The organism is Scopulibacillus cellulosilyticus, from assembly GCF_042665295.1.
Taxonomy (GTDB): domain Bacteria; phylum Bacillota; class Bacilli; order Bacillales; family Sporolactobacillaceae; genus Scopulibacillus_A; species Scopulibacillus_A cellulosilyticus.
In genome coordinates this window covers 57672-113227 of sequence record NZ_JBHTCO010000015.1, presented here as the reverse complement: position 1 = coordinate 113227, position 55556 = coordinate 57672, and the positions used below count along the sequence as shown (strand labels likewise).

Annotated in this window: 49 protein-coding genes, 1 pseudogene and 2 other annotated features (1 of these 52 only partly in view); of the genes and pseudogenes, 41 read left to right on the top strand and 9 right to left on the bottom strand. The window is 38.7% G+C overall.

Features of this window, described 5'->3' with window-relative positions; translation table 11 throughout:
* Window positions 1-123 precede the first annotated feature (123 nt).
* Window positions 124-939, bottom strand: a complete 816-nt coding sequence (locus tag ACFQRG_RS12795; protein WP_380966544.1) for a class I SAM-dependent methyltransferase — start codon at window positions 937-939, stop codon at window positions 124-126.
* A 400-nt stretch (window positions 940-1339) separates the two neighbouring features.
* Between ACFQRG_RS12795 and ACFQRG_RS12790 the strand changes: the two genes are divergently transcribed.
* On the top strand, window positions 1340-1573 hold the full coding sequence (locus ACFQRG_RS12790) for a hypothetical protein (protein ID WP_380966554.1): 234 nt from the start codon (window positions 1340-1342) through the stop codon (window positions 1571-1573).
* 550 nt (window positions 1574-2123) lie between these two features.
* Window positions 2124-3689, top strand: coding sequence for a Vga family ABC-F type ribosomal protection protein (locus ACFQRG_RS12785; RefSeq protein WP_380966542.1), 1566 nt, complete (start codon window positions 2124-2126; stop codon window positions 3687-3689).
* 148 nt (window positions 3690-3837) lie between these two features.
* Here ACFQRG_RS12785 and ACFQRG_RS12780 read toward each other — a convergent pair whose 3' ends face one another.
* Window positions 3838-4680 carry an aldo/keto reductase gene (locus ACFQRG_RS12780; RefSeq protein WP_380966540.1) on the bottom strand — a complete coding sequence of 281 codons (843 nt, stop codon included), beginning with the start codon at window positions 4678-4680 and terminating at the stop codon, window positions 3838-3840.
* A gap of 191 nt (window positions 4681-4871) precedes the next feature.
* Between ACFQRG_RS12780 and ACFQRG_RS12775 the strand changes: the two are divergent.
* Window positions 4872-4955, top strand: a pseudogene (locus ACFQRG_RS12775) (GNAT family N-acetyltransferase); the annotation flags it as partial.
* A 114-nt stretch (window positions 4956-5069) separates the two neighbouring features.
* Here ACFQRG_RS12775 and ACFQRG_RS12770 read toward each other — a convergent pair.
* Window positions 5070-6716 carry an MDR family MFS transporter gene (locus ACFQRG_RS12770; protein WP_380966538.1) on the bottom strand — a complete coding sequence of 549 codons (1647 nt, stop codon included), beginning with the start codon at window positions 6714-6716 and terminating at the stop codon, window positions 5070-5072.
* A gap of 713 nt (window positions 6717-7429) precedes the next feature.
* Entirely contained in the window at window positions 7430-7867 is a 438-nt protein-coding gene (locus ACFQRG_RS12765) for a GNAT family N-acetyltransferase (RefSeq protein WP_380966536.1), read from the bottom strand.
* Window positions 7868-7891: 24 nt separating this feature from the next.
* On the opposite strand from ACFQRG_RS12765, the gene ACFQRG_RS12760 reads away from it, so the two are divergent.
* From ACFQRG_RS12760 to ACFQRG_RS12725, 8 genes are all read left to right on the top strand, one after another.
* Window positions 7892-8320, top strand: a complete 429-nt coding sequence (locus ACFQRG_RS12760; protein WP_380966534.1) for a GNAT family N-acetyltransferase — start codon at window positions 7892-7894, stop codon at window positions 8318-8320.
* A 111-nt stretch (window positions 8321-8431) separates the two neighbouring features.
* Window positions 8432-8944 (top strand): GNAT family N-acetyltransferase, encoded by a 513-nt coding sequence (locus ACFQRG_RS12755; protein WP_380966532.1) that lies wholly within the window; start codon window positions 8432-8434, stop codon window positions 8942-8944.
* Window positions 8945-9520: 576 nt separating this feature from the next.
* Window positions 9521-10027, top strand: coding sequence for an NUDIX hydrolase (locus tag ACFQRG_RS12750; protein ID WP_380966530.1), 507 nt, complete (start codon window positions 9521-9523; stop codon window positions 10025-10027).
* A 211-nt stretch (window positions 10028-10238) separates the two neighbouring features.
* Window positions 10239-11225 (top strand): choloylglycine hydrolase family protein, encoded by a 987-nt coding sequence (locus tag ACFQRG_RS12745; protein ID WP_380966528.1) that lies wholly within the window; start codon window positions 10239-10241, stop codon window positions 11223-11225.
* A gap of 222 nt (window positions 11226-11447) precedes the next feature.
* Window positions 11448-11969, top strand: coding sequence for a GrpB family protein (locus ACFQRG_RS12740; protein WP_380966552.1), 522 nt, complete (start codon window positions 11448-11450; stop codon window positions 11967-11969).
* Between the two features lie 52 nt (window positions 11970-12021).
* The gene (locus tag ACFQRG_RS12735) at window positions 12022-12612 is read left to right on the top strand and encodes an HAD family hydrolase (RefSeq protein WP_380966526.1); all 591 of its coding nucleotides are present in this window, start codon (window positions 12022-12024) and stop codon (window positions 12610-12612) included.
* A 35-nt stretch (window positions 12613-12647) separates the two neighbouring features.
* Window positions 12648-13175, top strand: a complete 528-nt coding sequence (locus ACFQRG_RS12730) for an AAA family ATPase (RefSeq protein WP_380966524.1) — start codon at window positions 12648-12650, stop codon at window positions 13173-13175.
* A gap of 59 nt (window positions 13176-13234) precedes the next feature.
* The gene (locus tag ACFQRG_RS12725) at window positions 13235-14308 is read left to right on the top strand and encodes an isocitrate/isopropylmalate dehydrogenase family protein (RefSeq protein ID WP_380966522.1); all 1074 of its coding nucleotides are present in this window, start codon (window positions 13235-13237) and stop codon (window positions 14306-14308) included.
* Between the two features lie 161 nt (window positions 14309-14469).
* Here ACFQRG_RS12725 and ACFQRG_RS12720 read toward each other — a convergent pair whose 3' ends face one another.
* A complete protein-coding gene (locus ACFQRG_RS12720; protein ID WP_380966520.1) occupies window positions 14470-15465 on the bottom strand; it encodes an NAD(P)/FAD-dependent oxidoreductase in 996 nt (331 codons plus the stop codon).
* Window positions 15466-15720: 255 nt separating this feature from the next.
* On the opposite strand from ACFQRG_RS12720, the gene ACFQRG_RS12715 reads away from it, so the two are divergent.
* The 3 genes from ACFQRG_RS12715 (at window position 15721) to ACFQRG_RS12705 (ending at window position 18763) form a co-directional block, all read left to right on the top strand.
* Complete coding sequence (locus ACFQRG_RS12715) at window positions 15721-16659, top strand: iron-hydroxamate ABC transporter substrate-binding protein (protein WP_380966519.1); 939 nt, start codon at window positions 15721-15723, stop codon at window positions 16657-16659.
* A gap of 89 nt (window positions 16660-16748) precedes the next feature.
* Window positions 16749-17756 (top strand): FecCD family ABC transporter permease, encoded by a 1008-nt coding sequence (locus tag ACFQRG_RS12710; protein ID WP_380966517.1) that lies wholly within the window; start codon window positions 16749-16751, stop codon window positions 17754-17756.
* Window positions 17753-18763 (top strand): FecCD family ABC transporter permease, encoded by a 1011-nt coding sequence (locus ACFQRG_RS12705; RefSeq protein ID WP_380966515.1) that lies wholly within the window; start codon window positions 17753-17755, stop codon window positions 18761-18763. The genes ACFQRG_RS12710 and ACFQRG_RS12705 overlap by 4 nt, the downstream gene beginning before the upstream one ends.
* Window positions 18764-18868: 105 nt before the next feature.
* Here ACFQRG_RS12705 and lepB read toward each other — a convergent pair whose 3' ends face one another.
* Window positions 18869-19429, bottom strand: a complete 561-nt coding sequence (gene lepB / locus ACFQRG_RS12700) for a signal peptidase I (protein ID WP_380966513.1) — start codon at window positions 19427-19429, stop codon at window positions 18869-18871.
* A gap of 299 nt (window positions 19430-19728) precedes the next feature.
* Between lepB and ACFQRG_RS12695 the strand changes: the two genes are divergently transcribed.
* The 5 genes from ACFQRG_RS12695 to ACFQRG_RS12675 all read left to right on the top strand — a co-directional run bounded on the left by ACFQRG_RS12695 (window position 19729) and on the right by ACFQRG_RS12675 (window position 23620).
* Window positions 19729-20133: an HIT family protein gene (locus tag ACFQRG_RS12695; protein WP_380966511.1), complete on the top strand. Its 405-nt coding sequence runs from the start codon at window positions 19729-19731 to the stop codon at window positions 20131-20133.
* A 54-nt stretch (window positions 20134-20187) separates the two neighbouring features.
* Window positions 20188-20928, top strand: coding sequence for a class I SAM-dependent methyltransferase (locus tag ACFQRG_RS12690; protein ID WP_380966509.1), 741 nt, complete (start codon window positions 20188-20190; stop codon window positions 20926-20928).
* 79 nt (window positions 20929-21007) lie between these two features.
* Window positions 21008-21778, top strand: coding sequence for a GNAT family N-acetyltransferase (locus tag ACFQRG_RS12685; protein WP_380966506.1), 771 nt, complete (start codon window positions 21008-21010; stop codon window positions 21776-21778).
* A gap of 207 nt (window positions 21779-21985) precedes the next feature.
* Window positions 21986-22963 carry a quinone oxidoreductase family protein gene (locus ACFQRG_RS12680; protein ID WP_380966504.1) on the top strand — a complete coding sequence of 326 codons (978 nt, stop codon included), beginning with the start codon at window positions 21986-21988 and terminating at the stop codon, window positions 22961-22963.
* Between the two features lie 6 nt (window positions 22964-22969).
* The gene (locus tag ACFQRG_RS12675; RefSeq protein ID WP_380966502.1) at window positions 22970-23620 is read left to right on the top strand and encodes a VOC family protein; all 651 of its coding nucleotides are present in this window, start codon (window positions 22970-22972) and stop codon (window positions 23618-23620) included.
* Between the two features lie 39 nt (window positions 23621-23659).
* On the opposite strand, the gene ACFQRG_RS12670 is transcribed toward ACFQRG_RS12675, so the two are convergent.
* Window positions 23660-24589 (bottom strand): VanW family protein, encoded by a 930-nt coding sequence (locus ACFQRG_RS12670; RefSeq protein WP_380966500.1) that lies wholly within the window; start codon window positions 24587-24589, stop codon window positions 23660-23662.
* 102 nt (window positions 24590-24691) lie between these two features.
* Here ACFQRG_RS12670 and ACFQRG_RS12665 point away from each other — a divergent pair, with 102 nt between their 5' ends.
* The 14 genes from ACFQRG_RS12665 (at window position 24692) to argH (ending at window position 43580) form a co-directional block, all read left to right on the top strand.
* Window positions 24692-25162, top strand: coding sequence for a GNAT family N-acetyltransferase (locus ACFQRG_RS12665; RefSeq protein WP_380966498.1), 471 nt, complete (start codon window positions 24692-24694; stop codon window positions 25160-25162).
* Window positions 25163-25347: 185 nt separating this feature from the next.
* Window positions 25348-26463 (top strand): hypothetical protein, encoded by a 1116-nt coding sequence (locus ACFQRG_RS12660; RefSeq protein WP_380966496.1) that lies wholly within the window; start codon window positions 25348-25350, stop codon window positions 26461-26463.
* A 160-nt stretch (window positions 26464-26623) separates the two neighbouring features.
* The gene (locus ACFQRG_RS12655) at window positions 26624-27751 is read left to right on the top strand and encodes a DUF2087 domain-containing protein (protein WP_380966550.1); all 1128 of its coding nucleotides are present in this window, start codon (window positions 26624-26626) and stop codon (window positions 27749-27751) included.
* 43 nt (window positions 27752-27794) lie between these two features.
* On the top strand, window positions 27795-29171 hold the full coding sequence (locus tag ACFQRG_RS12650) for an MATE family efflux transporter (protein ID WP_380966548.1): 1377 nt from the start codon (window positions 27795-27797) through the stop codon (window positions 29169-29171).
* A gap of 64 nt (window positions 29172-29235) precedes the next feature.
* The gene (locus tag ACFQRG_RS12645; RefSeq protein ID WP_380966494.1) at window positions 29236-30057 is read left to right on the top strand and encodes an MBL fold metallo-hydrolase; all 822 of its coding nucleotides are present in this window, start codon (window positions 29236-29238) and stop codon (window positions 30055-30057) included.
* A gap of 151 nt (window positions 30058-30208) precedes the next feature.
* Window positions 30209-30444 (top strand) — a binding site (T-box leader).
* Between the two features lie 33 nt (window positions 30445-30477).
* Window positions 30478-30711 (top strand) — a binding site (T-box leader).
* Window positions 30712-30830: 119 nt separating this feature from the next.
* On the top strand, window positions 30831-31868 hold the full coding sequence (argC, locus tag ACFQRG_RS12640) for an N-acetyl-gamma-glutamyl-phosphate reductase (protein WP_380966492.1): 1038 nt from the start codon (window positions 30831-30833) through the stop codon (window positions 31866-31868).
* A 45-nt stretch (window positions 31869-31913) separates the two neighbouring features.
* Window positions 31914-33146: a bifunctional ornithine acetyltransferase/N-acetylglutamate synthase gene (gene argJ, locus ACFQRG_RS12635; protein ID WP_380966491.1), complete on the top strand. Its 1233-nt coding sequence runs from the start codon at window positions 31914-31916 to the stop codon at window positions 33144-33146.
* A gap of 15 nt (window positions 33147-33161) precedes the next feature.
* A complete protein-coding gene (gene argB / locus ACFQRG_RS12630) occupies window positions 33162-33965 on the top strand; it encodes an acetylglutamate kinase (protein ID WP_380966489.1) in 804 nt (267 codons plus the stop codon).
* On the top strand, window positions 33958-35145 hold the full coding sequence (locus ACFQRG_RS12625; RefSeq protein ID WP_380966486.1) for an acetylornithine transaminase: 1188 nt from the start codon (window positions 33958-33960) through the stop codon (window positions 35143-35145). Before argB ends, ACFQRG_RS12625 begins: the two co-directional genes overlap by 8 nt.
* 23 nt (window positions 35146-35168) lie before the next feature.
* The gene (locus tag ACFQRG_RS12620; protein WP_380966484.1) at window positions 35169-36263 is read left to right on the top strand and encodes a carbamoyl phosphate synthase small subunit; all 1095 of its coding nucleotides are present in this window, start codon (window positions 35169-35171) and stop codon (window positions 36261-36263) included.
* The gene (carB, locus tag ACFQRG_RS12615; protein ID WP_380966482.1) at window positions 36247-39474 is read left to right on the top strand and encodes a carbamoyl-phosphate synthase (glutamine-hydrolyzing) large subunit; all 3228 of its coding nucleotides are present in this window, start codon (window positions 36247-36249) and stop codon (window positions 39472-39474) included. Before ACFQRG_RS12620 ends, carB begins: the two co-directional genes overlap by 17 nt.
* 12 nt (window positions 39475-39486) lie before the next feature.
* On the top strand, window positions 39487-40464 hold the full coding sequence (gene argF / locus ACFQRG_RS12610; protein WP_380966479.1) for an ornithine carbamoyltransferase: 978 nt from the start codon (window positions 39487-39489) through the stop codon (window positions 40462-40464).
* Between the two features lie 51 nt (window positions 40465-40515).
* Window positions 40516-41745: an argininosuccinate synthase gene (locus ACFQRG_RS12605; RefSeq protein ID WP_380966477.1), complete on the top strand. Its 1230-nt coding sequence runs from the start codon at window positions 40516-40518 to the stop codon at window positions 41743-41745.
* Between the two features lie 452 nt (window positions 41746-42197).
* The gene (argH, locus tag ACFQRG_RS12600; protein WP_380966476.1) at window positions 42198-43580 is read left to right on the top strand and encodes an argininosuccinate lyase; all 1383 of its coding nucleotides are present in this window, start codon (window positions 42198-42200) and stop codon (window positions 43578-43580) included.
* A 27-nt stretch (window positions 43581-43607) separates the two neighbouring features.
* Here argH and pdxR read toward each other — a convergent pair whose 3' ends face one another.
* Window positions 43608-44987 carry a MocR-like pyridoxine biosynthesis transcription factor PdxR gene (pdxR, locus tag ACFQRG_RS12595; protein WP_380966474.1) on the bottom strand — a complete coding sequence of 460 codons (1380 nt, stop codon included), beginning with the start codon at window positions 44985-44987 and terminating at the stop codon, window positions 43608-43610.
* Between the two features lie 272 nt (window positions 44988-45259).
* Between pdxR and ACFQRG_RS12590 the strand changes: the two genes are divergently transcribed.
* The 3 genes from ACFQRG_RS12590 to ACFQRG_RS12580 all read left to right on the top strand — a co-directional run bounded on the left by ACFQRG_RS12590 (window position 45260) and on the right by ACFQRG_RS12580 (window position 47259).
* On the top strand, window positions 45260-45883 hold the full coding sequence (locus tag ACFQRG_RS12590; RefSeq protein WP_380966472.1) for an FMN-binding negative transcriptional regulator: 624 nt from the start codon (window positions 45260-45262) through the stop codon (window positions 45881-45883).
* Window positions 45880-46545, top strand: coding sequence for a LysE family transporter (locus tag ACFQRG_RS12585; protein WP_380966470.1), 666 nt, complete (start codon window positions 45880-45882; stop codon window positions 46543-46545). The genes ACFQRG_RS12590 and ACFQRG_RS12585 overlap by 4 nt, the downstream gene beginning before the upstream one ends.
* Window positions 46546-46644: 99 nt before the next feature.
* Window positions 46645-47259 (top strand): FMN-binding negative transcriptional regulator, encoded by a 615-nt coding sequence (locus ACFQRG_RS12580; RefSeq protein ID WP_380966468.1) that lies wholly within the window; start codon window positions 46645-46647, stop codon window positions 47257-47259.
* 157 nt (window positions 47260-47416) lie between these two features.
* Here ACFQRG_RS12580 and ACFQRG_RS12575 read toward each other — a convergent pair whose 3' ends face one another.
* Window positions 47417-47941 carry a GNAT family N-acetyltransferase gene (locus ACFQRG_RS12575; protein ID WP_380966466.1) on the bottom strand — a complete coding sequence of 175 codons (525 nt, stop codon included), beginning with the start codon at window positions 47939-47941 and terminating at the stop codon, window positions 47417-47419.
* A gap of 468 nt (window positions 47942-48409) precedes the next feature.
* Between ACFQRG_RS12575 and ACFQRG_RS12570 the strand changes: the two genes are divergently transcribed.
* The 5 genes from ACFQRG_RS12570 to ACFQRG_RS12550 all read left to right on the top strand — a co-directional run.
* Window positions 48410-48952, top strand: a complete 543-nt coding sequence (locus ACFQRG_RS12570) for a helix-turn-helix domain-containing protein (RefSeq protein ID WP_380966464.1) — start codon at window positions 48410-48412, stop codon at window positions 48950-48952.
* Between the two features lie 17 nt (window positions 48953-48969).
* Window positions 48970-51015, top strand: a complete 2046-nt coding sequence (locus tag ACFQRG_RS12565; protein ID WP_380966462.1) for a hydantoinase/oxoprolinase family protein — start codon at window positions 48970-48972, stop codon at window positions 51013-51015.
* 1 nt (window position 51016) lies between these two features.
* Entirely contained in the window at window positions 51017-52759 is a 1743-nt protein-coding gene (locus ACFQRG_RS12560; RefSeq protein WP_380966461.1) for a hydantoinase B/oxoprolinase family protein, read from the top strand.
* Window positions 52760-52896: 137 nt separating this feature from the next.
* Window positions 52897-54240, top strand: coding sequence for a purine-cytosine permease family protein (locus ACFQRG_RS12555; RefSeq protein ID WP_380966459.1), 1344 nt, complete (start codon window positions 52897-52899; stop codon window positions 54238-54240).
* 267 nt (window positions 54241-54507) lie between these two features.
* On the top strand, window positions 54508-55556 hold the 5' portion of the coding sequence (locus ACFQRG_RS12550; RefSeq protein WP_380966457.1) for an MFS transporter. The gene runs 277 nt beyond the window's last position; the window shows 1049 of its 1326 coding nt (coding positions 1-1049); it begins with the start codon at window positions 54508-54510; its stop codon lies off the right edge, out of view.

Genomic DNA, 55556 nt, shown 5'->3' with positions numbered 1-55556 from the left:
CCGCAGGTGTGTTCACTAATTATACAGAAAGTATAGTGGTAAATTTCTTGTCATTTACTGGTACATTCTTTGTCACTCGGTGGTAAAAACTATGTCGTTGGTGGTACATTTCAGTGGCCGTAATCAAAACTTATATAACAGCAAACGCAGCATATTTCTGAAACTTGGAAAGAGGCACATGGCGGCATAAATTAAGCGATTTTTCAATGGAAGTTTATGAATGTATTTCGATTTAAAAATAGATAAGCTAGCCACTCTTTTCAGTTTGGGATTTAGTTTATCAACTTCAAGAATATCATCAACCATCCATTTATGTTCAGCACCCGTCGTCTCTTTTAGACTTTCCTTTCCAGAATTTATGGCAAATGAGTTCATAACATCAAACGCAATCTGTCCATGAGAGAAATAGCCGGTTATCCGGTTGAGAAGTGTTTTTACTTCGTCTTCTGTAAGGTATTCCAGTAGGCCTTCAGCAATTATCATGACAGGATTGTTTCTAGGAACTTTTTCCAACCAATCCAGTTCAGTTACTGAAGATGGTATCATTTCATATCCATTTTGATTTGAATAAAAAAATTTGCGTACTTCGATTACCTCAGGATAATCCACGTCAAACCAACTGGAATTTTCTTGTGGATTTATTCTTGATACCCTTGTGTCCAATCCACAGCCAAGATTGAGTACAGTTGTATTTTGATGACTATCAACAAATTCGCTCAACCATATATCCAATTGCTTAGCCCTTATAACCATGATATTGTTGCCGAACCCATTGAGCTTTTCAAAGTCATAGTCAATCATATTAACCAATTCTTCAGCCTTTTTATCGTTAAGAATTGGATCCTTTTGCTGATTATCTAAGGCTTTTGCGAGTAAGGTAATTAGAAGTGTCTCTTTCTCTTTTTCCAAATGGATCTTATGAGTTTTATTTAATTCCATATTCAGATCTCCTTTAAAGTAGTGTAGTAAAACTTATTTTCTTCGAATGATAAATTACCCCTTTATCTTATTCAGGAGTGCATTGATTTTATGAAGCGCAAAGTTTAAATCAAGCTGCTCGTCATCATTAAACTTACCAATACTTTAGGTGAATTTTAATCCGTTTTATCCACAAGTTGCTTACCTTAAAAAAAGAATAAAAAACCGATTATATTACAAATAAAAAATAAGGAACTGGGAATATACCTGCCAATTGGAATTCTTCAGACTCGATAAAACGATTTGGAAAAATTTTTATTAATTTAAAGGGGAGATTATTGATTTATTTTTGGCGACTAAATATTATTAATCTTAGCTTTAATAAAATTATCCAATGAATGTAATTGGAAAGGAGAAAAAAATGGAACATCAACATTTCAATACTACAAAATGGCATAAACAGCATAATAAACGTGTATCGCAATTTCATAAAAGCACTAATAATTGGCATAAACAACATAATAAACGTGTAGAAGAATTCCATAAAAATCACGTGGTAAAAATGGAGCGTGGCGAAAATGGAAATGGTTTATTAGCAAGATGGGAAAGATTTATTTACAACAAAGGTAAAGCTCTTTTTAAGGCAGTAAAATAGTATCTTTATAAAAAACTAAAGATAAAAACTTCACAAAATTTGTCCGTGAAAATATACTGATACCAAAAAGTTTTTTCTTTGTGGAAATGTTTGCTTTAAAAATTAGTATTTGACAAAACTCATATTAAGGTTTAAGATGCAAGTAAATTAAGAACGGAAGGGTGACCCAACTAGATGAAGTACTAATCCTATTTCGAAAGCAATCAATTGAAGGCATTTTTTTATTTTTTTATACTATCAGAAAGTATATCTTGGCAATGCAGGAGAAAGTCCGGTGCAGTTGCCAGGATAAGATCGATAGTATAAGTGCAACTAGGCAGTTACCTGCGCCTTTAAGGCTTGGCACCAGCCAAGTTTTCTTTAGCAGGGGTATTGTCTGCTTTATTGTGATGCCTTTAATCGTGGTTTTCAGAATAGGATTGGTCTTCTATAGTTGAACTCAAAAGGGGTCGTCTCTTTTTGGTGTACATCTATACCCATGCCTCCTATTCTGAATGCGGATAGGAGGCTTTTATTGTCTCCAAAAAAATAAAGAAAATGGAGATGATGCATGATGTTATTGGAAGCACACAATTTGAAGCTATATATAAAAGACCGTTTGTTAATTGATGCTGAGCGGTTGCAAATTGAGAAAAACGATCGGATTGGCTTAGTTGGCAGAAATGGCAGCGGGAAAACGACATTACTAATGACGTTGGCGGGAGAAAAGGTTCCTGACGAAGGAACAGTAAAATTAAACGCTACTTATGAATTGATCCCCCAGTTAAAACAAACTGAAACCTCAAAAAGCGGCGGAGAGGTAACACAGGAGTATCTCAATGAAGCAATCTCTAAGAACCCGGCAATGCTATTTTTAGACGAACCAACAACACATTTAGATACAAACCACATTGAATGGCTGGAAAAGAAACTGATTAATTGGCAAGGAGCTTTCGTGTTGATCTCCCATGACAGGGCATTTCTGGATGCTCTCTGCACAGTGATTTGGGAAATTCATGATGGGCATGTGAAAATTTATAAAGGCAACTATTCGGATTATGTCAACCAAAAGGAATTAGAACAGCAGCAGCAAACTCTCGCATATGAAAAATATGTGCAGAAAAAAAGACAGTTAGAAGAAGCATTAAAATTAAAAGAGAAAAAAGCGGAAAAGGCAACCAAGGCGCCTAAAAAAGTAAATCAAGCAGAGGAAAAAAAAGCAAAGCCGTACTTTGCAAAGAAACAAAAGAAGCTTCAACAAACTGCAAAAGCTATGGAAACGAGATTGGAAAAATTGGAAAAGGTGGAGAAAGTCAAAGAAGATCCTCCAATCAAGATGAATTTGCCAAACGAAGAAACTTTTAAAGACAAGATTGTTCTTCGGGTAAAAGATGTAACAGGTACAATTGGCGACCGGACTCTTTGGAAAAAGGTAAGCTTTCACGTGCGAGGCGGTGATAAGCTAGCGATCATCGGGCCAAACGGCAGCGGGAAAACCACGCTTGTAAAAAAAATCATCCATCAAGATGATGACATATCTATTTCTCCATCAATGAAAATCGGTTACTTTAGTCAAAACTTAAATATATTGGACAGGGAGAAATCGATCCTGGAAAATGTCCGGTCGACTTCAAAGCAAGAAGAAACTTTTATTCGTACAGTACTGGCAAGGCTGCACTTTTTCAGGGAAGATGTTTACAAACTTGTAGGGGTTTTGAGCGGCGGAGAACGAGTAAAGGTCGCTTTGGCAAAATTGTTTGTTAGTGATATTAATACTTTGATAATGGATGAACCGACGAACTTTCTTGATATTGAAGCCGTCGAGGCATTGGAATCCCTCTTGAAGGAGTATGCGGGAACGATTATTTTTGTCACTCATGACCGTCGTTTTACGCAAAATATCGCAACACGAATATTAACTATTGAAAATAAAAAGATTAGCCTCTTTGAAGGAACATATGATGAATATAAACAAGATGAACCGCAAGACCAGCGGAATGTCGAGAAAGATATGCAACTGCTATTAGAAACAAAGATAACAGAAGTACTAAGTAGATTAAGCATCGAACCGTCTGAAGAACTGGAAAAGGAGTTTCAAAAGCTCTTAGCAGAAAAAAGGAAATTAGAAAAGAAATAAATGTTCTTTAATTAGCGATTGGTGTTATCTAAAAAAAGTGGATTGAATAAACGGCCTTTTTGCTATTAAATTCGTGTCTGATTGTTAAGGCTGCAAATTAAATATAATCCTCCTCACCTTTTTGGTGAGGAGGATTTAACGTTATCGTTTAAAATTCTTCATAAACAGCAGGATCTTGATTATTAATTCTGCCATTAGGACGGGTGAGTTCAGCAATATTGCTCATTTCGGACTCACTTAATGAGAAGTCAAAAATTGAGAGATTTTCACGTTGTCGTTGAATAGATGAAGATTTAGGAATTGGAATTGAGCCAAGCTGGTAATGCCAACGTAAAATAACTTGTGAAACTGTCTTGTTATGGTTGTCGGCAATCTTTTTAATCGTTTCATTTTGAAAGACGTCATTTGCTCTCGCTAATGGACTCCAGGATTCTGTTTTAACATTATTTTCTTCGTGCCATTGTCTTTGCTGTTCCTGATTGAAAAATGGATGCAATTCTATTTGGTTGATGCTTGGCTTAACGCCGGTTTCCTTCTCTAAACGTTCGATATGTTCAGGTAAAAAATTACAAACGCCAATAGAACGGATTAATCCCCACTTTTTCGCGTCAATTAAAGCCTGCCAAGCCTCAACATAGAGATCCTGTTTCGGATTCGGCCAGTGTATAAGATATAAATCATAATAATCCAAATTTGCGCGGTATAAGGACTCTTGTATGGTATTAACCGCTTTATCATACGTATGATAGCGGCCCGGAAGTTTAGAAGTAATGATTAATTCTTGTCTCGGAACAGGGCTTCGTCGAACGGCTTCGCCTACAGCCCCTTCGTTTTCATAATTATAAGCCGTATCAATGAGCCGATAGCCGACATCAATAGCACTTTTTATAGCATTGACGCCTTCATTGCCATTAAGGCTATATGTACCAAAACCGATAGCTGGCAACGTAACCCCATCATTAAGCGTAACTTCTGGAATAGCTTTACTCATAATGAATCGCTCCTTTCAGTATATTTTTAGGTTATCATCAATTTCAATAAAAGTTCAAATATATGAAACTGACTGTTAAATTGTTTTAATAAGGTCTTTAAAAATAGTTAGACAGACTCAATTGTGAACTTGGTTGGGGAATGTAAATTAATAAAATGATAAACTTGCGAAAGAAGACAGATTGAATTTCTTTCTTTATAAGGCACTACCAAGAAGAAATCTATGAGAACGGCATACAGTGCAGGGATATGATTCGGTTAAGTCAAGATTTATAAATTGAAAGTAATCGCCTTTTTACACGGATAAATTTTTAAATCCTAAAGTTAAAAACGGTAAACAAAATAGATAAGCCTATTTTTGTTTACCGTCTCAATATATTTACAAATTCTTTAATTGTCTTCTTTTCTCTCTTTAGATTCATGACCTTCTATACCAGATTCCGTTGAACCGCTGGTCTGAAAGTATTCCTGACCTTTCAATTTAACTTCCGGTAAGAAGAATGTCCCAATGAAGCAAAGAATCGCGAAAACCAATCCGACTTCAAATAATCGCTGAATGCCAAATGTTAATGAAGTCTTTACTGCATCCATCAGTTGGAGGTACAGTTGATGTCCTTGAGCTCCCAATTTATTGAACTCAGCTGCGAGTGAGTGCTGGGCTTGCGAAGTTAGCAATGATTGTGGATTCACGCCGGAAAGTTTACTTTGAAACTGTTTCAATGAAGCCGGCAATGTATGACTCAGTTTATCAGAAAATGCCTTATTTAGAATAGTACCGAAAATAGGTGATGCAATTACTCCGCTAAGCGATTGAACAAATTGTTGGGTGGAGTTCACGGTACCCATCATGCTGTACGGAAAGGCGTTTTGGACCGCGACATTCATCATCGGCATCAATGAGCCAATCCCGAGACCAAGGATAACCATGTTAATGACAACCGTCGTCCATGACGTGTGAACGTTCATCTGATTCAAAAGAAACGAGCCAAGGACAATAACAGCACCGCTGATCCAAGCCATCACTTTGTATCGGCCAGTGCGGGACATCACTTGGCCTGACACAATGCTTCCGACGATAAAGCTGATCATCATTGGCGCCATTACCCATCCGCTGCCTTGCGCATTAAGTCCAATGACACCTTGAACATAGACAGGCAAGAACATGATACTTCCAAACATTGTCATCCCAACTAAAATGCCGAGAATTAACGATGTACTAAAGATACGGTTTTTGAACAGTTCAGGTGACAATAATGGGTCTGACGCTTTACGCTCCCAAAGCATGAAGAGGGCAAGAACAATAATGCCGCCAATAAAAAGCGTTATTTCAATAGGAGAATTCCAGTGATATTTTGAGCCTGCCCATGTGAAGCCGAGAAGAATCGGTACTAAGCCGACAATTAAAAGCGCGGAACCAATCCAGTCTACCTTTACTCGATGTTCAGCCCGCACTTTTGGCAAAGAAAAAATGACCCCGATGATCGCTAGAACTGCAAAGGGCAAGTTAATGTAAAATACCCATCGCCATGAAAAAGTATCGGTTATCCAGCCGCCAATGGTTGGTCCAAGAATACTCGAAACCCCGAATACGGCGCCCATAACGCCCATCCATTTCCCGCGTTCTTTAGGATCGAAAATATCGCCGACCGTGGCCCGAGGCATGCTCATCATGGCTCCGGCGCCGATACCTTGAACAGCACGGGCCCAAACCAGTTCAGTCATGGTGTGCGCTTGACCTGAAATAGCGGATCCTATTCCGAACATGATTAATCCGAACAAATAAAATGGCTTACGCCCAAAGACGTCTGACAGTTTCCCGTATATCGGGACGGTCACTGATGAAGCCATCATATAAGCTGTAAAAGTCCAAGCATATAAACTAAAGCCATGTAATTTTCCGATAATCGTTGGCATTGCAGTGGATACAACCGTTTGGTCCATTGATGAGAAGAACATCGTCAAAAGCACGGTGATAAGTGCAAACCACTTTCTTGAACCGGTAATATGGTTCGTTGTTTGTACAGATGATTGAGCCAAAATTATCCCCCCAATACGTCATTTAATTCTTTAATCCAATAATTGATCTTATGTCTGAGTTCTGAGAAATGACAGCTAATTTTTTTAACTGTGTACAAAAGCATTCAAATCATCTAAGTTTTATTAAATAGTGTTGGCAGTACTTAGATATAAATCCTCGTTTCCGCCAATTTAGAAACGTTTGCTTCTTCTTTAGTAATACCTGACTGGTGATTAACCCTAAGTTTGGCATAGTTAGCCATTTGCAGCCGCAATTTTTGCATTTTAATTCAGTGACTTATTAAAGCGTCTGTCGAATCATTGATTCGTTTTCATAAATTTCATCCTTTTATTCTAGCAATTATAAAATAAGCCAGAGTATATAATTTATAAATAAATTTAGTTCATGTCAATCAATTTTTTATAAGGTAAGGAATAAAAAATGAATTAATTTTATTATGGTAATTAATGTAATTAAATTTGAATTTATATGTAACGGTGAAGGAATTGTGTGTGGTTTTAATCAAACAAAGAGATGATACGCCATGTTTAACTAACAGGGGGTGATGGCCTTTTTATAAGAAGCTTATCTAGAAAAGGAGTTTCTATACATTTATCGAATACAATAAATCACCGTCACAAGGACACTTGAAAATAGATATGATTATGTTCTCTTTTTAGGAATTTTAGTTCCAGTTAAAATTTCCCACCAAGAGCTTCCTAGGTGGGAATCGTTACTTTAAAGGATGTTTAAATACATAACTGATTTTGTCATAGTTCATTTTATCTTCATAAAAGCGATGCGCATCTTTCCGTTGTAAACCTGAAGATAGGGCAACACATTCATAATGATGATCTTCTGCCCATTGGTGAACATATGTAAGCAATTTTTTACCGTATCCTTTAGACCGATTTTTACTATCTGTAACAAGGTCGCAAACCCAAACAAACCTGCCGTAATAGAGTGTTATCATTAGCTTAAAACCAATGACCGCAACAATTTCATTATCCTCAATTAAAGCAAACATTTTGTAGCTGTCATTTTTTTGAGCATCAAGAACAAGATCAAGATAAGTATTTTCATCTAAATGAGTTCTTAACTGTTTTACAACTGGAAATGCCTCAATAACCTCGTTTTGTGATTTAAGTTCCTTGATTGTAATTGTGTTCATAACTGGCTCTCCTCTTAAGAAATTTTGTATTATAGGTTAATTATACCATTATATTTTTCCAATTTTCACGACTTAGAAGATGGGGAGCAAGCATTCATTAGTTATATTGATGATGAGCCGGCGGGAATGGTTCGTTTTCGATTAAATGAAAACAGTGTTTACTTTTACAGATTATCTGTTATACCGGAAAACCAAGGACAAGGCATTGCAAAAAAACTATTAAAGTCATTAGAAGATTACTTACGGCAAAAAGAAAAGGCAAGTATACAATGCAAAGTCCGCTTAACTGTTTCCAAAAATATAAACTTATATAGCTCAATGGGATACAGTATATATGATGAGGAAATTGTTCATAAACCTAATGGGATAAATATAAAAGTTGTTTCTATGCAAAAGCAGCTGATTAATAAAAAATATAAACCAAGAAATAACACCATCGAAGGAGGGGGATAATCATGCCGGAATTAAATACTGAAAGATTGAAGTTAGTTACATTCACTGTAGAGATGATGAAAGTAAAGTTTGAATTAAAATTCAGCAATAATAATGAAAAGAGGTGAAAAAATGATTGAATTAAAAAGTGAACGATTACTAATTCGTGATATTGGTGAAGAAGATCTTAAGGAATTTTTAGATGTTTATTTATCAAATCCAGATTTTGTTCAAACGATGGAAGGATCAAAAGGAAGATCTGGTTATTATGATCTTGAAATGTTTCAAAGGGACTGGCATATTGCGCAAATGACTCCGGAAAGGCATATGTTAGGCATATCCTTAATTAATGAACAAATTCCAATTGGATTGATTGACTATCTTGGAGAAAATCCTTCTGACGGTTATTTGTGGTTAGGGCTGATAATGATACATAATGATTACCAACATCGGGGTTATGGTAAGGAAGCATTTTGCCGCTTGGTCAAACATTTCGATGCAATTGGGAAAGAGTTAATCAGGATTGGTTTGAGAGATCAAGTGCATGATTTGGATTTTGCCAAAAAATTAGGTTTCAAAGAGGTGTCTAATAGCAGTAAGCTGTTGATACAAAATAATTTATGTGTAATGGAATTAAGGATTTAGTTATGAGAATCTTATGGTTAATTGTTTCTTTGATTCCTGTCCCGTTTCTTTTTCATTTTTATGAATATGGCGAGAGAGTTATTCTGGGTAAAGAAGCACCTTTTTTGATCATTGGCCTTATCTTTTTTATGATAATTAGCGGGTTATTATCCAAAAATGTAAGAAAACGTTATATATTTTTTATTAATATAATTACTGCAATATTGTCATTGCGTTTAGCTTCATTTTACATTCCTGACGATGGGAGTTGGTTTGCCCCGGTAGGAAGAAATGGGGCTGTTATTTTTATTGCAATCGTTTATTTATTAGGGCAACTATTAATAAGAAAAATAACCAAGTATATAATTCGGAAAAAATTAGAAAAGTAATTTCTAACAAGTCCGCGTTGAACAATCTACCGGTTTTAAAGGGCAAATCAAAACTATAAAATGATAGAGATTTTTTTAAAAAGGGCGGGTTATTGTTTTTAAAAAAGAGGTATATTTTATGATTTATAGTGTTTAGATTAAAAGATTATGTGATGTAGAAGGATTTTTTAGTTATTAATTTAAATTGTAAAGAAGGCGGTTTAAAACAATGGGAATGTCTAATTACTACAAAAACCTCAGGGATAAAGTAGGAAATGAATTAATCTTTATGCCAAGTGTTGCTGCAATTATTAGAAATAAATCTGGAGAGATTTTACTGCAAAACAAAGGGAATAGGGAGAACTGGAGTCTTCCTGCTGGAGCAATTGAACCTGGTGAAGCGCCGGCTGAGGCAGTTGTTCGTGAGGTATGGGAAGAAACTGGATTAAAAGTTGTTCCGAAGAGGTTATTAGGCGTGTTCGGTGGTGAAAATTTTAGGTATCAATATCCTAACGGTCATCAAGTAGAGTATAACGTCTTTATGTTTTATTGCGATATTCAAAGTGAAGAGCTAAACCCAATAGATAGAGAAACAACCCAATTACGTTATTTTTACCCAGATAATATGCCTGAACTTGCTCTGCCATACCCCAAATTTTTATTTTCAAAAGAACTAAAAGAGACGGTATATTTTCAGTGGGAGGATCATTGGTTGGAACCCTTCAAAACGAAATAATAAAAAGGTGAGAAGGATTATCCTTCCATTATTATCATGAGGAAAACATAAAACAGTAAAAATATGTGCGAATTATAGTATGAAACTTTCTGTAATACATAATATCCTATCCCTTGATTAACGCTTATCATAACCTTTTTAAATTTACTTAATATAACATGATATGTAAACTTTAGAACATAGGAATTTTTGTACAAAGGAGCGTTTTTTCATGTGTACGAGTTTGACATTAGAAACGAAAGATGGTCATCATCTATTGGCAAGAACAATGGATTTTGCACAAGATTTCAATCAAGAAATTATTGTAACGCCGCGATGTTATAAGTGGAAAAACATAACAAGCGAGATGATTACATCAAGGCATGCTGTTGTCGGTTTGGGGGTTAATCTCCAAGATAAGGTCATGCTTGCAGACGGTGTAAATGAAGCAGGACTGACGTGTGCAACTCTATATCTTGCAGGCTTTGCGGCTTACAGTAAGACATTAGAAGATAATAAAACTAATTTGGCTCCGTATGATTTTGTATTATGGTGCCTGACACAATTTGATTCGGTTCAATCTTTAAAAAAAGCAATTGATACCATTTCATTTTTTGATGCGCCTATGCCCCTTATAGAACTAACGCCTCCTTTACATTGGATTTTAACTGATAAATCTGGAGAGTGCATTGTCCTTGAGCCGACAGTTGAAGGCGTTAAATTGTATAACAACCCTGTTGGTGTCATGACGAATAGTCCTGAATTTCACTGGCATTTACAAAATTTAAGGCAATACATGGCTCTTAGACCTCAGCAATTAGAACCGGTTCAATGGGGGGATTTAGAGTTAAGTGCCTTTGGTCAAGGGTCTGGAACGGTTGGACTGCCAGGAGATTATACACCGCCTTCACGATTTGTCAGGGCAGCTTACCTAAGGCAAAACATTACCAACCTAGAAAATGAAATAGACGGAATTACGGCGGCCTTTCATATTCTGTCCAATTGTAATATCCCTAAAGGCGCGGTCATAAATTCAGAAGGGGCGGAGAATTACACCATCTACACGTCAGCCATGTGTTTGGAAACAGGTACATATTATTACCATACGTATGATTGCCATCAGATTTCAGCTGTCCATTTGTTTAATGAAAACCTTGATACAGATGAGATTAAAACTTACCCATTTCATCGTACACAAAAAAGTAATGAGGAAAATTGATCTATCCCAAATTACGTAATGTTAAAGAATGATTGATCGAATGTTGAAACCCTATACCAGAATTAACCTGGTTAGGGTTTTCTTATTTTGCATTGGAAAGTTAACAGCCGGAAGAAGGTAAATGACTTTAAATAATAGAATAGAAATAAATTGATTAAAGGAAATAACAACTTCCTGATATTAATAGATATGTCCCACATTACGAGTCAGGGGAGAGCTTAAATAAGAAAAGTTGAAGTAAAGCCATATAATGAACACTGGGCACTAAAGTTTAATGAGGAAGCTGAAAAGTTATATAAAATTTTCAATACCGAAATTCTTGAACTTCATCATATTGGCAGTACCTCTGTAGAAGGACTTAAGGCAAAACCAATCATCGACATTATGCCAGTTGTTAAAGACATTAAGAAAATTGATAAATTTAATGACGCGATGATTGCGATTGGTTATGAACCAATAGGGGAAAATGGGATTCCCGGCCGCCGTTACTTCCAAAAGGGAGGAGACGATCGTACTCACCACATACATATTTTTCAATTAGACAATCCCGAAATTGACCGCCATCTGGCATTTCGGGATTACCTGCGTGCACATCTAAATGCTGCAAAAGAGTACGGGAACTTAAAAGAGGCATTAGCCCAACGTTATCCCTATGATATTGAATCTTATATCAAAGGGAAAGAACATCTGGTACTAGATATTGAACAAAAAGCAGTAGAGTGGTATCAAAATTTAAAGGCTTAAGTAAAAAATTATTAGAGATCATTCCTCTTATTATGAAAGGTGATAAGATTTAATGGCTGCGAAACCTGAATTGATTTTAGACATAGCCGGTGTCCTTACTGCAAACTTTTCTCCAGTGTTTTGGCAACAGCTATCATCAAACCATAATGTTCCATATGAAACATTAATAACATTTAAAAAAGATATTCGAGAAAAACTATGGACAGGAAAAATTAAAGAAACGGAGTTTTGGATACGCTTAGGTGAACAATTTCCTTCTATTGATATTAAGGATGCCCAGTTAATGATGCGTACCTGTATCAAGCCTTTACCAGCGATTAAGAAAGTTCCCTTTTGGAGCCAATTTGCCAACATTCATCTGTTAAGTAACCACCGTGCGGAATGGATTGGGCCAATAATAAATCCAATTCGAAACTATGTAACTAGTATTGCAATATCCAGCCAAACAGGTTGTTGCAAACCACAAGCTGAAATATATGTGACAGTCAATTCCAGCCTTAAAAATAAGGAAAACGTCTTGTTTATCGATGATCAAGAAAAAAATTTTAAAGAAGCACGTCAACTTGGTTGGTATACCTTGCTTGCGGATAAAGAAAGCAATTGGATTAAAAAGGTAATGCCAATTTTAAAGGAGAAAATCTAACTAATGGATGTCGCACTTTAAAAAGAGGTAAATTTATGATTAATGATGACTTGAAAAATAACATTCCAAACAAAATACATATTATTGGGTCAGTTGGAAGCGGAAAAACAACATTAGCAAGAACTTTATCTTCTAAATTAAATATCCCTCACTTTGAGTTGGATAATGTGGTATGGATGAGATTTAAAACAGGGGATATTAAAAGAAGTGAAGAAGAAAGGGACAGATGCTTAAGAAGTATCATTGAATCTACAGCTTGGATTATTGAAGGCGTCCATTATAAATGGGTACTGCAAAGCTTTCAGAAGGCTGATTTGATTATATTCTTAGATACGTCCTATTCGAAAAGAATATACAGGATAATTAAAAGGTTTATTCTCCAAAAAATTGGAGTTGAAAAGGCAAACTATCAACCAACCTTTAAAATCTTTAAAGATATGTTTAACTGGAATGCTCATTTCGAAAATAAAAGCAGACCAGAAATTATAAAAATGCTCGATCAATTTAGCTCTAAATTAATCACTTTAAAGGATAACATGGAGATTGGAAGATTTTTCAGTTAATAATATAGTAAAGGTACAGTCTAAATTATAGTATTTACAAGAAAGGACGGTATCGTTGTATGAACGGTTATAAATTAGGTGTATTATACGGGGAAGGGATTGGCCCGGAAATTACAAAAAGTACTGTAGATATATTAAAAGCGGCATCTGATAAGATTGGGATTTCATTTGAGTTTGTTGAGCTGCCGATGGGTTGGGAAGGAATTGAGAAATATCAAAGTCCAATGCCGCAATATACAAAGGACGAGCTTCAAAAATGCCACGCTTGGATCATGGGACCGCATGATTCTGCTTCTTACCCTGATCAATATAAAATGGAGCGCAATCCTAGCGGTGAGCTGCGCCATTATTTTGAACTCTACGCAAATGTTCGTCCGGCGAAAAATATACCGGGGATTAAAGGCGTTGTTGAAAATACAGATTTGGTTATTTTTCGTGAAAATACTGAAGGGTTTTATAGCGATAGAAATATGGCTTTAGGTACGGGGGAATGGCAAGTTACAGACGATATTGTCATATCTGCGGGAGTATTTTCAAGGAAAGCCATTGAGAGGATTGCCCTTGAAGCATTTCGGATGGTTGAGAAGCGCCGCAAAAAGGTGACGATCGTTCATAAAGCGAATGTCATAAAACTTTGCTCAGGATTGTTCAAAAGAGTTTGCCTGGAGGTTGCTAAGGACTTTCCGGATGTGCAAGTTGATGATTACCATATAGACGCTGCGACAGCACATCTTGTCCGCCATTCCAAGGATTTTGATGTCATTGTTACTGAAAATATGTTTGGCGACATCCTCTCTGATTTGACAGGCGAACTTGTAGGGAGCTTGGGACTGGCTCCGTCTATTAATACAAATGATAGACAAGCAATGGCTCAAGCGGCACATGGTTCAGCACCTGATATAGCCGGGCAAAATATCGCGAACCCGACAGGAATAATATTTTCTACTGTTATGCTTATGGAATGGCTCAGCGCCCGCCATCAAGATTTAAAACTTAAAGAAACAGCGGAACTTATAGAAAAAGCTGTCTTTAAAACAATGGATGAAGGCGTGAAAACTCCGGATCTTCAGGGCACGGCATCAACTGCTGAATTTACGGAATCTATTATGACAAATATCGGCTGTCTTTCTTAATAACCAACCTCAAATATTTTAATAATGAACTCCCCGGTTACTCATTCTGTAAGAAAAGGGTGCGGGGAAGTTCTAATTTATCAGCCGACTAATCGAACGCAGTTTTCTTCTTCTTAGACTTCAATACAATAACTTTCGGTCAGCTGTGTCCTGGAATTAAACTATTTCTCCATCAGTATGGAACTATATACTTGAGTTGGTGCGGAAGGATCGATCCTGGCTTTAGCACTGTTCACGGCAGTAATCGCTTCATTAAAGGCTGAAGCAATTAACCGCCATTTTTTCGGATACCCGGCAATGTCCCCGGCGGCGTATACACCTTCCAGCGCGGTTTCCATATTCTCATTAACCGGAATGCGCCGTCCTTCGAGCTTGAATCCCCAATTTTTTACCGGGTCAAGATCAAAATGATAGCCTTGGCTAACGATTAATTCATCGACGCTAAGATTCTCCATTTTCCCATTATCAATATTTTTTACAGATACCCCCGACAAATGCCGGCTGTCACCGTTCAAAGCAGTAACCGTACAAGACAGCTTGACTTCAACATTTGATTGCTGCAACTGTTTCATTTCTTTTTCGAATCCTTTATAGCTGTTGCGATTGCAAATAAGATAGACATGGCGGGCTGTTTTTGACAATCGTATAGCCGGCTCGAAAGCTGAGTTGGCATCACCAAAGATTGCCATTCTTTTTCCGGCAAATACTGTTAAGTCTTTCGGTTCATAATGAACACATCTATCTTCGTAATACTCGATATTTTTCAGCTGCGGACGGCGAATCTTAAACAGTCCGGGACCAGCTGCAATGATAACAGTTTTTGAGTAGTGGATCTCCCCGTTGCTGCCGGTTAATTTGAATATCCCGTCTTCACTTTTTTCAAGGCCTTCGACAGCCTGACCCAATACAAGGGCAGGATCAAACCTAAATGCCTGGTCCTTGATTTGGTTAATTAAATCACGTCCGCTGATTTTCGGTATGCCTCCGATATCATATATGTATTTATCAGGATAAAAAACAGAAACAGTTCCGCCTAAATCGGTGAGATATTCAATAATTTTTGTTTTCATGCTGCGCATCCCGGCATAGTAAGCGGCAAACAGACCTGCAGAACCTCCTCCGATGATCGTTACATCATAACATTCACTATTTTTCAATCTCTACACTCCCTTAAATTTAAGTGATCTGTATAAAAAGCGTAATGTTAATCATTTTCCAAAAATGACAGTTGACGATATAAATGAAAAAGACTACAATACCATTGTAAACGAAAATGATAATCATTATCAATAAAATTTTATATATCAAATTGAAATGGAGGGATACCAAATATCAGAAGGAAGCTGATAATCATTGAGAACTAAAGTTTGTTAGGTTTTACATAAAATTGGGTTAAAAGGGAGAAGAAACAAATGAAAAAGATTAATAGACTTATTCCGTTTCTGCTTGCACTTGTGTTTTTGCTTAGTGCTTGCGGAAATCAATCTACTGAAACGAAGGGTCAGAGTGAAAATAATCACGGAGATGAGAAGTCAACAAAAATTTATCATTCAGAAAACGGCCCTGTTAAAGTGCCAAAACATCCAAAACGAGTTGTCTTACTCTCTTCTTTCTTTGCAGGTGATGTCACTTCCCTTGGGGTGAACGTTGTCGGTATTGATAAATGGGGGAAGACGAGTCCGGTGTTAAAAAGTAAATTAAAAAATGCAAAAGTTGTCTCCGATCAAAACCTGGAAGAAATTATTAAACTGCATCCAGACCTCATTATTGGATTATCCGACACAAAAAATATTAATAAATTGAAAAAAATTGCACCAACGGTTACATATACGTATGGCAAGCTAAATTATTTAGATCAATACATTGCTGTCGGCAAACTTCTTGGTAAAGAAAAACAAGCCAAAAAATGGGTTGAAAGCTTTAAACAGCGCAGTACAGATTTGGGGAAAAAAATTAAAGCTAAAATTGGTGAAGATGCCACCGTTTCTGTTATCGAGAAATTTGATAAACAGTTTTATGTATATGGCGACAATTGGGCCAGAGGAACGGAAATCCTCTATCAGGCTATGGGATTGAAAATGCCGAAAAAGGTGAAAGAAACTGCACAAAAAGCAGGATATCAAGCAATTTCACCTGAAGCGATTCCGGAATTCGCCGGTGACTACATTGTGCTTGTACAAGAGTCAGGTAAAAACAATTCGTTCGAAAATACTGAGACGTACAAAAATATTCCGGCGGTCAAAAAAGGTCATGTTATTAAAGTTAACGGCGATGCTTTCCATTTTAATGATCCGCTTAGTCTAGATTATGAGTTGGACGTCTTTAAAAAGGCATTTCTGGATAAAAAATGAGCTGAAAAAGGGAAGGGGCTTAAAGATAAAGGGATATTTTCAAATGCCCCTTACCTGTTAATGAACTTTTAATAGAAAGATGAGAGAATATGGGGAAACTGGTATCTAGAATTCCATTTATTGTTATATTAATTGCAGGGATAGTGGTTCTTATCGTTTCTTTCTTCATCACGATGCTTTTTGGGGCAGGGGATGCAACGTTTCATGACGTTTGGTCTGCATTAGCTTCCAACGTAAATTCAGAAGCGGTAACGTCAATCCGAGAAATCCGCTTGCCGCGGGAAATTGCGGCTGTCTTTGTCGGTGCCGCTCTTGCAGTATCCGGTGCCATTATGCAAGGTGTCACGCGAAATCCATTGGCTGATCCAGGGCTGCTTGGCGTGACTGCGGGGGCAAATGCCGCACTGGCGGTCACCTTGGCTTTTCTTCCAAATGCTAATTATTATGCGATTATGGTGGCTTGCATCATAGGGGCAGCTGTCGGCACTTTGATAGTTCTTGGTATAGGGGCAGTCAAAAAAGGCGGCTTTTCGCCATTTCGGATTGTTCTGGCCGGCGCTGCGGTTACCGCATTTTTGAATGCTGCAGCTGAAGGCATCGGGCTTTATTTTAAAATTTCTAAAGATGTCTCGATGTGGACGGCCGGCGGTTTAATGGGAACTGCATGGGAGCAGCTTAAAGTTGTTATTCCCTTTATCGCCATAGGGGTTATTGTTTCCTTTATCCTGTCGCGTCAACTAACCATTCTAAGTTTAAACCGGGAGCTCGCTGTCGGATTGGGACAAAAAAGCAGCCAAATTAAAATCATTTTATTTATAGTAATCATACTGCTTGCCGGTTCTGCAGTTGCGCTTGCCGGGAATCTTGCCTTTCTCGGGTTAATGATTCCGCATATTGTCCGTACCATTGTCGGTACAGATTACAGGCTGATCTTACCGATGTCAGCGGTGATAGGGCCAATTTTTATGCTGCTGGCGGATACATTCAGCCGGACGATTAATGCGCCGTATGAAACGCCAATCGCCGCGATTGTATCAATACTGGGTCTCCCGTTTTTCTTATTTGTTGTACATAAAGGGGGGCGGGCCTTCTCATGATCCCAACAAATTTAATAAAAAAACAACAGCTTATTCTTTTAGTCTTGATTGCATTGATACTGATAACTGCTTTGATAGGGATGGGGCTCGGCGCTGCTTCTTTATCGTACAATCGCCTGTTTTCAGTTATTTTAGGTCAGGGCACATTTAAAGAAAACTTTATATTATTTTCTATACGTCTTCCCCGTTTGGTTGTTACGGTACTTGCGGGAATGGCGCTGGCTGTTTCCGGCGCCATTTTACAGGGGATGACGCGAAATGACCTTGCTGATCCCGGGATTATTGGTATTAATTCTGGAGCAGGTGTTGCAATTGCTGTCTTTTTCCTCTTTTCGCCAATAGAAGTGGATTCTTTTGTCTATTTGCTGCCATTGGTTGCTTTCGTCGGGGCTTTTTTAACGGCGAGTTTTATTTACGTCTTTTCTTACAGACGCAACACCGGATTTCAGCCGATAAGTCTCATATTGACTGGTATCGGTTTTTCCATGGCGTTATCGGGTGTCATGGTTGTATTGATTTCATCAGCGGATCGTCAAAAAGTTGATTTTATCTCGAGGTGGCTGTCAGGAAATATATGGGGCACGGATTGGCCCTTTATTATGGCACTTATTCCGTGGCTTATTATCTTTATCCCATATACTTTATTTAAAGCCAGGCGCCTGAATTTGCTTAGTTTGGACGATACAGTTTCAACGGGGCTTGGTGTCCCGCTCGGGAAGGAACGGCTAACGCTGCTTATTGCAGCAATAGCTCTTGCTGCTGCTGCCGTTTCAGTGACTGGAGGTATTGCCTTTATTGGGTTGATGGCACCGCATATTGCCCGGGCGCTCATCGGCCCTCGTCACCAGCTGCTCATTCCAATCGCGGCATTAGCAGGGGGGTGGCTGTTAATGCTGGCTGATACGATAGGACGGAACTTAGCGGAACCCGACGGTATTCCTGCAGGCATTGTTACCGCTCTTATTGGTGCCCCGTACTTTCTGTATTTGTTAATGAGAAAAAGTTAAGGATTAAAATAGACGGGTGGGCGAGTCACAGGAGTTCTCCCCTTAATCTCAATGGAGTTCGAGATTAGAGGGGGATCTCCTTTTATACATATAAAGTGTACTCGATTATTTTCCTTGTGAACCTATGATATTAAACTTCGATAGAGGCCAAAAACGAAGATCTACCTTACCAACGACCTTATCCATATCAACAAAACCGAATTGACGGCTATCAACACTTTCTCTCCGATTATCTCCCATAACCCAAAGTTTTCCCTTTGGTACAGTCGAATGACCGGTGTATTCTTTTAAAGTGAAGTCCTGAGTTAATTGACCAGTGATGAGTTGACCTTTATAAGGCTTTAAATAGGGTTCTTTAACCGGTTTTCCATTAATATAAAGAACATCATTCTTATAAGCAATTTTGTCCCCCGGCAAGCCGATAACGCGTTTAACATAATCTTCATTTTTGGTGGCGTGAAATATCACAACATCGAAACGGTGAGGTTTGCTTATATTGTAGTCGATTTTATTTACGATTAACCGATTGCCATCCTGCAGGTTAGGCATCATTGATTTTCCTTCAACAACATAGCTTGAAAATAAAAATGTTCTAATGATAATTACTGCTATAACAGTTACCCCAAATACACGGATCCATTGGGGTATTTCTCTTCTTTTTCTCATTAAATAGCCTCCATTTTAGCAACCTAATAATTTTGATTTTCTTAATTAGAAAAGCCATTCTATATCAGTGATGTATAAGTGTTTGTAATGAAGCAAGGAAGCAATTGACATATCCGGAAAAAGGAATCCAAACTCAGTTAAACGGAATCTTTCGTACATTATAACAATTATTATAAAAAATTAAAGCAGAAAAATCCAATCAGTGCGCGACTTAACAGGACTTGGTCATTGCTTTCTAGAAGTAATTATAATGGATTTTTATTGCAATAATTAAAAAGTGCCTTTAAGAGGGGTTCATCATGCGGGAAGATTGTGTCTTTTGTAATCCAAAACTGGAAACAAATCAAAAGGTTATTATAAGTAATAAATATTGCATTTTTTTGCAGTTAGAACAGGCTGATGTAAAAGGAAGCCAACTTGAAGGTGCCGGGGTCATTGTTCCAAGGAAACATAGGGAAACAGTATTTGATTTAACAATTGATGAATGGCAAGCGACATATGAACTATTACGAGACGTAAAAAAATATTTAGATGGTAAATATCAGCCAAAGGGATATAATCTTGGCTGGAACTGCGGTGAAGTTGGCGGGCAACATATTCTCCATTCTCATTTTCATGTTATACCTAGGTATGAAGATGAGCCACTTGCAGGTAAAGGCATTCGATATTTACTTAAGGGTCCGGAAAATAAAAGAAAAACCTGATGGATAGTTGTCCGGAATAACAAAGGGATTAGTTGAAAGGTTGGGGAAAAGGATATGAAATACACTGACATAAACGCAAAAAAGTGGGATGAATGGTCAAAGGAAAAATGGATATGGACGGTTCCGATAACCCAGGATCAGTATCAGGAAGCTTTAAATGGTTCGATTAAAGTTTACCTGACACCGCAGATTCCAGTCCCGGAAGAATGGTTTTCAAACATTAGAAACAAAAAAATATTAGGATTGGCTTCAGGCGGCGGGCAACAAGGGCCGATTTTTGCGGCTAACGGAGCTGATGTCACTATTCTCGATTATTCTGATGCACAATTAAATGCTGAGAGGATAGTTGCCGAAAGAGAAGGATATCAGATAAATCTAGTAAAAGCTGATATGTCAGAGAGGCTTCCGTTTGACGATGAGACATTTGATATGATCTTTCATCCTGTCTCCAATACTTATATACAGGATATTATGCCGCTTTGGAAAGAGTGTTATCGTGTTTTGAAAAAAGGCGGGCATTTACTTGCGGGTTTTACCAATCCCGATATTTATTTATTTGATGAAGAATTAAAAGTCGTAAATAGATTGCCATATGATCCGCTAGCAAATTTTAACGAAGAAGAACGGCAAGAAGTGATAAAAAATGAAGGGTTACAATTCAGCCATTCATTTGAAACGCAAATTGGCGGCCAATTGAAAGCAGGATTTAAATTGGTAGATTTGTATGAGGATAAGGGGACAGACGATTTGTCCAATTACATGTCAACTTTTATTGCAACAAGGGCTGAAAAATAGGTTTGGGTATGAGGCGGAGCAGATTCTCCACCTATTTCATTAAAGTTTCAATAAGTTTAAAGCAAAAAGGAGCCCTGCCATGGATAAAAATGAACTGATAGGATTATATCATAAAGAACTTCGGCAAGAAGCACAATCCCCAGGTTATATAAGAGAGGAAACAGAGCATATTGTACGACATATTTCACAGTTTGGTGAAAAAGGATTCATTATATCGTCAAATCTAAATGAAAACAATGCAAAAAAGATTATTAAGGAAGAGTTAAACTATTTTAGAAACCTGGGACAGGATTTTGAATGGAAAGTATATAGCTACGATAAGCCCTATAATTTAAAAGATCTTCTTCTACAAGAAGGATTCAAGGAAAATGAATCTGAGGCTCTTATGGTCATACCGTTAGATGATAAGCACCCTTTGCTTAATAATGACCTGGATTTCAATCTTAAGGAAATAACAGATCAACAAGGCATTCAGGATATTGTAGCTTTAGAAAACGCCGTCTGGAATACGCCGCATGCCGAGTTAGGAGAAAGGCTTTGGAGAGATAAACAAAATAATCCGCAATCTTTATACCTTTATGGGATTTATACAGATGGTCAGCTTGTCAGTGCAGCCTGGATGTACATAGAGACTCATTCATCCTTTGTTAGCTTATGGGGAGGTTCAACGCTTCCTAAGTATAGAGGTAAAGGTTATTATACAGCGCTTCTGGCCGCTCGGGCAAAAAAGGCATTTGAAGAAGGATATTTATTCCTTACTGTTGATGCCAGTCCAATGAGCAGACCTATCCTTGAAAAGAATGGCTTTCTTTGTCTTGCATACTCTTACGGATGCCAATCACCTAATTAATCAAACGTTTGTTTAATTCTAAAACTGAAAAAGATCAATTTTTTAATATTTTTGGACAGTAGTGGAATGGATTGCTTTTTCTAATATTTTATTAGATAGTGAGAGTTTGAAACCCAAAATGATGAAACAATTCCAGGTTAAATTGAAAGGACGTTTAATTTAAGAGATCTATAAATATAAAAATAACTTTTATAAGGGGGAATAAGGTTGAAAGCAATAGTCGTTACGCAACATGGGAAGCCTGAAGTAATGAAATACATGGATATCGAGATTCCGAAGATAAGCCCTAAGCAAGTCTTGATTAGAGTTGAAAAAACAAGTGTTAATTATGCTGATGTTAAAACTAGATATGGTAATAAGGGAAGCGGGAAAGTTCCTTATGTCCCAGGAATAGATGCGGCTGGTGAAATTATTGAGATAGGTTCAGAGGTTCATAATCTGAAGGTTGGTCAAAGGGTTATTGCTTTTCCAACAAAAGGATCATATTCAGAATATGCTGTTTCCAATGCTAATCTTACTTTTCCAATTCCTGATGGCGTTAATTTTGATGATGCCGCCGCTTGTCCTATCGTTTCTTTTCTTTCTTATAAACTTCTTGCTGACATCGCAAGGATTGAAAAGGGAGAAACTGTCCTTATTCACTCGGCCGCCGGCGGGGTAGGAACAACAGCTATACAATTGGCAAGGATTTTAGGTGCAGGTCAAATCATTGGAACGGTTGGCGTTGAAAACAAAGTTCCAGTTGCAGAAAAGGCTGGTGCGGACTTTGTTATATGCTATGAACAAGAGGACTTTGCAAAAAAGGTAAATGAAATGACTGATGGCAAGGGAGCAGATATTGTTTTAGATTCAATTGCGGGAGATATAACGGGAAAAAGCTTAGAATGCTTAGCAAAGTACGGGCGGTTAGTTCAATATGGCAATTCCAGCGGTCAAGACGGCATCATTAAAACAAGCGATCTTCATGCAAGCTGCCGTTCAATACTTGGGTATAGCCTGGGGACGACCAGAAAGAATAGGCCTGAATCTCTCCGGCAAACAGCAAAACAGGTATTACAATATATAGAAAACGGTCAATTAAAAATCGAAATAGGGCACCGTTTTCCTTTAGCAGATGCAGTATCAGCCCATAGTTTAATAGAAAGCAGATTAAGCACAGGGAAAATTCTATTAGATGTCAGGTGATATAAAATGCAATTATTCCATTATCATTGGTGGACGAACAAAGTAGAGGAAATGGAAAAGTTTTATGTTAATTTAGGGTTTCAAGTTATGCTAAGAGTCGGTAAATATGAAGGGGAAATGCAAACATTTAACTCTCCTTTAAAATGGGATGATTTCAGACATAAAGAAATTACATTTAGGATTATTGAGATGCGAAAAGGACAAACGAATGTCACATTCGGATACGGGAAAAAAGATCGGTTTGACCATATTGGTTTTCTAGTAAATAACAATGAATACAAGCAGATTATTAACAGGGCGGAAGAGTTAAATTGGAAAGTTAACGAAGGGGAAAGAAGGACTTTTATTGCAACTCCCTGGAAAATTAGAATTGAATTGCAAAAAAGAGCAGATGTTATTACGGAAGTCAAAGATACAATGATTAAAACTATGGAAATATATTTGCCATTTAATGATAATCCAAAATTAATTTCGTATTTGTTAGGTCTTAAAGTTACACTTGAAAGTAATACCGAGATTAAGATGCAAGGTAAAAGCTGGAGTATGGCCTTCTTAAATGAAAGCCATACCAAAATGAGTAAAATTACTTTTCTTTCTAAAGAATTTTTTGATAAGGTTGATCCCGTTAATACAAGATTATTATCGGTAAATAACTAATCCCTTAAGCATTTAAGGAAGTTAGAATATGGAAAAAAGTTATCTTATATTTTGAGCATTCGGTTCTACAGTCACTTCTTTTGGCAGCTGGTATGAAACGCTTGGAACTTTTCGCGGCGTGTTTTTGATCAGATCGGAGGAGTAAATGGTAACAATCATACTGCCTCCAAGCGCTTTAGCCTTTATTAATATTGGCTCGTTATATTTATTTTGAAAGCGAAAATCAGGGCCGTACCAGCTGACTGTAGCGTCGCGGCCGGGTGGAACATAAGGTACCCGCTTGCTGTGGGAATAGCGCTGAACGATTTGCAGTCCGGCGCGGTCAACGGCATTAAACAGAGTTGATGATACTTGGCAAATGCCCCCGCCAACACCCTCAGACAGCTCCCCTTTAACAATTACGGGGGCGCGCTTATATCCTCTTTGTATAGTCCTCATCCCGACAACCTTATTAAACGAAAAAGTCGCATTTGGCAGTACAACATAATTGTTAATGGCATCTGCAGCTAAAGAGATGTTGTCTGTACGATTTCTATTGTTTGGATTAAAATAAGTGACATATTGACCGATTTGTTTCTCCCGGATGCGTGAAAGCAACTCGCTGTCAATTTTCGGATAAATAGTCTGTCGTGGAACTTCAATAGTGGAAGGACCATTGCCTAATAAATTGTTATAAAGCAGGTTCTTAAAAGCTTCACGATTCAATTTGAAGCCTGGTTTTTCCGAAACGATATTTCCTTGATCATTAAACCAGGCATTTACAGGCGCCCGGTAAATTTGCCGGTCAATTTTATTTATAAATTGATTGTACTTATTGATGTCAATCATTGGCACACCAAGAGAAGGTATTCTAAGATCAGAGCGGTTAACGGTGGTAATCGTCTTGTCTTGTTGATTAATGTGTAAGTTGTTAGGAAGATTTACATGCTGCGTAAATAGTAAAAGTCCGACCATCCATATCAATTTCATTTGCGGTACCTCCCTACATTAGTATAAACAGGCAGTGATTTTTTCATGTAATGATGAGCGGGTGTTGTTAATAATAAAGTTATAATTAGGGGTGAGTCGGAAATGCAAATCAGGAGGTTTAAATCAGCCGATTTAGAACAAATATTAGAATTGTTTTACGATACAGTTCATACTGTGAACGCAAAAGATTATCATTTAGTGCAATTGGAAGCATGGGCGCCAAAAACACCTGATAGATCAAGATGGATGAATTCGTTAAAAGAGAACATATCTTATGCAGCTGAAATTAATGGGAAAATTATTGGCTTTGGTGATTTTAATAACGAGGCCTATTTAGATAAACTATTCACTCATAAAGATTATCAAGGAAAAGGCGTTGCTTCAAAAATTTTAAACACCCTTGAACAAGAGGCAATGAAATTAGGATGCAAGGAAATATATACGGAAGCGAGTATTACAGCTCGTCCCTTTTTTGAAAATAAAGGATACACGTGTTTGAATAGACAAAATAAGAAACACAATGGGCAAGTTTTTATCAACTATATAATGAGAAAAACGCTATATACAGAATAAAGTAATGTCCTTCATCATAAAGTTTTTTACTAAAGCTGTCATCAACTTAAGTTAAACAGTTAAAGGACGTCCCCCTCCTTCCTCATTCTCAAAATATCCCAACCCTTTTCTTTTTATCACTCAAATAGACAATTAGCTACGGGAAGGCTCATGCATTGAAAAAATTAGGAAAAGGAGAGTGAAGATTGAGCAGGCAATTAAGTTATCGAATAATTGGTAAGGTTGCCGCTGCTTGTGTGATATCAGGAGCTATTCTAGGCGGATGCAGTTCTGATAAAGAAACTGCAGGAAATGAGCCATCGCCAAAAAAAGAAGAGCATGCCAAAGAAAACCGGCAAGCTAAACAGCCGGAACTTAAAGGAACCCCGCTGAGAAACGGAAATGGCAGTCTTCAGTTGACGCTGCCGGATGGCTGGCAGGAAGATAAATTGCTGAATCCGCAAGCAGCACTTGCCGCATCCAACCGAACGAAAGATGAGTATATTTTAGTATTCGCTTATGCCAAAAGGGAGTTTTCCAAAAATGCCAGGCTTGATAACTTTATTAATGCCATGCAAGCTAACATGAAGGTAGAAGCAAAGAATATGGTTGTTGGGCAAGAAAATAATGTGACAGTGGACCGCCTGCCTGCCAAGCAGGTAAATATAAAGGGAGAAATATCCGGTATCAAGGCTGAGATGTTAGTCACATATTTAGAAAAAGGCGATTACTTCTTTCAAATGATGGCATGGACGAGTGAAGATAAATATGAAGGAAGCAAACAAGATCTTAAGCAAGTGTCTGAATCATTGCGGATTTTAAAAAATGATATTCCAAACGCCTCTTCAGGAACGCCGAACGCTTCTAATGGCGCGCTTACCCAAGGGTTCAAAAGCAATGACGGCAATTCCGCGATTAAGCTGCCGGCGGACTGGCGCACAGAAAGCAATCTTAATCCTGATGCGTCTATTCAGGCATCGAATACAGCAAACGAAGAATATTTGGTTATTATTTCAGAACCGAAAAGTCATTTTAATAATGGCTTTAAGCTAAAGGACTACTATAACATTGTTATAAAGAACATGAATAATGCGGTGCAAAATGCTTCTTCAACCAAACCGGTCAGTATTAAAATTAATCAAAAACCTGCTCTCCAATATGAATTGAGCGGTGAAGTTGAGAATATCAAACTTTCGTATTTAGTAACACTTGTAGAATCCCCTGACGGGTTTCATCAAGTTATTTTTTGGACCCTGAAGCCGCGGATGAATGATAATCGGCAATTCTTTAAGGATGCTGCGGAAACTTTTCAAACGAAATAACAAATCAACATCAATATTTGAAGCAACCTGGTGTACCTTTTTGGTAACAGTCCGGAGTTGCTTTTTTATAATTTTTTATTTTTTGTTGACAAATATATAAACATTAATTAAATTTGTTTATATATTATATAGATTAACTTTGGTGGTGTTTGTTATTTTGATGCAAAAAAATTTGTTTTGGGAAGCATCTATTAAAGAACTTAAAGATGGATTTATCGAAAAGGACAATTGTTATATTTGTTTACTTTGCGGGGAAATGTTTGAAAAAGGCATTATTTATCCGGAAGATGGCGTTTTATATGAGGCAGAAAAGTATATGCGGGTTCATATTGAGCATAAACATCATTCAGTGTTTGAATACATCATTCATTTGGATAAGGATATGACAGGTTTATCCGATCATCAGAAAAAACTTCTGCAGCTGTTCTACCAAGGAAAAAGTGATAAAGAAATACAAAAGGAAATGGGTATTGGAAGTACCTCAACGATTCGAAATCACCGTCATACTTTGAAAAAGAAAGAGCGTCAGGCAAAAATGCTGCTGACCCTTATGGAGCTTGTAAAGGAAAATGATAAACGTCAGCGTGAGAACCACTCTTTTGAAACAATCCCTATACTAAATGGACGCTATAATATCCCAAAAAATGAATATAAAGATATTCTAAATAAAAACTTTCCTGAAGGTTTTAATGGTCCTTTAAGAACGTTTAATTTAAAAGAAAAACAAAAAGTTGTTGTTTTAAATGAAATTGCCAAACGCTTTAACAAACAGCTCATTTACACTGAGAAAGATGTAAATGAAATATTAAAACCGCTATATCATGATTATATTGGCCTCAGAAGGTATTTGGTTGATTATGGATTTTTAGATCGCAAATCAGACGGGAGTGAGTATTGGGTAAAAGTTAGTTCTAAAAGAAGGGGAATGAAAAGTATGGGTCGAAAAAAAGAACTAAAGCAAATTTATAAAGAAACGGAAACTAAGGCCGGTGTTTACCAGGTTAAAAACATTAAAAATGAAAAGATTCTAATAGGAAGTACGATGAATATAAAGACTTTAAATGGACTTCGTTTCATGCTGAAAAATGGTAACAACCCTAACAAAACGCTTCAAAAGGAATGGAATGAATTTGGAGAAGATGCCTTTGTTATCGAGGTTTTAGAAGAATTAAAAACGGAAGAAACAGAGCGTACTAAAATCAAAAAGGAGTTGGAAAAACTTGAAGAGAAATGGTTAGAGAAACTAAATCCGTATGGAGAACGCGGCTACAACCGAAAAAATAAGTGAATAGGGGAAATGATATTTGGAAAGATCACGAGAAAAAGAAGGTATGAGCGTACAGGATAATGAAAGTGTTAATAAACCGATTTGGCGAACGATGTTTTTATTTTTGATCCCGCTGCTTCTAAGCAACGTATTACAGTCAATCGGCCAGCTGGTAGGAAGTGTTGTCGTCGGCCGTTGGCTTGGAGTCAATGACTTAGCCGCCATTTCAGCTTTCTTTCCATTGTTTTTTCTGCTTGTTTCTTTTGCGATAGGCATTGGATCAGGCAGCTCAATCTTAATTGGTCAGGCATACGGCGCGCGTAATGAAGAACGCTTAAAGGCGATTGTCGGTACAACACTGACGTTTACCTTTCTTATCGGATTAGCCCTGGCTGTTGTCGGCAGCATTTTCACATGGGATATTCTGCGCCTCATGGGCACGCCGGACAATGTCATTGGTGTGAGTGTTCACTATGCGCGTATTCTGCTTATTTCAATGCCGATTATGTTTTTATATTTTGTATACACCACTTTTATTCGCGGTATAGGGGATTCTAAGACACCATTTTACTTTCTTATTATTAGCACTGTACTAAATTTGGCATTGTTGCCGGTTCTTATTTTTGGCTGGCTCGGCGTTCCTGAATTCGGGATTTACGGTGCGGCATATGCATCCGTAATTTCAATGGTTATCACATTTATCATTATGCTTATTTACTTGAAAAAGGTGAAGCATCCGCTGCAATTCGATGCATCTGTCAGGCGCCATCTCCGGATGGAAGGAAGCTTGATGAAATTGCTGCTGCGCCTCAGTATCCCATCAAGCATCAATATGATATTGGTATCTTTGTCTGAAATTGCTGTCATCACTTTTGTTAATAGCTTTGGATCAGATGCTACTGCGGCTTACGGTGTTGTTAATCAAGTGGCAAGTTATGTTCAGATGCCGGCAATCAGCCTGGGTATCGCAGTTTCTATATTTGCCGCACAGTCCATCGGGGCAAATCAATTTGATCGGCTGAAGCATGTGATCCATGCGGGTCTCGCACTTAACTATGCTATAGGCGGAATATTAGTCATCGTTATTTATGTGTTTTCAAAAGGGATTCTGTCTTGGTTCTTGACGGATAACAGTACACTTGCGATTGCCCATAGTCTGTTAATGATAACATTGTGGAGTTATTTGGTCTTTGGCCATGCGCAAATTATCACTGCCACCATGCGGGCGAGCGGAACAGTCCTTTGGCCGACCGTGTTCAGTGTCGTATCAATTTGGCTTGTTGAGGTCCCGGTTGCTTTTGTACTTTCACATTACACCAGCCTCGGCATAAAAGGAATCTGGGTAGGCTACCCTGCTGCGTTCATCATTAGTCTTATTTCGCAGTTTTCGTATTATCAGTTGTCATGGAAAAGAAAGCGTTTTGAGCGTCTCGTTCAATGATTAAAGTTAAGGTAAATTTAATATAGATCTAAATTATTTTAGATTTAAAGAAAGGACGAATAAAATGAATTTCATTTGTACAACATGCGGTACACAATATTCTTTTTCAAAAGAACCGCCTTCCCGCTGCCAGATTTGCGAAGAAGAACGTCAGTATGTGAATCCATCCGGACAATCTTGGACGACTCTTGGTGACATGATTGAAAGCAAAGAATTTATAAACGAATTTCTATACGAAGAAACAGGGCTTTACAGCATGACGACTAAACCGAATTTTGCCATTGGTCAAACCGCTTATTTTATTCAAAATCACGGGTTCAACCTGATGTGGGATTGTATAACATATTTAGACGATAAATCACTTGATGAAGTAAAGAAATTAGGCGGCGTGCATGCCATTGCACTCTCGCATCCGCACTATTATTCAACACAAGTAGAATGGGCAGAGGCATTAGATGCGCCCATTTATATCCATGAATACGATAAAGAATGGGTGATGAGGCCAAGTGATAAAATTAAATTTTGGTCTGGAGAAGTGTTAGAACTCGCAAAAGGATTATCGCTTTATCGTTTAGGCGGTCATTTTAAAGGGGGAACTGTTGTCCATTGGGAAAATGGAAATGAAGGAAAAGGCGTACTTTTGACTGGTGATATCATTCAAGTGGTCGCTGATCGCCGGTGGGTTAGCTTCATGTACAGCTATCCGAACCTTATTCCCCTGCCTGCGGAAAAGGTCGGGGAAATGGCGAAAAAGGTTAAGGATTTAAAATTCGATCGACTGTATAATGCCTTCCATAGAGTCGTCAAGGAGAACGCTAATGAATCTGTCCAAAAATCAGCAAAGCGGTATATAGAGGCGTTGCAAGGAAAACTGTTTCACACTTAAAATGTAACTTGCTCCTGCTTTTTACTTTAAAGTTAATGATAAAAATTATGTGATAATTTGGTAATTGCTTTAATAATAAAATCTGCAATTTCCCCCTTGACTTCATTTTTTTATTCTGTATAATTAAAAACATCAAATAAACGAACGAAAAACAAAATCGATGATAAAGAGAGTAGTTGCATGAATTTGCGAGAAGCGAGCCGGGATGGTGGAAGCCGGTGCAGAGCATGTAATGAACCGCACTTTTGAGATGTCAGCCTGAACAAGTGCAAGCTTAAATAGGGTTGGCCGGGTGACCCCCGTTAAAAACGTAAAAGTTGATTCCGAGTATTTTCGGAATAATGAGAGTGGTACCGCGGGTATTGTATACATACGCTCGTCTCTTTTTTAATAAAGAGACGGGCGTTTTTAATTTTATAAAAAGAATCGATGAAGAAGAGAGTAGTTGCATGAAACCTGCAAACAGCGAGCCGGGATGGTGGAAGCCGGTGCAGGGACATGTAATGAACCGCACTTTTGAGATGTCAGCTTGAACAAAAGCAAAGCTTGAAGTAGAGCTGACCGGGTGACACCCGTTAATAGTTGCGAAAGCCGGTTCCGTATTTGGAACAATAAGAGTGGTACCGCGGGTGATGTTTAACGCTCGTCTCTATATTGAGACTGAGTGTTTTTTTTATACCTTATTTTATTTGACTATAAATTGGCAAACTTCGTAAAGTGCCAATTTTCAATATAAGTTCTTTTAAAATCATCAAAGAGACGGGGGAAGCAAATTGAAGGCAGGTATTATTGGTGCTAATGGGTACAGCGGAGTAGAACTGATTCGTTTTCTTATCAATCACCCTAATGTTGAAATTGAAATGCTTATATCTCATTCGACGAGCGGCAAAAACGTAAAGGAACTTTATCCTCATTTATCTAAAGTTTGCGAAAAGCCGTTAGAAAATGTTGATGTTGACGAAGTTGCAGAAAAGGTTGACTTATTGTTTTTTGCGACGCCATCGGGTGTCAGTCAAAATCTTGTACCAGAGTTTCTAGATAAAGGATTAACTTGCATCGACTTATCCGGAGACTTTAGATTGAATGATCCGGAAAAATATACGAAATGGTATCAGAAACCGGCGGCAGATCAGAGTTATCTGCAACAAGCCGTTTACGGATTATCAGAGTTTTATAAAGAACAAATCAAAAATGCGAAGCTGATTGCTAACCCGGGCTGTTATCCAACTGCCGCACTGCTCGGCATCCTTCCGGCAGCTAAAATGGGTTTGGTAGATCTTGAAACATTAATTATCGATGGCAAATCAGGTGCATCAGGTGCGGGACGGGGCGTTTCGCTGGGCTCACATTTTTGTGAGGTGAATGAAAATGTTAAGGCATATAAGGTCGGCGTTCACCAACATACACCGGAAATTGAGCAAACGATTCAAAGTATTACGGGCGAGCAAACGAACTTAAGTTTTACGCCCCATCTCATACCAATGACAAGAGGAATTATGTGTACGGTCTATGCCAGCTTGAAAAAGCCGCTTTCAACAGAAGAGGCTGTAGAACATTACAAGCAATTTTATGAATCTGACCATTTTGTAAGGGTTAGGGAACCCGGATATTGGCCGGCAACTAAAGAAGTTTATGGTTCAAACTATTGCGACATCGGCATTGTTTCTGATGAACGCACCAACAGGCTGATGATTATTTCAGTGATTGACAATGTTGTTAAGGGAGCTTCAGGCCAAGCGATTCAAAACATGAACCTGATGAATGGATGGGAGGAATGGACGGGATTAACTTTGACACCTGCCTATCCGTAAAATATCAAACTTTTAATCAATTAAAAATAACGGAAGAGAATGGAGATGACGAGCATGATCGATCAAGAGAAAGCAAGTATTCAAGTTTTATCAGAAGGCGGTGTCGCACAGCCTAAGGGCTTTAAAGCAGGAGGACTTCACTGCGGGATTAAATATAAACGCCCTGATCTCGGATGGATTTATTCAGAAGTACCGGCGGCTGCAGCAGCAGTATATACAACAAACCAGTTTCAGGCAGCCCCTTTGATTGTCAGCCAGGAAAGTATTGCTGTTGAACAAAAGCTTCAATTAGTATTGTGTAATTCAGGGATTGCTAATGCTTGTACGGGAGAAGAAGGACTCGAAAATGCCTATGCTTCGCGGAAAATGGTTGCTCAGCACTTGGAGATCCCGGAACATTATGCTGCAGTTGTATCAACCGGGGTTATCGGCGATCAGCTGCCAATGGAGAAGATCAGTCAAGGGATCGAACAAATAGCTTTAACCGACCATGAAGAGAGCCAATTTGAGAAAGCTATATTAACGACGGATACGGTGACAAAGCATGTTGCTGTTCAGATAGAGATTGATGGGAAAACCGTTACGATTGGCGGAGCTGCCAAAGGTTCCGGGATGGTTCATCCGAATATGGCGACAATGCTAGGGTTTATCACAACAGATGCCAATGTTGTTCAAGAGGATCTTTTACAAGCACTAAAAGAAGTAACCAACAAAACGTTCAATATGATCACTATTGACGGTGATACAAGTACGAATGACATGGTCTTAGTCATGGCAAACGGGATGGCTGAAAATAAACCATTATCCAAATCACACTCAGATTGGCCTTTGTTTGTAAAAGGCCTGGCATATGTCAGCCAAACATTATCCAAGATGATTGCCAGAGACGGAGAAGGCGCGACAAAACTCGTTGAAGTCAAAGTGACCGGCGCCAAAAACGATCAAGCGGCACAGGCGATCAGTAAAGCTATCGTTGGATCCAGTTTGGTGAAAACAGCCATTTACGGAGCGGACCCTAACTGGGGGAGAATCGTCTGTGCAGTCGGATACAGCGGCCAGCCGATTGATACTGAAAAAATCAAAGTCGCTTTAGGATCAATAACCATTGTTGAAAATGGCCTTCCGGTTCCATTTAGTGAGGAAGAGGCAACGGACTATTTAAAACAAGAAGAGATTGAAATTGTGGTTGATTTGAACGAAGGAGACGGAAAGGCAATAGCTTGGGGATGCGACCTGTCCTATGACTACGTCAAGATTAATGCTTCTTACCGGACTTAAGAAGGAGTGGCATAGATGAATTTTCTTGTTATTAAATGCGGCGGAAGTGTCATCGAAAAATTACCTGATTCGTTCTATGAAAATATTGTTGATATACAAAAAAGCGGAAAATGGCTGCCTGTTATTGTTCATGGCGGCGGGCCGTTAATTTCAAGTCTCTTAGATAAATTGAATATCGAAACAACCTTTCATAACGGTCTAAGGGTCACAACTCAGGAAGTGCTTGATGTTGTTGAATTTGTGTTAAACGGTTCTGCAAATAAAAAAATTGTTAGACATTTATTTAAAGCCGGCGGAAAAGCATTAGGTATGAGCGGTGCTGACGGGAATTTGTTAAAGGCTGCGCCGATTGAAGGAAACGGCGATCTCGGACTTGTTGGGAAAGTGGTCGATGTCGATACCGAATTAATCATCCAGCTGATCGAACAAGGCTATATACCGGTGATATCACCCATTTCATTGGATGAACAAGGGCAGAATTACAATATCAATGCTGATACTGCCGCTTCTGCAATCGCCCAAGCGCTTAAAGCAAATCTTTGTTTTATAAGTGATATTCCGGGCATTTGGATTGAGGAAGACGGAAAGAAAACTGTTTTGAATAAAATCACCCAGCGGGAAGTTGCTGAAATGGTTGCTGACAAAAAGATCGTCGGAGGCATGGTGCCAAAGGTTGAAGCAGCTATTGACAGTCTTTTAGAAGATGTGCCCGAAGTTGTGATTTTAAACGGCTTCGATGATAAGAGTTTGCTGGATTATGCAAACAACGGAAAAGCAGGAACAAAAATTATCCTCGATGAGGAGGTTACCCATGTCTAATCAACAATTAACGGATACTCAATCATTAATGTCAACATATAATCGTTTTCCAATTGCGATCGCAAAAGGGAAGGAAAGCTTTGTTTGGGATACGGAAGGCAAACGCTATTTGGATTACACATCGGGTATAGCTGTCTGTAATCTTGGCCATGCGCCTGATGAGGTTAAGGAAAAGGTAGAGCAGCAGCTGAACCAGCTTTGGCATTGCTCGAATTTATACCATATCCCTCAGCAAGAGCAGCTTGCAGAGCAATTAGTTAAACGATCATGTTTCGATCAAGTGTTTTTTTGCAACAGCGGTGCCGAGGCAAATGAAGCAGCGATTAAGTTCGCCAGAAAATATTCGCAAAAGGTTAAACAGCAAGAAGCTTTTGAAATAGTCACCTTCAGTCAATCGTTTCATGGCAGAACGCTGGCTGCGCTGTCGGCAACGGCTCAAGAAAAAATCAAAACCGGATTTGCGCCGCTTGTTGAAGGATTTCGTTATCTTCCTTATAACGATTTCGAAGCCATAGATCAGCTTGCAAACGGGAAAACATGTGCGGTCCTCCTTGAACTTGTTCAAGGGGAAGGCGGCGTCATCCCGGCAGATAAAGACTGGGTTGAAAAACTCGCCGAGACATGCAAAAAAGAAGGGTTACTGCTTATGGTAGATGAAATTCAAACTGGCATCGGCAGAACCGGAACGCTTTTTGCGTACGAACAATACGGCATTGAACCGGATGTGATCACATTAGCCAAAGGACTTGGATCCGGCCTTCCGATCGGCGCCTTATTAGCAAAGGCGGAGGCAGCCAAGGCCTTTGACCCGGGAAGCCACGGCAGCACGTTTGGAGGAAATCCTTTAGTTGCAGCAGCCGGATTAGCAACGCTTGAAACAATAGAACAGTACGACATATTAAAAACGGCTCAAGAAAACGGCAAATATTTAAAGAAACAGTTAGAGGCATTGAAAGATAAATTTAATAACCAAATCTTATCGGTACGGGGAAAGGGCTTGTTGCTGGGCCTCGTTACTAAAACTGACGCTATTAATATAGTCAATAAAGCAAAAGAGAAAAATGTACTGATTTTAACAGCAGGCCAGAACGTTGTACGGATCTTGCCTCCTTTAACAACAGACCGGACGGAAATGGATATGTTTATTTCTGTGATGGAAGAGATTTTTACAACTTTATAAGAGTAAAAAGGGGGAATTTTCGAATGAAAACAGGATATCTCGTTTTAGAAACGGGTGATATATTTGAAGGTATTCTAATAGGAAAAGATATAACTTCTGTTGGGGAAGTTGTTTTTAATACAAGTATGACAGGTTACCAGGAGATTTTAACGGACCCGTCGTATGCCGGGCAAATTATCACTTTTTGTTACCCATTGATTGGAAATTACGGGATTAATCATTTTGATGATGAGAGTGAGAAGCTTCATCTGGCAGGGGCGGTTATCAGTGATTTATGTATGGTGCCGAGCCACTATCAGTCTATTAAAACATTTGCTGAGCATCTTGAAAGTAACGGGATTCCTTGCATTGCGGGGGTTGATACAAGGGCAGTTGTTAAGAAGATTCGTAATAACGGAACAATGAAGGCTATCATTACACAGTCTCTTGACGACAGCCAAGTGAAGTCCTTTGTCAATGATCCTGTGTTTAACACTTCTTTTGTAAATAAAGTTTCTACTAAAGAAGTTAAGCAATACGAGGGTCAAGGACCGCACATTGCATTAGTTGATTACGGCTATAAAAAATCAATGCTGACAGCTTTGCTTAACGAAGGCTGCAAGGTGTCCGTTGTTCCTTATGATACAACTTTTAAAGAGATTGAGCTGTTAAATCCCGATGCTGTTATGTTCAGCAACGGACCTGGTGATCCAATTGCGCTTAAGGCATTATTTCCGGAAGTGAAAAAAATAACGGAACATTTTCCTTCACTTGGCATCTGTTTGGGTCATCAAATGATTGCTTTAGCCTATGGGGCCAAAACCGATAAGCTGTTGTTCGGCCATCGCGGCGGCAACCATCCTGTAAAAGAAGTTGAAACAGGAAAGGTTTGGATGACTGCACAAAATCACAGCTACGTTGTTACAAAAGACAGTATTGATAAAGAGATCTTTAACATCACTTATTACAATGTTAATGATCAATCTGTTGAAGGGCTTAAGCATAAAAAGCTGCCGATAGAAACCGTTCAATTTCATCCTGAAGCCCATCCGGGTCCTGATGATACACATTATATTTTCAAACAATTTCTTAACACAATTCGAAATGCAGGTGAAATGACTCATGCCATTACTTACTAACATCAAAAAAGTTCTAGTCATTGGATCCGGACCGATCGTGATAGGGCAGGCTGCTGAATTTGATTATGCAGGTACGCAAGCTTGTCTGGCTTTAAAAGAAGAAAATATTGAGGTTGTCTTAATCAATAATAACCCGGCTACAATTATGACCGATGAGAAAGTAGCCGACAAGATATATATTGAACCATTGACCGTTGAAGTGATTGAAGAAATTATTAAGAAAGAAAAACCCGATGGTGTTATCGGAACACTTGGCGGCCAAACAGGGTTAAATTTAGCCGTTCAATTATATGAAAAGAACATTTTGCAAAAATACGGCGTCGAACTTCTAGGCACATCAGTTGAATCAATTCAAAAAGGTGAAGACAGAGAAAAGTTCCGGCAACTGATGATTGATATTAATGAACCGATTTGTGAATCGAAAATCATTCACACCTATGAAGAAGGCTGCCAATTCGTTAAAGAAATCGGATTTCCTGTCATTATCCGCCCTGCTTATACATTAGGGGGATCAGGAGGCGGATTTGCTTCTAATGAAGAGGAGCTGGAACTCGTTCTAAAGCAAGGCCTTAAATTAAGTCCAATCCATCAGGTGCTCATCGAAAGAAGCATCAAAGGCTGGAAAGAAGTCGAGTATGAGGTCATGCGTGATGCTAATGATACGTGTGTGATTGTCTGTAATATGGAAAATGTCGACCCCGTCGGTGTTCATACCGGTGATTCAATCGTTACAGCGCCGTCGCAAACCCTGTCCGATGTTCAATATCAGATGTTAAGAAGTGCTTCATTAAAGGTCATCCGGGCATTAAAAATTGTTGGCGGATGTAACATTCAATTTGCTCTTGATCCATATTCAGACAAATATGTCATCATTGAAGTTAATCCAAGGGTCAGCCGTTCATCAGCTTTAGCTTCTAAGGCAACCGGTTATCCAATCGCAAGAATTGCCGCAAAATGCGCGGTAGGATTTCATCTTGACGAGATTATCAATCCTATTACCGGTACGACTTATGCGTCTTTTGAACCAGCAATTGATTATGTTGTCGTTAAATTGCCGAGGTTCCCGTTTGATAAATTTACCGAAGCTGAGCGGTCTCTGGGTACACAAATGAAAGCGACCGGGGAAGTGATGGCGATTGACCGGACGTTTGAAGGTGCTTTGAATAAAGGGCTGCGGTCAATGGAGTTAGGTATTTCGGGTCTCTCCCTGGCATCTTTTAACGGGGCTGACCGGAAAACACTCGAAGCCCATCTTGAAAATGCCACGGACTTACGCTTATTTGCGATTGCCGAGCTGTTCCGGAAAGGCATGACAGTTGAAGAGGGCTATCAGTACACGAAGATAGATCCTTGGTTTTTAACGAAAATAAAAGCGATCATCGACCTTGAAGAACAATTGGCCGCTTTTACCTTGGAAAAAGTGCCGGTTGACCTTTTAAAACAAGCCAAGACGCTTAACATCAGCGACCGGCGGATAGCGCAAATCTGCGGTGTGTCAGATAAAGAAGTCAGACAGAAATGGAAAGCAATCGGATTAAAACCGGGCTATAAACTTGTTGATACTTGTGCAGCTGAGTTTGAGGCTAAGACGCCTTACTATTACTCAACATGGCACGGTGAAGATGAGGCTGAGGTCAGCGGCAATAAGAAAATTCTTGTCATTGGCTCCGGACCGATCCGGATCGGCCAAGGTATTGAATTTGACTACTGTTCAGTTCAAGCCGCTTTAGCTGTTAAGAAAAAAGGTTACGAAGCGATTGTCATTAATAATAACCCGGAAACAGTCAGTACAGATTATTCAATAGCGGATCGGCTCTATTTCGAACCGCTCGCTTTGGAAGATATTTTAAATATAGCTGAAAAAGAGAAAGTCGAAGGTGCGCTCATTCAGTTTGGCGGCCAAACAGCGGTTAATCTGGCTAACGAATTAGAACAGGAAGGTATCACAATTCTTGGAACGTCAACAGCAGCTGTTGATCAATTGGAAGACCGCGGTCAGTTTTATGACCTGCTGCAAAGCTTGAATATCCCGCATATCCAGGGTGAAACGGTTAAGAGTATAGAAGAATTACAGAATGCAGCCGCGAAGTTAGGATTTCCGATACTTGTCAGACCTTCTTACGTTATCGGCGGGCAGTCAATGTTTATCTTCCATAACAAAGAAGAGCTTGATGGCTATATTGGAATAAAAGGAGAGCTCGGAGAAAAGTCTTGGCCGCTGCTTGTCGATCGTTATATGCCCGGCGTTGAATGTGAAGTTGATGCCATTAGTGACGGTGAGAACATTGTTATTCCCGGCATTTTTGAACATATTGAAAAAGCAGGTGTTCACTCGGGTGACAGCTTTGCTGTATTTCCGCCGGTCACATTGCCGGATCATGTTAAATCAACCGTTGAAGACTATACGAAACAAATTTGTAAAGCATTAAAAATCAGCGGTTTGATGAATATCCAATTTGTCGTTTCGGAAAATACCGTCTATGTATTGGAAGTCAATCCGCGTGCATCCCGTACGGTGCCTATCATGAGCAAAGTCACCGGCATTCCGATGGTTGATTCGGCGGTAGCTGTTCAATTGGGTGAAAGCTTGAGCAACCTTTATGATGAATTTGGACTTTTAAGTGAACCCGCTTTTTATTCTGTTAAAGCGCCGGTCTTCTCTAATGAAAAATTAACAAATGTCGATCTTGTCTTGGGACCAGAAATGAAGTCAACGGGTGAACTTTTAGGTTTAGGGCATACCGCGGAAGAAGCATTTAAAAAAGCATTGTTTCCAAAAGGCGAGAATGCTTTGGAGAAGCCATCCGGTCCTTCAATGATACTTTGTGCGATAACTGATCGGGAGAAAGCGGAAAGCATTGAGATCGTTAAGGGTCTGAAAAATAGAGGTTTTGAAATTGCTGCAACAGCAAATACGGCAGCTTTCTTTAAAAAGCAAGGTATAGATACGCCATATATTGCTGACGATTTAGCCGAGATAAAGAAACTTATTGCAGACGGGAAAGTAGCTGCAGTTTTAAATATTCCTAACCAAGGACGGCATAAAGGTTCATTTGGTTTTGGGTTAAGGGAACTGGCTGTTCGTTATCAAATTCCATTGTTTACGTGTCTGGACACGATAAAAACAGCTCTTAAATTACCGGAAAAAACCGGTATGCAAGATGTGTTAACTCTTGCGGAATACCGCAAGTTAGAGATGATTACCAACTAGGGGGGAAGAAGGATGTTAAATGTTAACCAACAAGATCAATTGAAGACAGCTCCTTCCGAATTAAAAGGAAAAGACTTTTTGACTTTAGCCGATTTTAATCAAAATGACATTCTATTTCTTTTAGAACAAGCACTTGAAATGAAAAAGCTTCAAAAGAAAGGTATCCCCCATCCGTATTTGAGCGGCAAAGTTTTAGGGATGATCTTCGAAAAGTCCTCTACAAGAACAAGAGTATCGTTTGAGGTCGGTATGATACAGCTTGGCGGGCAGGCAATCTTTTTAAGCTCTAAGGATATCCAGTTAGGGCGCGGGGAAACAGTCAGTGATACAGCGAAAGTATTATCGCGTTACGTTGACGGTATTATGATCAGAACATTTGGTCATGAAACAGTTGAAGAATTTGCTGAAAATGCCGATATACCGATCATTAACGGCCTGACAGATTTGCACCACCCGACGCAAGTTTTAGCTGACCTTCTAACGATTTATGAGCATAAAGGGACATTATCAGGTCTCAAGATGTGTTACATCGGTGACGGCAATAATAATATGTGCCATTCATTGCTGGAAGGCGCGGCAAGTGTGGGTATGCATCTATCCATTGCCAGTCCGGCCGGCTATGAGCCAAACTTACAAATCTTTGAAAATGCAAAACGCATCGGCCAATCGACGGGAAGCCAAATTACGTATTCCGCATCACCTGAAAAAGCGGTGAAAGAAGCGGATATCATTGTTACAGATGTTTGGACCAGCATGGGGCAAGAGGCAGAAAATGAAGAACGGATGAAGGTGTTTGCCCCTTATCAAGTTAACAAGGAACTTTGTGCAAATGCTAAGGATGATTTCCTGTTTTTACACTGCTTACCGGCTCACCGCGGAGAAGAAGTTACTGCAGAAATTATTGACGGCCCGCATTCAGTCGTTTTTGATGAAGCCGAAAACCGGTTGCATGCACAAAAAGCAATACTGAAAAATTTAATGGAAAGCTGATCGTTTTATATAGAAGGGATTTTTAAATAACACAAAAGGGAGAGATTTAAGATGGCAAAAGAAAAAATCGTTTTAGCATACTCTGGCGGTTTAGATACTTCAGTTTCGGTAAAATGGATTCAAGAAAAATACGGTTATGATGTGATTGCATTAGGGCTTAATGTCGGGGAAGGCAAAGATCTAGAAGAGATCAAACAAAAGGCTTTAAATGTAGGGGCAATAAAGTCGATCTGCATCGATGCAAAAGAATTGCTTGCCAAAGACTACATTTTACCAGCCTTAAAAGCGAACGCTCTATATGAAGGGAAATATCCGCTTTCTTCCGCGCTGTCCCGGCCGCTGATTTCAAAGCTCTTAGTAGATGTCGCAGAACAAGAAGGGGCTGTTGCTGTCGCACACGGATGTACTGGTAAAGGCAATGACCAAGTCCGGTTTGAAGTATCAATTAAAGCACTGAATCCAAATTTAAAAGTTGTCGCGCCTGTTCGTGAGTGGGGCATGACAAGGGATGAGGAGATTGCTTACGCGAAAGAAAAAGGCATTCCGATTCCGGTTGACCTTGATAATCCTTTTTCGATTGATGCCAACATTTGGGGTCGGGCTTGTGAAGCAGGTGTATTGGAAAACCCTTGGACAGAAGCGCCGGAAGGAGCATATGACTGGACGAATCCGATTGAGAAAACCCCGGACGAAGCTGAATACGTTGAGATCACATTTGAAGAAGGAGTCCCAGTGGCCTTAAACGGTGAAAAGCTGCCGCTAGTTGAGCTTATTGAAACGCTTAATGAAAAAGGCGGCCTTCACGGCGTCGGCCGGATCGACCACATTGAAAATCGTCTTGTCGGCATTAAGTCAAGAGAAGTGTACGAAAATCCAGCAGCACTTATTTTAATTAATGCCCACAAAGAATTGGAATTTCTAACATTAACACGGGAAGTTTCACAGTTCAAAACACTGGTTGATCAGCAAATGGCAAAAATTATTTATGATGGACTTTGGTATTCACCAATAAAACCGGCTTTAGATGCTTTTGTTAACGAGACGCAAAAAGCAGTTTCAGGAAAAGTACGCGTTAAGCTGCATAAAGGCACACATGTCGTTGTTGGAAGAGAATCTGCAAACAGCCTTTATAATGAAGAGTTGGCTACCTATACAAAAGGAGACGCATTTGATCATAATGCAGCGGTTGGATTTATTAACCTATGGGGGCTGCCAACAAAAGTTTATTCAGAAGTTCATAAAGGAAGCTCACCAGTCAGCGAACCTTCTGCTGCTAAATAAAAAACATTTACAGACGTTTGATGTTTATCAAATAAGAGCGTAATGTAATGTTTTAGAGCGGAATTTTTGATTTAAGAGCGGAAAACTTGAATTATGAGCGGAAATCCGAAGTTTAAGAGCGAAACCTCGGATTTAAGAGCGAAAAACTGAAGTTAAGAGCGAAAGTTTGGATTTATGAGTGGAACTCTGTAATTAAGAGCGGAAATTCGAAGTTTAAGAGCGAAAGTCTGAAGTTTAAGAGCGAAACCTCGGATTTAAGAGCGAAAGTCTGAGGAGTAAGAGAAGAGCGAAAGTCCGGATTTATAAGCGAAGTCTGAAGTTTAAGAGCGAAACTCCGAAATTTATGAGCGAAAATCTAAGGTATTAAAACCAAAGTACTGGTCAGCCGCAATTATCCGTTACGGCTGACCAACTTTTAAAACGATCTATTAAAAGAGAAAGCAGGGGAAAGCATGGCAAAACTTTGGGGCGGACGGTTTACAAAGGAAACGAACAAACTCGTCGACACTTTTACTGCATCAATTTCGTTTGATCAAAAATTGGCCAAAGAAGATATCCAGGGCAGTCTCGCCCATGTTCAAATGCTCGGTGAGTGCAATATTATTACAACTGAAGAAGCTGAAAAAATTCAATCAGGGTTATATGCTATTCTTGATAAATTAAATAAGGGCGAAGTTGAATTTCAGGTTGAGCATGAAGATGTTCATATGAATATCGAAAAGCTGTTGATTGATGAAATCGGCCCGGTCGGAGGAAAGCTGCATACAGGCCGGAGCCGTAATGATCAAGTGGCAACAGATATGCATCTTTATTTGCGTACAAAAACAGGCGAGCTTATTAAACTTCTTGAAAAGGTTCAGGCGGCTTTAGTTTCTCAATCAAAAGAAAATATCGAAACAATTTTGCCTGGGTATACCCATTTGCAACGTGCACAACCTGTCTCTTTTGCTCACCATTTGCTCGCTTACTTTTGGATGTTTGAAAGAGATAAAGAAAGGTTGCAAGACAGCTTAAAGCGGATTAATGTTTTACCGTTAGGTGCAGGTGCTTTGGCCGGTACAACTTTTCCTATCAATCGCGACCGCGTCGCCGAGTTATTAGATTTTGACAGCGTGTATCCGAATAGTATGGATGCAGTCAGCGACCGGGACTTTATTTTGGAATTTTTATCAATCGCATCTATTTTAATGATGCATATTTCCAGGCTTTCTGAAGAAATGGTTATTTGGAGCAGCCAAGAATTCCAGTTTATTGAACTTGATGACGCCTTTTGCACAGGTTCAAGCATTATGCCGCAAAAGAAAAATCCGGATGTCCCGGAATTATTAAGAGGCAAAACAGGACGTGTATTCGGTGATTTAATTGGCCTGCTAACTGTATTAAAAGGGTTGCCTTTAGCTTATAATAAAGATTTGCAAGAAGATAAGGAAGGCATGTTCGATACGGTCGAAACGCTGGAAGGGTCATTAAATTTATTGGCGCCATTGTTAGAAACAATGACTGTGAATACTGGGAAAATGAGAAAAGCCGTGACGCAGGATTATTCCAATGCAACAGATATCGCTGATTACTTAGCCGCAAAAGGGTTGCCGTTCCGCCAAGCACATGAGGTGATTGGAAAAATAGTCATCTATGCCATTCAGAAGGGAAAATACTTATTAGACTTAGAGATGGATGAATATCAATCATTCAGTCCCTTATTTGAAGAGGATGTATATGATTATTTAACCCCTGAACATGTTGTAGGCGCGAGAAAAAGTAAAGGCGGCACTTCCGCAGAACAGGTTAAACAGCAGCTTAAACTGGCGGAAAATAAATTAGTTAACGAGGCTTAAACCGTTACTTGCGGTTTAAGCCTTTTTTTAAGACCAGGCTTTTTTTAAGAGTTCGACACCAAGCTCAATTTCTTCACATGAAAGATGGCTAAATCCAAGTTTAATGATTGGGTCATCGGTATTATTTTTTATAAAGTAGAGTGAGGTGGGACACACTTTTACACCATAAGAAGAAGCGTGCCCGATTAACCATTCTTCTGAATGCCCCAGGTGTACTTTGACTAATAAGTACAAACCGGACTGCTCGCCAATAATAGAAATATTTTGACCGAATTGCTTTCTTAATTGAGAAACTAAGTGCAGCATTTTTCTTTTATAAACAAGACGCATTCGTTTAACATGGCGATTCCATTCTCCCAATTCCATAAATTTTGCCATGGTGAGTTGGCTGAAAAGCGAAGCGGGACTCTCAAAATGAGTGAAATGCTTTTTATAATGATTTAAAACTGACTCTGGTAACACCATATATGATAAACGGATTCCCGGAAGGAATGATTTTGAGAAATTCCCTAAATAAATGACCCTTGCCGAATCAATGGATGCAAGAGCGGGAAATGGTTTTTGTGTATAGCGAAATTCGCTGTCATAATCGTCTTCGATAATATATCCATGCTTCTTGTTAACCCATTGAATAAGCATTTGCCGTTGCCCGATAGACATGCTTACTCCAATTGGACTCTGATTGGAAGGGGTTACATAGATTAATCGTGATTTCATTTGTTCCAATTGTGAAAGATCAGCACCTGTTTCATAAACCGGCAAAGTTTCAAACATAAAACGATGGAATTGAAAAGCTTCTCTGGCACCGTCGTAACCAGGGTCTTCAATTATAATACTTTGGAATTCATCTTTCAGTATATGTCCAAGGTATACAAGCATTTGTTGGGTACTGCTTCCGATAATAATTGCATCTGGATTTGTTTTCACTCCGCGCGATTGGAATAAATATGTGGAGATTTGTTCGCGCAAGGCTGCTTCCCCAAATGGTTCCCCGTATCGATAGCTATCCTTTAATGTTAAAACTTGATTGGCAATCCTCCTCCAAATTTTCAGCGGGAAATGTGTTTGATCAACGGCATCCGCCCTGAAATTGACTACCGGAGGTTTATTTGACTCTGTTTGCTTTTTATTATGTGAGATTAATGTCTCCTGAAATATTAGAGGTTCTAACTCATTTGCAAAATAACCTTTTCGGCCCTCTCCGCGAATATACCCTTCCGCAACAAGTTGTTCATATGCCATTAAAGTTGTATTGCGGCTTACACGTAAGGAATCTGCTAGTTGACGAATGGAGGGCAATTGCTCATTCGCCATAATGTCTCCTTGTTCAATAAATGATTTAAATTTCTCGTAGATTTGTTTGTATTTTGGGGAGTTATCTTTAAAAGTAAAAATGGTATTATTCATTTGCATTCCCTCTGACATGTATATTTGTTTATTATTGTACCTTTTTTCATGTCAGTTTGTATAATATTATTTCTTTATACGTTAGTAAAGTATAAATTGGTAACAGAGTTGTCGATTCGACGTAGGGGCCAATTTTAAGTTCTAAGTATAAGTGCAGCTAAGCCTCTGTCTACGCCTTTCAGGCTTGCCAATCGACAAGTTTTCTTTACCGATATTTATTTTCAATGCTCATATTTTTAAAAATTCAAATTTCGGTTGAAAGGATGATTATTGTGTACATTCCTAAGCGATATCGTATGGATCATGACGAGGCAGTTCAAATGATGAAATCTTACCCGTTTGCCTTATTAATTACTGTTGATGAACATCGTCCCGTAGCGACGCATATTCCTTTGGAAATTTGTGAAGATGAAGGGAAAATCTATGCGACTGGGCACATTGCATATGGAAACAAGCAGAAAAAAACTTTGGACAATAATAGCAATGTGTTACTCATTTTTCAAGGACCTCATGCTTACATTTCATCAAGTTGGTATACGGTTGAAGAGGTCCCTACATGGGACTACCTGGCCGTGCATGCCTATGGAACAGCACACATTCTTACTGGGGATGAGTTGAAATCGGATTTGGATATGCTGCTCAACCGTTACGAGGCTCACCGAAAAAACGGGCGGCTATGGCATACATTCGATCCTAAGTTGCTTGAGAGCGAAATGAAAGGCATTGTTGGTTTCAGAATAGAAATTACCTCCATTGAAGCCGCAGCTAAAATGAGCCAAAATCGAAAGGACACTGATTACAAAAGAATCGTTACGGAACTTGAAAAATCAGATGAACAAGAAGAAGTTCAAGTTGCTCAATGGATGCGCAAGCAACGGGAGGGGTTGTTTGAATGATTGGTTTAATTATAACGGCTTGTGTTCTTGGATTTGTTTACAGTGCAGCCCCTGGAGCGGTCAACACAGAAGCGTTACGCAGGGGATTAAAATGCGGATTTATGCCATCCTTCTCAGTGCAGCTTGGAGCTATATTAGGTGATTTGCTTTGGGCTGTTGTCGGGTTAACGGGAGTGGCACTTGTTTTTCACTTTTTGGCAGTACAAATCATTTTGGGGATTGCTGGAGCTGCTTTTTTGCTCCGAATGGCATGGATGTCATTTTTAGATGCTCGTAAACCCATTGATTTGACTCAATCAGAAACTAAGAAACAACGGGATTTTTTGACGGGGATTGTGTTTTCACTTGCCAATCCGTTTGGCATTGCGTTTTGGGGCGGGATTGGCGGAGGATTTGCAGCCCATATTACAGGGATGCCGTTAATTGATAAGCTGGTGTTCCTGTTTGTTGGCTTTGCCGCCGGAGCTTTTGCGTGGTGTGTTGGCATATCTGCGTTGGTCGCTTGGTCGCGGAAATTTATTGGAGAGAAGCTTTTACGCGGGATCTTTACATTATCGAGTTTGGCGATGGCATACTTTGCTCTGGAAATGTTATGGAATTTGATTCATAGTACGATTTATCCAATGTTTTCAATGCTGAGGCGATTTAAGATAAGTGACTAATGTATATTATAATTGTAATTTTTTAAATGCTAGTTTCCGTAATGATATTTCTATTAAAGAAACGCTCTTCAAAATATTAGTAAGTTAGGAGCAAACTAAATGTATGTCCCGAAGCACTTTAAAATTAATGATGAAGAAATGATTTATGACATTATTGAAGAAAATGGCTTTGCTACGCTATTTTCTCAACATCAAGGCCAGCCGTATGCAACACACTTGCCTTTAACCTTGGATAAAGAAAAGGGGTGCTTGTACGGCCATTTTGCAAGACCCAATGAACAGTGGAAAGATATAGAGAATCAGCAGGTGCTTGCAGTTTTTCATGGCCCGCATTGTTATATCTCTCCTTCTTGGTATGAAACCAATAGAGCAGTTCCAACGTGGAATTATGTATCTGTTCATGTTTACGGACAAGTTGAAATGATAGACGGTAATGAATTGATAGATTCCTTACGTGATTTAGTACTGAAATACGAAAATCCGAATAGTTCATATAAATTGGACCAAGTGGACTCTCGTTTTATAGATGGGATGTCAAAAGGAGTTGCAGGATTTAAAATAAAAATTGATAAAATTGAAGGTAAGGCAAAGTTAAGTCAAAATCACCCTGAACAACGGCAAAAGTTAGTCGTATCTCATCTGGAAAAGTGCGCCAGAGAAGATGAAAGGCAAATTGCACACTTGATGAAAGCAAACATAGATAACAAGAGTTAACTAACTTAATTGAATGATAAAACCTTTGAAAAGTATGCTTGAAAAATATTGTTACAACGAAGCTGTGGAGGACCGACGGGGAGCGCTGTTTTCATGGTGATAAGAATAAGACGGTCGAAGAACTCTCCGACCGTCTATTTTAGGATCTGCTATACTGCTATACTATATCGAAAGCTGGCGGGTATTTAACCTTTCCGGTTATTCCGGAGAGTGATCCAGGTTCAAGCTCAAGATACATAAATGCTTCTTCGGGAACCGGATAAGGCGCTTCTATTCCAATTTGTTTAGCAGAGGCAAACCCAAATCTCGGGTAAAATTTTGGATGACCAAGAACAATGATATGTTGATAACCTAAATTCCTGCTGACTTTTAGTCCTTCAGTAATAAGTTTAGATCCAACACCCAGATTCTGATATTCAGGTTTCACTGCCATTGGGGCAAGTGCTAATGTTGAAATATCTTTTCCGTCAGTTTCAATTGTTATAAGGCTAAACAGGATGTGTCCAATCATTTCTTTATCTTCCTTAACTGCAACTAATGACAGTTCGGGAATGAATGATTCTGTTTTTCTTATAGCTTCAACTAAGTTTGCTTCCGCTGTTCTATTATCAAAGGCAAGTTTATTCACTTCGCGAATTCCTGCGTAATCGCTTTTCTCTTCAGTACGAATAGTAATGATCAATTCTTACCCCCCTAAATGTTACCCGTGTTTTGAGATGAACACGAATGAAAGAAGGCCGGCAATTACCTATGCATTCTTCCCGCATTCGCTTTTTTAAATAAGAAAGAAAATCTTACAATCATTAAAATCAGCACCATTTATTAATAATTTAAGTAATTATAACTTAATATTAGAAAAATATATAGGATGATTTGTTAATTTGGTTATATATAATTCAGCTTTTGTTGACATAATCTAATTTTTTTGGCAGATTGAGCCCCCAAATGAGATTAGATATTAAAAGTTTGGATATAACCTTTTCTATTAAACTTTTATTTCCTTAAAAAGATTTAAATGCAATCTGTTTATCTAGGAATACTTAAGGTGTAAGATTAGTTTGAATTTTAAATAAAATATGATATATTATAAAAAAGTAAGTGGTACTGCATTTTTAGATAAAATATTAAACTTTTAGAAGGGAGGTTTAATATGGATGATATTCATAAAAAAATTAAAGATTTAAGATTAAAGAAAGGTTTAACACTAAAGGACTTGAGTGAAAGGACTGAACTATCAGCCAGTTTCCTTTCGCAAGTTGAAAGGGGTACATCCTCCTTAGCGATAACTTCCTTGAAAAAAATTGCTGATGCATTTGAAGTCAATATTAATTACTTTTTTGAAGATTATATTTCTAACCATAAATATGTTTCAAAAGCTGATGATCAAAAGCCTTTTAAAATAGAAGGTTCCGAACCAACTTACGTCCGATTAAATGGTGAATTTACGGGTAGATTACTGGAGCCCCTTATGGTGACAATGGCACCAAATCAAAAGTCGCAAACGTTCAGCCATCCTGGAGAAGAATATTATTATGTTTTAAAAGGGGCAGTCCTTTTTCATATTGATGGAAAAGAATATTTTATTAAAGAGGGAGATTCAATTCACTTTCCCTCTAATCTGCCTCATACTTCAGAAAACCCTTTAAATGAAGAATCCATAGTGCTTTCTATCTTAACACCCGTTATTTTTTAATACCAGGAGGAATCAATATGAGAGTTGCAACAGATATTGGCGGTACTTTCACAGATTTAGTTTATGTTAATAACAATGGTGAAATTGGCGTTGCTAAAAGTCATACAACACCTCCTTATTTTGAACAGGGAGTCATAGATGTGATTGGGAAAAGCAACATAGACGTTAGAGAAATTAAAACTTTTATACATGGTACCACTGTTATTATAAATGCGCTAACAGAAAGAACAGGTGTAAAAACTGGTTTGATCACAACAAAAGGATTTAGGGATGTATTAGAGATAGCAAGAGGCAATCGGCCTGATCTTTTTAATGTTAGATATAATAAGCCAAAACCTTTTGTAGAACGTCATCTTCGCCAAGAAATCGAAGAACGGTTGAATTACAAAGGTGAAATTCTGACTCCCTTAAATAAGGAACAGATTAAAGAAATTATTACTTATTTTAAAAAGGAACAAGTCGAGGCTATTGCTGTTTCATATCTGCATGCTTATGTAAATCCAATTCATGAACGAGAAACTGTGACGTTAATTAAAGAATTGTGGCCTGATGTTGCTGTTACTGCTTCACACGAGGTGACAAAAGAGTGGCGTGAATATGAACGTACGAGTACAGCTGTTCTTAATTCTTATGTAAAACCAATTGCAGTCTCTTATGTTAATAAGCTTGATACTAAGTTGCATGAGAATAGAGCGGAAAGCTTTAATTATATCATGCAATCTAACGGAGGAACGACAACATTTACTCAGTCAAAAGAATCACCAATCAATATGGTTGAATCTGGTCCGGTAGCAGGTATTTATGGAGCAGCCGTCTTGGGTGAGATGATTGGAGAAGAAAATATTATTGCATTTGACATCGGGGGAACAACTGCAAAATGTTCCCTTGTTAATAAAGGTGAGGTTAAAGTAACCACTGATTATTATATTGAAAAAAATGAAAGAAATGCCGGCTATCCTATTAAAATTCCGGTTGTTGATATTGTTGAAATTGGTAATGGCGGCGGGTCTATCGCTTGGATTGATGAGGCGGGTTCTTTAAAAGTAGGGCCTCAATCTGCAGGCGCTGTGCCTGGACCTGTTGCATATGGACAAGGCGGAACGGAACCGACGACAACCGATGCAAACCTATTAACTGGCCGTCTCTCCAAAGATAATTTTGATTATAAGGTTGATTTAGAGACGGTCAAACATGCTATTGAAGAAAAAGTGGCTAAGCATTATAACATCACAGTAGAGGAAGCGGCGCTTGGTATTATTAGAATAGCAAATTCTAATATGCTTAATGCTTTAAAGCTTATATCAGTTAGAAAAGGGCATAATCCAAGAGATTATACATTAGTAGCCTTTGGCGGCGGGGGTTCAATGCATGCACCTGCACTGGCAAGAGATCTTGGTGTAAAGAAAGTCGTTGTTCCTGTTGCATCCTCAGTATTTTCTGCATGGGGCATGCTTATGACGGATTTACGCCACGATTATATTCAAACACATATCAAACGTCTTAATAAAGTAGACTTAGACGATTTAAATAAAGAGTGGGAAAATCTTGAGAAACAAGCCCTTTCACAATTCAATGGTGAAGGAATTGCAAAAGAAAGAGTGATTTTCAGCCGATTTGCTGATATGAGGTATTTGGGGCAGGAGCATACTGTCAAAGTTCCTGTTCCGAATGATAAGTGGACACAAGAAACCTTAAATGAAGTAATTAGAAGGTTTCATGAGCTTCATGAAAAGAGTTATACATTTAAACTTGAGGGTTCACCAACTGAAATTGTGAATTTACATTTAACTGCATTAGGGAAAATAGAGAAGCCAACATTACAACAATTATCTGGATCTAGTGAATCTGCAGATAAAGCTTTAAAAGAAAAGCGTTCAGTCTATTTTGAGGAAACAGGATGGCTGGAAACGAATATTTATAATCGTTCGTTACTGTCTCCAAAAGTAAATATTGATGGCCCGGCTATTGTTGAAGAAACTTCTGCTTCAACTGTTTTATATCCTGGACAATCCTTAACAGTCGACAACTATGGCAATCTAATCATTGATACGGGAGTTGAATAAAGTGGTATTTCAGACAAGTACCAAAATTGACCCATTCACATTGGAAATTGTTAAAGATTCGCTTGTAGCCACTGGTGATGAAATGTTTTATGCTTTGGCTAGAACATCAATGAGCCCGATTATTTATGAAGTGTTGGATTATGCAAGCGGTTTAACAGATGCAAAGGGCCAGTTATTAACACAAGGAAATGGTGTAACAGGCTTTATCGGTATGTTATCTTTTATGGTTAAACAAACTTTAGAGAAATTCGGTAAACAAGGAGAATTAAAACCGGGTGATATTTTAATTATTAACGATCCATATGGTGGCGGCGGTTCCCACCTTTCCGATGTTGGCCTTGTTATGCCGATTTTTTATGATGAGGAAATTATTGCCTTTTCAACTAATAAGGCTCACTGGACAGAGGTTGGCGGAAAGGATCCGGGTTCATTTACAAATGATGCAACAGAAATCTTTCAAGAAGGTTTACAATTTCCTTGTGTTAAGTTATTTGATGAGGGGAAGATTAACCAGGCATTAGTTGAAATCATTCAGTCTAACGTAAGATTTCCGGAATTATCTTTAGGAGATATGTGGGCGCAAGTGGCTGCTTTACGTACTGGTGAAAAACGTATAAAAGAATTATGTGATAAGCATGGTAAGGACGTCGTACTAACTTCAATTGAAAGCTTGCTAGATCATGGGGAGCAACTCACCCGAAAGGAACTGGCAAAGCTTCCAAAAGGTGTTTTCACATCGGAAGGGTATATCGATAATGATGGATTAGGAAATGGCCCATTCCTTGTAAAAGTCAAAATTACAATCACGGATGATAAATTTATTTGTGATTTTCGCGGAAGTCATCCTCAGGTACCTGGGACTGTTAACTGCTCTTATACAGGACTTGCATCAGCGGTTAGAACTATATTTTTGGCAGTGACAAATCCTTCACAAGATGTAAATGATGGTGTATTTCGTCCCCTAGAAATTATTTCTGACCAAGGTTCTGTTTTATCAGCTAAACGTCCCGCGCCTGTATCTAATTATTTTGAAAGCATGCTTGCAGCGATTGATTTAGTATGGAAGGCGCTTGCTCCAGTTCTTCCGGATCGCCTAAATGCCGGGCATTTAGCGTCGGTATGCTCTGTGACGTTAGCGGGGAATCATCATGATACAAATGAACCATTTTTGATTGTTGAGCCATCTGTAGGTGGCTGGGGTGCAGGACAAGGTGAAGATGGCGCCCGGGGGCAGTTTTGTGTATCAGATGGTGAAACCTATAATGTGCCTGTAGAGGTTGCTGAAACGAGATATGGCGTTATGATTGACGAGTACTCTTTACACTGTGACGGAGCAGGTGCTGGAGAGTATATTGGTGGTGCAGGCGTAATACGTTCTTATCGTGCATTAACTGATCATCAACAACTCACAGTCACTTACGGTCACCATGATTTTGCGCCGTGGGGCTTTGCAGGAGGAAAAGATGGTTCTCCAAATAACATATACTTTGAAAAGGCTGATGGACATAAGGATGGGCCATATGGGATTTGTACCAGGCATGTTTTAAATAAAAACGATGTTGTAAAACTTGTAACTGCTACAGGAGGCGGATATGGAAATCCTTATCATCGCCCTGCTGAAAAGGTTGCAAGAGACGTGAAAAACGGATATTTTTCAATCGATCAAGCTAAAAAAGAATTTGGAGTTATCATTAATCCTGACACATTTAAAGTAGAAGGAGAATTACCAGTAAGAATAAAATAAGTAATTTCAAATTTTTAATTAATATATAAAACAAGCGTAAGCTTCTTATAAAGTTTGAGCGTGCTGTCACTGTCTTGTTATCAAATAGCCTTATGTTTCAATAAACATAAGGCTATTACTAAAAAGAGGTGAAGAGTATGGAAGGTAAAAAGAAAAGCAATGCTTTTGGAAAAGATGAGGCTCTTTCAGCTGTACCACTAGATCAACGTCAGCATTGGCTTACTCCTGCTGTTATCTTTGGGGGTTTAGAATTTACGATACCTGTATTAATGGCTGGTGCTGCACTTGCTGGAAGCTTCGGCTTAATTAAAATCCTTTGGATACTTGTCATTGCCCTTATTATTCAATGGGTTGGCAATGCTTTAAATGGATATATGGGCGCAAAAACTGGACGTTCGTCATCAGTGATTGCACGATCCAGCTTTGGGGCTTACCAAGCAAGGTTCATTATTGGACTCATGATTTTTATTGTTTCAATGGGGTGGTGGGCGATCCAAACCGCTGTGGCTGGTGACGCTATTTCAGCAATGCTCGGTATTCATTATGAACACCAATGGTTTGAATGGGCCTTTATTACCGTAATTGTTGGACTTTTGTTTGCATTACCTTCAATTATTGGTTATTCATCAATGAAGTGGACGGATTATTTAGCTGTCCCAGCGGGGACTTTATTGATTGTTGGAGGGATTTTTCTCGCTCTAAAAAATACAGGCTGGGAAACGATTATATCATGGCATCCTAAGACGACAATGACGTTTATGGCGGCGATGAGCCTGGTTATAGGCACAAATGTTTCGCAATGGGTCATTGCTGCAGATTATACGAGATACGCTAAACCGACGAAAAAAGATAATATTTTAATTCCGCTTGGTATTGTTGCTGTTGGCTTCCCTTTGTTTATCGTCGGAGCCATTATGTCAGTTGGTGTTGGTGACGCAGATATTGTAAAAGTAATGACAGGACTTGGTTTCCCATTTTGGGGCTTTTTAATTTTGTGGATAGCAACCTGGACAAGTCAATTGGTTAATAACTACAGTATGGGATTAGCCTTTGCAAATATGTTAAATATCAATTCAAGCAAGGGGCGTTCTATCTTAACATTAATAGGGACTTTAATTGCTATTATACTTGCCTTAGCTGGTATATTAGATTACTTTACAACATTTCTTAATTTTACAGCTTTAATATATTCAGCGGCAGCCGGTGTTATGATGACAGATTTCTTTTTACTTCGTAAACGTAAATGGGCAGATAATAACGGTTGGAACTGGATGGCGACAATAGCGCTTGTTATTGGAATTTTTGTTGGGTGTTATACACAGTATATTTATACTTTGGGTCTTCCGGCTATTCAGACCTTATTTGCATCAGGTGCCGTATACTTGGTAGCAATGAAAGTAAAGGCTAATATAGCCCCAGATCGTTTTACAACATATGAAATTAAAGATAATGAAAATGCAAAGATAAGGGAACAAATTTAGAATCTAGATTATTAAATATACTTTTAATATTGCTAAAATATTAGTGAAATTCATTGTGGTTGACTAAATATAATGTTTAGTTGGCCTTTTTTCTTTAAATGAAAAAGAATAGTAATTTATATAGTGATCTAATCTAGTGGAATCATTCATAGTTTCAAAATTAAAGTTTATTCTATGATTGGAACAAACGATGACCTTGTTCATTTCAATATCATAATCTATAATCATAATAATATTACGAAAATTAATAATTCGGGGAGAGAAGCCATGAGGGGAAAATATCGCTATCTTATAATGATTTTACTTATGATTATCACGATCATCAATTTTGTTGACCGTGGAGCCATTTCTTATTCACAGTCCTTTATTATCAAAGAATATGGCCTCAATCCCGTAAAGTGGGGAGAAATATTAGGATACTTTGGCTACGGCTATATGTTTGGTGCGCTGTTGGGCGGTGCCTTATCCGATAAGAAAGGACCTAAATTTGTATGGCTGACGGCTGTTATCGCTTGGTCTATCTTTGAAATTGGCATTATTTATGCCGGGAATATTGGAATGGCTTTATTCGGCGGTTCTGCTTTAGCGGGATTTGCTGTATTTCGTATTTTATTTGGCTTTGCGGAAGGCCCGGCCTTTTCAACACTTAACCGTACAGTTGCTAACTGGGCGGCGCCAAAGGAAAAAGCCTTTTTATTCTCGATTGGAAGTGTCGGTGTGCCGATTGGCGCAATCATTGCAGCGCCTGTTTCTGTAGGATTGATTTCTTTAGCCGGATGGCGAATGGCCTTTGTGATCCTTGGAGCCTTGGGAATTATTTGGGCAATGATGTGGGCAAAAATTTTTACAAATAGGCCGGAAAACCATCCGCGAGTATCTCAAGAAGAATTGCAAAAAATTAAGTCGTCAGATGATTTAAAGCCATCTTCAGGAGTAAATGACGGAGCTAACAAACCGTACGTTCCTTGGTATCATTTTTTTAAAAGCCGGACGATGATATTGATTTCAATTGGCTATTTTACCTTTCAGTATATTAATTTTTTGATTTTAACATGGCCGCCAAAATATTTGCAGGATGTCTTTCATTTTAAATTGCAATCTCTTTGGTATTTAGGCATGATTCCATGGATAGGCGCTTGCTTCACGCTCCCTTTAGGATCAAAAATTTCCGATATCCTTCTACAGAAGACAGGGAGCCTTCGAATAGCCAGGTCAGGTGTAACAGTCGTTTCATTAATATTAACAGCAGTATGTTTTGTACTTATTCCAACTGTAAGCAGCCCATGGGCTGTTTTAACGCTTATGGCGGTTGGCAA

Coding starts and splice junctions, on each gene's coding strand:
- ACFQRG_RS12565 (WP_380966462.1), top strand. CDS start 48,970: ATGAGAGTTGCAACAGATATTGGCGGTACTTTCACAGATTTAGTTTAT.
- ACFQRG_RS12745 (WP_380966528.1), top strand. CDS start 10,239: ATGTGTACGAGTTTGACATTAGAAACGAAAGATGGTCATCATCTATTG.
- argB (WP_380966489.1), top strand. CDS start 33,162: ATGAATTTTCTTGTTATTAAATGCGGCGGAAGTGTCATCGAAAAATTA.
- ACFQRG_RS12555 (WP_380966459.1), top strand. CDS start 52,897: ATGGAAGGTAAAAAGAAAAGCAATGCTTTTGGAAAAGATGAGGCTCTT.
- argF (WP_380966479.1), top strand. CDS start 39,487: ATGTTAAATGTTAACCAACAAGATCAATTGAAGACAGCTCCTTCCGAA.
- ACFQRG_RS12605 (WP_380966477.1), top strand. CDS start 40,516: ATGGCAAAAGAAAAAATCGTTTTAGCATACTCTGGCGGTTTAGATACT.
- ACFQRG_RS12585 (WP_380966470.1), top strand. CDS start 45,880: ATGATTGGTTTAATTATAACGGCTTGTGTTCTTGGATTTGTTTACAGT.
- ACFQRG_RS12625 (WP_380966486.1), top strand. CDS start 33,958: ATGTCTAATCAACAATTAACGGATACTCAATCATTAATGTCAACATAT.
- ACFQRG_RS12580 (WP_380966468.1), top strand. CDS start 46,645: ATGTATGTCCCGAAGCACTTTAAAATTAATGATGAAGAAATGATTTAT.
- ACFQRG_RS12790 (WP_380966554.1), top strand. CDS start 1,340: ATGGAACATCAACATTTCAATACTACAAAATGGCATAAACAGCATAAT.
- ACFQRG_RS12715 (WP_380966519.1), top strand. CDS start 15,721: ATGAAAAAGATTAATAGACTTATTCCGTTTCTGCTTGCACTTGTGTTT.
- ACFQRG_RS12785 (WP_380966542.1), top strand. CDS start 2,124: ATGATGTTATTGGAAGCACACAATTTGAAGCTATATATAAAAGACCGT.
- ACFQRG_RS12735 (WP_380966526.1), top strand. CDS start 12,022: ATGGCTGCGAAACCTGAATTGATTTTAGACATAGCCGGTGTCCTTACT.
- ACFQRG_RS12675 (WP_380966502.1), top strand. CDS start 22,970: ATGCAATTATTCCATTATCATTGGTGGACGAACAAAGTAGAGGAAATG.
- ACFQRG_RS12725 (WP_380966522.1), top strand. CDS start 13,235: ATGAACGGTTATAAATTAGGTGTATTATACGGGGAAGGGATTGGCCCG.
- ACFQRG_RS12650 (WP_380966548.1), top strand. CDS start 27,795: ATGAGCGTACAGGATAATGAAAGTGTTAATAAACCGATTTGGCGAACG.
- ACFQRG_RS12780 (WP_380966540.1), bottom strand. CDS start 4,680: ATGAGTAAAGCTATTCCAGAAGTTACGCTTAATGATGGGGTTACGTTG.
- lepB (WP_380966513.1), bottom strand. CDS start 19,429: ATGAGAAAAAGAAGAGAAATACCCCAATGGATCCGTGTATTTGGGGTA.
- ACFQRG_RS12620 (WP_380966484.1), top strand. CDS start 35,169: ATGAAAACAGGATATCTCGTTTTAGAAACGGGTGATATATTTGAAGGT.
- ACFQRG_RS12685 (WP_380966506.1), top strand. CDS start 21,008: ATGGATAAAAATGAACTGATAGGATTATATCATAAAGAACTTCGGCAA.
- argH (WP_380966476.1), top strand. CDS start 42,198: ATGGCAAAACTTTGGGGCGGACGGTTTACAAAGGAAACGAACAAACTC.
- ACFQRG_RS12710 (WP_380966517.1), top strand. CDS start 16,749: ATGGGGAAACTGGTATCTAGAATTCCATTTATTGTTATATTAATTGCA.
- ACFQRG_RS12655 (WP_380966550.1), top strand. CDS start 26,624: ATGCAAAAAAATTTGTTTTGGGAAGCATCTATTAAAGAACTTAAAGAT.
- ACFQRG_RS12570 (WP_380966464.1), top strand. CDS start 48,410: ATGGATGATATTCATAAAAAAATTAAAGATTTAAGATTAAAGAAAGGT.
- ACFQRG_RS12645 (WP_380966494.1), top strand. CDS start 29,236: ATGAATTTCATTTGTACAACATGCGGTACACAATATTCTTTTTCAAAA.
- pdxR (WP_380966474.1), bottom strand. CDS start 44,987: ATGAATAATACCATTTTTACTTTTAAAGATAACTCCCCAAAATACAAA.
- ACFQRG_RS12665 (WP_380966498.1), top strand. CDS start 24,692: ATGCAAATCAGGAGGTTTAAATCAGCCGATTTAGAACAAATATTAGAA.
- ACFQRG_RS12695 (WP_380966511.1), top strand. CDS start 19,729: ATGCGGGAAGATTGTGTCTTTTGTAATCCAAAACTGGAAACAAATCAA.
- ACFQRG_RS12730 (WP_380966524.1), top strand. CDS start 12,648: ATGATTAATGATGACTTGAAAAATAACATTCCAAACAAAATACATATT.
- argJ (WP_380966491.1), top strand. CDS start 31,914: ATGACGAGCATGATCGATCAAGAGAAAGCAAGTATTCAAGTTTTATCA.
- ACFQRG_RS12670 (WP_380966500.1), bottom strand. CDS start 24,589: ATGAAATTGATATGGATGGTCGGACTTTTACTATTTACGCAGCATGTA.
- carB (WP_380966482.1), top strand. CDS start 36,247: ATGCCATTACTTACTAACATCAAAAAAGTTCTAGTCATTGGATCCGGA.
- ACFQRG_RS12795 (WP_380966544.1), bottom strand. CDS start 939: ATGGAATTAAATAAAACTCATAAGATCCATTTGGAAAAAGAGAAAGAG.
- ACFQRG_RS12690 (WP_380966509.1), top strand. CDS start 20,188: ATGAAATACACTGACATAAACGCAAAAAAGTGGGATGAATGGTCAAAG.
- ACFQRG_RS12750 (WP_380966530.1), top strand. CDS start 9,521: ATGGGAATGTCTAATTACTACAAAAACCTCAGGGATAAAGTAGGAAAT.
- ACFQRG_RS12755 (WP_380966532.1), top strand. CDS start 8,432: ATGATTGAATTAAAAAGTGAACGATTACTAATTCGTGATATTGGTGAA.
- ACFQRG_RS12705 (WP_380966515.1), top strand. CDS start 17,753: ATGATCCCAACAAATTTAATAAAAAAACAACAGCTTATTCTTTTAGTC.
- ACFQRG_RS12765 (WP_380966536.1), bottom strand. CDS start 7,867: ATGAACACAATTACAATCAAGGAACTTAAATCACAAAACGAGGTTATT.